The 57,671-nt window shown below is 71.9% G+C and carries 46 protein-coding genes and 1 rRNA gene (1 of these 47 running past the window's edge); 21 read left to right on the plus strand and 26 right to left on the minus strand.

Annotated features, from left to right (window positions below):
* A 16S ribosomal RNA gene (locus ABTY98_RS27060) occupies nt 1-92 on the minus strand; the annotation flags it as partial.
* A 571-nt stretch (nt 93-663) separates the two neighbouring features.
* Here ABTY98_RS27060 and ABTY98_RS27065 point away from each other — a divergent pair.
* Together ABTY98_RS27065 and ptsP are read left to right on the plus strand one after the other, a co-directional pair.
* Nucleotides 664-1,113 (plus strand): PTS sugar transporter subunit IIA, encoded by a 450-nt coding sequence (locus tag ABTY98_RS27065; RefSeq protein ID WP_352223596.1) that lies wholly within the window; start codon nt 664-666, stop codon nt 1,111-1,113.
* Between the two features lie 96 nt (nt 1,114-1,209).
* The gene (gene ptsP / locus ABTY98_RS27070) at nt 1,210-2,880 is read left to right on the plus strand and encodes a phosphoenolpyruvate--protein phosphotransferase (RefSeq protein WP_352223733.1); all 1,671 of its coding nucleotides are present in this window, start codon (nt 1,210-1,212) and stop codon (nt 2,878-2,880) included.
* 69 nt (nt 2,881-2,949) lie between these two features.
* On the opposite strand, the gene ABTY98_RS27075 is transcribed toward ptsP, so the two are convergent.
* Nucleotides 2,950-3,840 carry a DUF8829 domain-containing protein gene (locus ABTY98_RS27075; protein ID WP_352223597.1) on the minus strand — a complete coding sequence of 297 codons (891 nt, stop codon included), beginning with the start codon at nt 3,838-3,840 and terminating at the stop codon, nt 2,950-2,952.
* 455 nt (nt 3,841-4,295) lie between these two features.
* Nucleotides 4,296-6,263, minus strand: a complete 1,968-nt coding sequence (locus ABTY98_RS27080) for an acetoacetate--CoA ligase (protein WP_352223598.1) — start codon at nt 6,261-6,263, stop codon at nt 4,296-4,298.
* A gap of 212 nt (nt 6,264-6,475) precedes the next feature.
* Between ABTY98_RS27080 and ABTY98_RS27085 the strand changes: the two genes are divergently transcribed.
* Nucleotides 6,476-8,836, plus strand: coding sequence for a glycoside hydrolase family 31 protein (locus tag ABTY98_RS27085; protein ID WP_352223599.1), 2,361 nt, complete (start codon nt 6,476-6,478; stop codon nt 8,834-8,836).
* A gap of 10 nt (nt 8,837-8,846) precedes the next feature.
* Here ABTY98_RS27085 and ABTY98_RS27090 read toward each other — a convergent pair whose 3' ends face one another.
* Nucleotides 8,847-9,380 (minus strand): NUDIX domain-containing protein, encoded by a 534-nt coding sequence (locus ABTY98_RS27090; protein ID WP_352223600.1) that lies wholly within the window; start codon nt 9,378-9,380, stop codon nt 8,847-8,849.
* Nucleotides 9,381-9,565: 185 nt separating this feature from the next.
* Here ABTY98_RS27090 and ABTY98_RS27095 point away from each other — a divergent pair, with 185 nt between their 5' ends.
* From ABTY98_RS27095 to glpK, 5 genes are all read left to right on the plus strand, one after another.
* The gene (locus tag ABTY98_RS27095; RefSeq protein ID WP_352223601.1) at nt 9,566-10,012 is read left to right on the plus strand and encodes a Zn-ribbon domain-containing OB-fold protein; all 447 of its coding nucleotides are present in this window, start codon (nt 9,566-9,568) and stop codon (nt 10,010-10,012) included.
* Nucleotides 10,009-11,199: a lipid-transfer protein gene (locus ABTY98_RS27100; protein ID WP_352223734.1), complete on the plus strand. Its 1,191-nt coding sequence runs from the start codon at nt 10,009-10,011 to the stop codon at nt 11,197-11,199. Before ABTY98_RS27095 ends, ABTY98_RS27100 begins: the two co-directional genes overlap by 4 nt.
* Nucleotides 11,200-11,311: 112 nt before the next feature.
* Nucleotides 11,312-12,955 carry an EAL domain-containing protein gene (locus ABTY98_RS27105; RefSeq protein ID WP_352223602.1) on the plus strand — a complete coding sequence of 548 codons (1,644 nt, stop codon included), beginning with the start codon at nt 11,312-11,314 and terminating at the stop codon, nt 12,953-12,955.
* A gap of 307 nt (nt 12,956-13,262) precedes the next feature.
* Nucleotides 13,263-14,000, plus strand: a complete 738-nt coding sequence (locus ABTY98_RS27110) for an MIP/aquaporin family protein (protein ID WP_352223603.1) — start codon at nt 13,263-13,265, stop codon at nt 13,998-14,000.
* Nucleotides 14,001-14,053: 53 nt separating this feature from the next.
* Complete coding sequence (gene glpK / locus ABTY98_RS27115; protein ID WP_352223604.1) at nt 14,054-15,571, plus strand: glycerol kinase GlpK; 1,518 nt, start codon at nt 14,054-14,056, stop codon at nt 15,569-15,571.
* 62 nt (nt 15,572-15,633) lie between these two features.
* On the opposite strand, the gene ABTY98_RS27120 is transcribed toward glpK, so the two are convergent.
* From ABTY98_RS27120 to ABTY98_RS27140, 5 genes are read right to left on the minus strand one after another with little or no spacing between them, the layout of a single operon-like run.
* Entirely contained in the window at nt 15,634-16,239 is a 606-nt protein-coding gene (locus tag ABTY98_RS27120; protein WP_352223605.1) for a GTP-binding protein, read from the minus strand.
* Nucleotides 16,220-19,837, minus strand: a complete 3,618-nt coding sequence (locus tag ABTY98_RS27125) for a hydantoinase B/oxoprolinase family protein (RefSeq protein ID WP_352223606.1) — start codon at nt 19,835-19,837, stop codon at nt 16,220-16,222. The genes ABTY98_RS27120 and ABTY98_RS27125 overlap by 20 nt, the downstream gene beginning before the upstream one ends.
* Nucleotides 19,838-19,861: 24 nt before the next feature.
* A complete protein-coding gene (locus ABTY98_RS27130) occupies nt 19,862-20,257 on the minus strand; it encodes a DUF742 domain-containing protein (RefSeq protein ID WP_352223607.1) in 396 nt (131 codons plus the stop codon).
* 9 nt (nt 20,258-20,266) lie between these two features.
* The gene (locus ABTY98_RS27135) at nt 20,267-20,701 is read right to left on the minus strand and encodes a roadblock/LC7 domain-containing protein (protein WP_352223608.1); all 435 of its coding nucleotides are present in this window, start codon (nt 20,699-20,701) and stop codon (nt 20,267-20,269) included.
* Entirely contained in the window at nt 20,698-23,532 is a 2,835-nt protein-coding gene (locus tag ABTY98_RS27140) for a nitrate- and nitrite sensing domain-containing protein (protein WP_352223609.1), read from the minus strand. The genes ABTY98_RS27135 and ABTY98_RS27140 overlap by 4 nt, the downstream gene beginning before the upstream one ends.
* 435 nt (nt 23,533-23,967) lie before the next feature.
* On the opposite strand from ABTY98_RS27140, the gene ABTY98_RS27145 reads away from it, so the two are divergent.
* Entirely contained in the window at nt 23,968-24,474 is a 507-nt protein-coding gene (locus ABTY98_RS27145) for a hypothetical protein (RefSeq protein ID WP_352223610.1), read from the plus strand.
* 28 nt (nt 24,475-24,502) lie between these two features.
* Here ABTY98_RS27145 and ABTY98_RS27150 read toward each other — a convergent pair whose 3' ends face one another.
* The 4 genes from ABTY98_RS27150 to ABTY98_RS27165 form a co-directional block, all read right to left on the minus strand.
* Nucleotides 24,503-29,107 carry a hypothetical protein gene (locus tag ABTY98_RS27150; RefSeq protein WP_352223611.1) on the minus strand — a complete coding sequence of 1,535 codons (4,605 nt, stop codon included), beginning with the start codon at nt 29,105-29,107 and terminating at the stop codon, nt 24,503-24,505.
* A gap of 46 nt (nt 29,108-29,153) precedes the next feature.
* A complete protein-coding gene (locus ABTY98_RS27155) occupies nt 29,154-30,017 on the minus strand; it encodes a hypothetical protein (RefSeq protein ID WP_352223612.1) in 864 nt (287 codons plus the stop codon).
* A gap of 60 nt (nt 30,018-30,077) precedes the next feature.
* Nucleotides 30,078-31,604 carry a hypothetical protein gene (locus ABTY98_RS27160; protein WP_352223613.1) on the minus strand — a complete coding sequence of 509 codons (1,527 nt, stop codon included), beginning with the start codon at nt 31,602-31,604 and terminating at the stop codon, nt 30,078-30,080.
* Between the two features lie 93 nt (nt 31,605-31,697).
* A complete protein-coding gene (locus tag ABTY98_RS27165; protein WP_352223614.1) occupies nt 31,698-32,408 on the minus strand; it encodes a GntR family transcriptional regulator in 711 nt (236 codons plus the stop codon).
* A 151-nt stretch (nt 32,409-32,559) separates the two neighbouring features.
* Here ABTY98_RS27165 and ABTY98_RS27170 point away from each other — a divergent pair, with 151 nt between their 5' ends.
* The 5 genes from ABTY98_RS27170 to ABTY98_RS27190 all read left to right on the plus strand — a co-directional run bounded on the left by ABTY98_RS27170 (nt 32,560) and on the right by ABTY98_RS27190 (nt 37,036).
* On the plus strand, nt 32,560-33,879 hold the full coding sequence (locus ABTY98_RS27170) for an MFS transporter (protein WP_352223615.1): 1,320 nt from the start codon (nt 32,560-32,562) through the stop codon (nt 33,877-33,879).
* Nucleotides 33,876-34,697: a putative hydro-lyase gene (locus ABTY98_RS27175; protein WP_352223616.1), complete on the plus strand. Its 822-nt coding sequence runs from the start codon at nt 33,876-33,878 to the stop codon at nt 34,695-34,697. The genes ABTY98_RS27170 and ABTY98_RS27175 overlap by 4 nt, the downstream gene beginning before the upstream one ends.
* Before the next feature lie 19 nt (nt 34,698-34,716).
* Entirely contained in the window at nt 34,717-35,475 is a 759-nt protein-coding gene (locus tag ABTY98_RS27180; RefSeq protein ID WP_352223617.1) for a LamB/YcsF family protein, read from the plus strand.
* Nucleotides 35,476-35,543: 68 nt separating this feature from the next.
* Nucleotides 35,544-36,170: a 5-oxoprolinase subunit B family protein gene (locus ABTY98_RS27185; RefSeq protein ID WP_352223735.1), complete on the plus strand. Its 627-nt coding sequence runs from the start codon at nt 35,544-35,546 to the stop codon at nt 36,168-36,170.
* Nucleotides 36,167-37,036 (plus strand): 5-oxoprolinase subunit C family protein, encoded by an 870-nt coding sequence (locus tag ABTY98_RS27190; RefSeq protein WP_352223618.1) that lies wholly within the window; start codon nt 36,167-36,169, stop codon nt 37,034-37,036. The genes ABTY98_RS27185 and ABTY98_RS27190 overlap by 4 nt, the downstream gene beginning before the upstream one ends.
* 67 nt (nt 37,037-37,103) lie before the next feature.
* Here ABTY98_RS27190 and ABTY98_RS27195 read toward each other — a convergent pair whose 3' ends face one another.
* The 5 genes from ABTY98_RS27195 to ABTY98_RS27215 all read right to left on the minus strand — a co-directional run bounded on the left by ABTY98_RS27195 (nt 37,104) and on the right by ABTY98_RS27215 (nt 42,613).
* A complete protein-coding gene (locus ABTY98_RS27195; RefSeq protein WP_352223619.1) occupies nt 37,104-37,955 on the minus strand; it encodes an SGNH/GDSL hydrolase family protein in 852 nt (283 codons plus the stop codon).
* A complete protein-coding gene (locus ABTY98_RS27200) occupies nt 37,952-39,148 on the minus strand; it encodes a glycosyltransferase (RefSeq protein ID WP_352223620.1) in 1,197 nt (398 codons plus the stop codon). Before ABTY98_RS27200 ends, ABTY98_RS27195 begins: the two co-directional genes overlap by 4 nt.
* Nucleotides 39,145-40,275, minus strand: coding sequence for a glycosyltransferase family 4 protein (locus tag ABTY98_RS27205; RefSeq protein ID WP_352223622.1), 1,131 nt, complete (start codon nt 40,273-40,275; stop codon nt 39,145-39,147). The genes ABTY98_RS27200 and ABTY98_RS27205 overlap by 4 nt, the downstream gene beginning before the upstream one ends.
* A 225-nt stretch (nt 40,276-40,500) precedes the next feature.
* Nucleotides 40,501-41,919 carry a HEAT repeat domain-containing protein gene (locus tag ABTY98_RS27210; protein WP_352223623.1) on the minus strand — a complete coding sequence of 473 codons (1,419 nt, stop codon included), beginning with the start codon at nt 41,917-41,919 and terminating at the stop codon, nt 40,501-40,503.
* Between the two features lie 301 nt (nt 41,920-42,220).
* Complete coding sequence (locus tag ABTY98_RS27215) at nt 42,221-42,613, minus strand: ankyrin repeat domain-containing protein (RefSeq protein ID WP_352223624.1); 393 nt, start codon at nt 42,611-42,613, stop codon at nt 42,221-42,223.
* Between the two features lie 343 nt (nt 42,614-42,956).
* Here ABTY98_RS27215 and ABTY98_RS27220 point away from each other — a divergent pair, with 343 nt between their 5' ends.
* Nucleotides 42,957-43,151: a hypothetical protein gene (locus ABTY98_RS27220; protein WP_352223625.1), complete on the plus strand. Its 195-nt coding sequence runs from the start codon at nt 42,957-42,959 to the stop codon at nt 43,149-43,151.
* 37 nt (nt 43,152-43,188) lie between these two features.
* Nucleotides 43,189-44,745 (plus strand): ATP-binding cassette domain-containing protein, encoded by a 1,557-nt coding sequence (locus ABTY98_RS27225; RefSeq protein WP_352223626.1) that lies wholly within the window; start codon nt 43,189-43,191, stop codon nt 44,743-44,745.
* A 63-nt stretch (nt 44,746-44,808) separates the two neighbouring features.
* On the opposite strand, the gene ABTY98_RS27230 is transcribed toward ABTY98_RS27225, so the two are convergent.
* Entirely contained in the window at nt 44,809-46,308 is a 1,500-nt protein-coding gene (locus ABTY98_RS27230; protein WP_352223627.1) for an SCO1417 family PLP biosynthesis transcription factor, read from the minus strand.
* Between the two features lie 64 nt (nt 46,309-46,372).
* On the opposite strand from ABTY98_RS27230, the gene yczE reads away from it, so the two are divergent.
* The 4 genes from yczE to ABTY98_RS27250 all read left to right on the plus strand — a co-directional run bounded on the left by yczE (nt 46,373) and on the right by ABTY98_RS27250 (nt 49,864).
* Nucleotides 46,373-47,062, plus strand: coding sequence for a membrane protein YczE (yczE, locus tag ABTY98_RS27235; RefSeq protein ID WP_352223628.1), 690 nt, complete (start codon nt 46,373-46,375; stop codon nt 47,060-47,062).
* Entirely contained in the window at nt 47,059-47,826 is a 768-nt protein-coding gene (locus ABTY98_RS27240) for a glycerophosphodiester phosphodiesterase family protein (RefSeq protein WP_352223629.1), read from the plus strand. Before yczE ends, ABTY98_RS27240 begins: the two co-directional genes overlap by 4 nt.
* A gap of 48 nt (nt 47,827-47,874) precedes the next feature.
* Nucleotides 47,875-49,221 carry an MFS transporter gene (locus ABTY98_RS27245; RefSeq protein ID WP_352223630.1) on the plus strand — a complete coding sequence of 449 codons (1,347 nt, stop codon included), beginning with the start codon at nt 47,875-47,877 and terminating at the stop codon, nt 49,219-49,221.
* 268 nt (nt 49,222-49,489) lie between these two features.
* A complete protein-coding gene (locus ABTY98_RS27250; protein WP_010046329.1) occupies nt 49,490-49,864 on the plus strand; it encodes an RNA polymerase-binding protein RbpA in 375 nt (124 codons plus the stop codon).
* A gap of 114 nt (nt 49,865-49,978) precedes the next feature.
* Here the strand turns inward: ABTY98_RS27250 and fxsA are convergent, their stop codons facing one another.
* From fxsA to ABTY98_RS27270, 4 genes are all read right to left on the minus strand, one after another.
* On the minus strand, nt 49,979-50,542 hold the full coding sequence (gene fxsA / locus ABTY98_RS27255; protein WP_352223631.1) for an FxsA family membrane protein: 564 nt from the start codon (nt 50,540-50,542) through the stop codon (nt 49,979-49,981).
* 114 nt (nt 50,543-50,656) lie between these two features.
* Nucleotides 50,657-51,451 (minus strand): polyprenol monophosphomannose synthase, encoded by a 795-nt coding sequence (locus ABTY98_RS27260; protein WP_352223632.1) that lies wholly within the window; start codon nt 51,449-51,451, stop codon nt 50,657-50,659.
* 589 nt (nt 51,452-52,040) lie between these two features.
* A complete protein-coding gene (locus ABTY98_RS27265; RefSeq protein WP_352223633.1) occupies nt 52,041-53,648 on the minus strand; it encodes an amidohydrolase in 1,608 nt (535 codons plus the stop codon).
* A gap of 87 nt (nt 53,649-53,735) precedes the next feature.
* Nucleotides 53,736-54,176, minus strand: coding sequence for an Lrp/AsnC family transcriptional regulator (locus tag ABTY98_RS27270; protein WP_066997022.1), 441 nt, complete (start codon nt 54,174-54,176; stop codon nt 53,736-53,738).
* Between the two features lie 267 nt (nt 54,177-54,443).
* Between ABTY98_RS27270 and ABTY98_RS27275 the strand changes: the two genes are divergently transcribed.
* The gene (locus tag ABTY98_RS27275) at nt 54,444-54,902 is read left to right on the plus strand and encodes a hypothetical protein (protein WP_352223634.1); all 459 of its coding nucleotides are present in this window, start codon (nt 54,444-54,446) and stop codon (nt 54,900-54,902) included.
* A gap of 1 nt (nt 54,903) precedes the next feature.
* Here ABTY98_RS27275 and ABTY98_RS27280 read toward each other — a convergent pair whose 3' ends face one another.
* From ABTY98_RS27280 to ABTY98_RS27290, 3 genes are all read right to left on the minus strand, one after another.
* Nucleotides 54,904-56,007, minus strand: coding sequence for a phosphotransferase family protein (locus ABTY98_RS27280; protein WP_352223635.1), 1,104 nt, complete (start codon nt 56,005-56,007; stop codon nt 54,904-54,906).
* 14 nt (nt 56,008-56,021) lie between these two features.
* The gene (locus tag ABTY98_RS27285; protein ID WP_352223636.1) at nt 56,022-57,119 is read right to left on the minus strand and encodes an Rv3169 family protein; all 1,098 of its coding nucleotides are present in this window, start codon (nt 57,117-57,119) and stop codon (nt 56,022-56,024) included.
* 351 nt (nt 57,120-57,470) lie between these two features.
* A protein-coding gene (locus ABTY98_RS27290; protein WP_352223637.1) for an acyl-CoA dehydrogenase family protein crosses the window boundary here: on the minus strand, nt 57,471-57,671 show its end. Its footprint extends 972 nt past the window's final position; only the last 201 of its 1,173 coding nucleotides appear in the window; its start codon lies off the right edge, out of view; its stop codon occupies nt 57,471-57,473.

Below are 57,671 nucleotides of genomic sequence, written 5' to 3' on the forward strand. Positions count from 1 at the left end.
CTAATCCCCACCGAAGTGGTTCATCGTTCGACTTGCATGTGTTAAGCACGCCGCCAGCGTTCGTCCTGAGCCAGGATCAAACTCTCCGTGAATGTTTTCCCGACAGTGCTTATTTAAAAGCGCGGGACGAACACGCACGAGAGCGGAACCACCGGAGGAATAACCCAGTGGTTCACAGCGTCCTCGCTGTGTTTTTCTTCAAAGGAACCACGTCCCGATCATGATGACCGGAGACGGGGTATCAACATATCTGGCGTTGACTTTTGGCACGCTGTTGAGTTCTCAAGGAACGGTCGCTTCCTTTGTACTCACCCTCTCGGGCTTTCCTCCGGGCTTCCCTTCGGTGTTCCAAACTCTATCAGTGTTTTTCCGGCCCTCTGACCACCCTCCCGCAGACATGCGGAAGACGATCCCGAGTTAAGGATCTGACAAATTTGGGTGCTGCCGAGCAGGAGCGCTTTACCGCGCCGCCTGGTCTCAAGCAGGGGTACGACTGTACACGGAGCCTCGAAGGGCGCGCAAATCCATTAGGCTGGTGGTCTAGACCACTAGCTGGTAGCTTCCATGCGGAACCGCCACTTCATATGACATACGCTGCTGCTCAGCGCCGTCCGGAACAGGCAGTGACGGCCCGTAAGCAGCTCCATCTCCGGGAGGCTTCCCATGACCACCGTGACGTCCCCTCTGGCCGGACGTGCCATCGGACTGGCCGCCGTGCCGGATCCGGTCTTCTCCGGGGCCATGGTCGGCCCGGGCACAGCGATCGACCCCGCGCGTGAGCCTTCCGAGGTCGTGGCGCCCGTGGACGGCGTCATCGTCTCCCTGCACCCGCACGCGTTCGTCGTCGTCGACGAGAACGGCCACGGCGTGCTCACCCACCTCGGTATCGACACGGTGCAGCTCAACGGCCAGGGCTTCGAACTGCTCGTCAACAAGGGCGACACCGTGACCCGCGGCCAGGGCGTCATCCGCTGGAACCCGGCCGAGGTCGAGGCCGCAGGCAAGTCCCCGGTCTGCCCCGTCGTGGCCCTGGAGGCCACGGCCGACTCCCTTTCCGACGTCCGTGACGCCGGTGACGTGAAGGCCGGCGACAGCCTCTTCGTCTGGAACTGACGACCCCGCCGTCCTCTCCGTCGTATGACAGAGAGGACGGTGACCACGACAACCATCGCGGCGGCGGGACCCGCCGCACTATCGGAGACGGGTGAGATGGAGACAACGCTGCGAGGCGTCGGCGTGAGCCACGGGGTGGCGATCGGCGAGGTTCGGCACATGGGAACGGCGGTACTGGAGCCGCCTGCCAAGCAGATCCCGGCGGAAGAGGCGGAGCGGGAGCCGGGGCGTGCCCGGCAGGCCGTGGAGGCTGTGGCCGCCGACCTGATGGCGCGCGGCAACCTGGCGGGCGGTGAGGCCCAGGCGGTGCTTGAGGCGCAGGCCATGATGGCCCAGGACCCGGAGCTGATGGCCGACGTGGAGCGCCGGATCGCCGTCGGCAGCACCGCGGAGCGTGCCGTCTACGACGCGTTCGCCGCGTACCGCGAACTGCTGGCCGGAGCCGGCGAGTACCTGGCCGGCCGCGTGGCCGACCTGGACGACGTGCGGAATCGTATCGTCGCCAGGCTGCTGGGGGTTCCGATGCCGGGTGTCCCGGACAGCGACGAGCCGTATGTGCTGGTCGCGCGGGATCTGGCTCCGGCGGACACCGCGCTGCTCGACCCGACTCTGGTGCTCGGTTTCGTGACCGAGGAGGGCGGCCCGACGAGTCACAGCGCGATCCTGGCGCGGGCGCTCGGGGTGCCCGCCGTCGTGGCGCTGCCGGGCGCGGGTGAGCTCGTCGAGGGCACGATGATCGCCGTCGACGGCAGCACCGGCGACATCTTCGTGAACCCGAGTGCGGAGAAGAAGGCCGAGCTGGAGGCCGCGGCCGCCGAGCGCAAGGCCGCGCTGACCGCCTCGACCGGCCCGGGTGTCACCGCGGACGGGCACAAGGTGCCGCTGTTGGCCAACGTGGGCGGGCCCGCGGATGTGCCGGCCGCCGTTGAGGCCGGTGCGGAGGGTGTTGGTCTGTTCCGTACCGAGTTTCTGTTCCTGGACGACAGCAAGAACGCGCCGTCCGAGGAGAAGCAGGTCGAGGCCTATCGTCAGGTACTGGAGGCGTTCCCGGAGGGCCGGGTCGTCGTGCGGGTGCTGGACGCGGGTGCGGACAAGCCGCTGGACTTCCTGACCCCGGCGGATGAGCCCAACCCGGCGCTGGGCGTGCGCGGTCTGCGGACGCTCCTGGACCACCCCGAGGTGCTGCGCACGCAGCTGACCGCGCTGGCGACGGCGGCCGAGGGACTGCCCGTCTACCTCGAGGTCATGGCGCCCATGGTGGCGGACCGTACGGACGCCAAGGCGTTCGCGGACGCCTGCCGTGCGGCGGGGCTGCGGGCCAAGTTCGGCGCGATGGTGGAGATTCCGTCGGCCGCGCTGCGGGCGCGCTCGATCCTCCAGGAGGTCGAGTTCCTGTCGCTGGGCACGAACGACCTGGCGCAGTACACGTTCGCCGCTGACCGTCAGGTCGGTGCGGTGTCCCGGCTGCAGGACCCGTGGCAGCCCGCGCTGCTCGACCTGGTCGCGCTGTCCGCGGAGGCGGCGAAGGCCGAGGGCAAGAGCTGTGGTGTCTGCGGCGAGGCCGCGTCCGATCCGCTGCTGGCGTGTGTGCTGACGGGTCTGGGTGTCACCTCCCTCTCCATGGGTGCGGCGTCGATCCCCTATGTCCGGTCGACGCTGGCCAAGTACACGCTGGCCCAGTGCGAACGGGCCGCTTCCGCGGCACGTGCCGCCGACAGCGCGGACGAGGCCCGCGCGGCGGCTCAGGCGGTGCTGTCCGGCGAGTAGCCGGGCGAGGCCGTGAGCGGCTGTCCTTCTGGGGCGCTCCACCTGCGGGTGGGGCGCCCCAGGTGCGTTTCAGTGGTGGTGGCCCGGCGTCTCCTGGTCGCCCAGGTCGGGCGGGGCGCAGTAGTCGACGTCGGATTCCGGGGAGATGAGGTCGCCGGACTCGACGTCGGTGCAGTAGGCGTCGAAGACCTCGGCCGCTGTGAGGGGGGCGAGGCTGTCGCCGCGCAGTCGCCAGCCGTAGATGCGGTCGGGGGTGCCGGGGGCACTGGTGCGCATGACGAGTCCGCCGGGGCTGCGGGTGGCGAGGCCGAGGGCCAGGACGCTGGTGAATTCGAGGACTTCGGCTTCGTCCAGGCGGGTGGTGCCCTCGCTGTCCTGGTCGGCGTGGAGGACGGTGATGAGGGTTTCGGGTGGTCCGGAGACGCTGCATACGAGGTGCCGGTCGCCTGGTGGGGCGGTGTCGAGGATGCGGGTGAGGAGGCGGGATGCGCGGGTGAAGGCGGCACGCCCGATGTCCTCGCCGCAGGTGTGGCAGGGGCCGAGGCGGGCCAGGAGGGTGCTGGCGTACTCCCAGGTGGCCTGACGTACCGCTTCGTCGACCAGGTCGGGGACGAGGTCGGTGAGAGGTCGGCCGTCGTAGGGGATGGTGGCGCCGATGGCCGCGAGTTCGGCGGTGAAGCGGGTGCGGCTGGCGGGGCTGTCCGGGTCGAGTCCGGTGTCCGTGCAGAACTCGGTGTACTCCTCGGGGTCGAAGAGGGCGAGTGTGGTGTGGGTGCCTTCTGCGGCGCGGGTCCTCAGGAGGGCTTCGATCTGCCGCAGGTAGGTCGGGTGGTCCTCGAAGGTGAAGGTGCGGTAGCGCCGCATGGCGCGGAAGTCGTGTTCGTCCGTCAGCAGGCCGATGGTGCCGGCGATTTCGCGGCGCAGGACGCGTCGCATGGTCCGGTGGTCGGTGTGCGCCATGTTTCCCCCTGTGAGTACTCGATCAATGCTCACTCACCGTAACCGGTGCGACTGACAGTGGGGGTTGCGGAAGCCGGTCACGGACCAGGCGGTGCTGAATTCCGCAGGTCAGGGCGGTGATGGCGCCGAACGCGGTCCGGCCGAGCGGGCCCGGTGGTGATGGCGGCGGTGACGGCGAGTGGCCCGATGCCGCCCTCGGCGGACTGGGCGCGTCCGTGGACTCCGAGGTAGGTGCCCAGGGCGGTGTCCGGAGCCAGGGCGACGGAGACTTCCCAAGAGATGGTGGCGTTGAGTGCATGGGGTGCGCGGGATGAATCTGTGGGTGCCCGTCCGGGACGAGTCGGCTGTGGACCTGGGTGGATCTCGACCGCTGGGCTGAAGCCGGCCGAAGCGGGGCTGGCCTCGGACTTCGCCGCCGTGCTGGGCGAGTCCGAGGCCACCTGTGGGTGGGAGGGTCAGGCGCGCTTGCGGGCCAGGTCCTCGTAGAAGCTCAGCAGGTCGAGGTTGTCGATGGAGCCGGGGTTGACGGCCTTCTCCAGGGGCGCGCCCTGGAGGAGGCGCTTGACGGGAACCTCGATGCGCTTGCCGGTGAGGGTGTGCGGGACGCCGGGGACCTCGATGATCTCGTCGGGGACATGGCGCGGCGAGAGCTGTTCGCGGATGGCCTGCTTGACCCGGTTCAGCAGGGTCTCGTCGAGGACGGCGCCCGGGGCCAGGTGGACGAACAGGGGCATCCAGTAGCCGCCGTCGGGCTGTTCGATGCCGATGACCAGGGATTCCCTGATCTCGGGGAGGCGCTCGACGACCTCGTAGATGTCGGCCGAGCCCATCCGTACGCCCTGGCGGTTGAGCGTGGAGTCGGAGCGGCCGTGGATGATCACCGAGCCGCGGGAGGTGAGGGTGATCCAGTCGCCGTGCCGCCAGACGCCGGGGTACATGTCGAAGTAGCTGTCGTGGTAGCGGCTGCCGTCGGGGTCGTTCCAGAAGCGGATCGGCATCGAGGGCATGGGGTTGGCGACGACCAGTTCACCGACCTCGTCGACGACGGGGTCGCCGTTCGGGTCCCAGGCCTGGAGATCGGTCCCGAGGCCGGGTGCCTGCAGTTCGCCGGTGTAGACCGGCAGGGTGGGTACGGCGCCCGCGAAGCAGGAGCACACGTCGGTGCCGCCGCTGACAGAGGCGATCCAGAGGTCGTCGCGGACCTCGTCGTGCAGCCAGCGGAAGCCGTCGGGGGGCAGCGGCGAGCCGGTGGTGGCCACGCACTGCACGCGGGAGAGGTCGTAGTCGCTGGAGGGATGCACACCCGCCTTGCGGCAGGCCATCACATAGGCGGCGGAGGTGCCGTAGAGGGTGGCCCCGGTGCGCTCGGCGACGCGCCACTGGGCGCCGGTGTCGGGGTAGCCGGGGCTGCCGTCGTACAGAACGATCGTGGTGCCCGTCAGGAGGCCGGAGACGAGGAAGTTCCACATCATCCAGCCGGTCGAGGTGTACCAGAAGAAACGGTCCTCGGGGCCCAGGTCGCAGTGCAGGCCGAGCTGTTTGAGGTGTTCGACCAGGATACCGCCCTGGGACTGGACGATGGCCTTGGGCAGGCCCGTGGTGCCGGAGGAGTACAGCACCCACAGGGGATGGTCGAAGGGGACCTGTTCGAATTCGGGCTCGGTGTCGGCGGAGGTCAGCGCCGACCACTCCAGGGCGCCTTCGGGGGCCGGGGTGCCGAGCAGCGGGATGTGGACGACGGCGCGCAGGGTGGGCAGTTCGCGGCGGAGTTCGGCGACGATCTCGCGGCGGTCGTGTTCCTTGCCGCCGTAGCGGTAGCCGTCGACGGTGAACAGGACGACGGGTTCGACCTGCTGGAAGCGGTCCAGGACGCTGCGGGCGCCGAAGTCGGGGGCGCAGGAGGTCCACACAGCGCCCACGGCGGCGGTGGAAAGGAGGGCGACCACGGCCTGCGGGATGTTCGGGAGATAGCCGCTGACGCGGTCGCCGGGGCGGACCCCGAGGGCGCGGAGTTCGGCGGCCAGGGAGCCCACCTGGCGGCGCAGCTCGGCCCAGGTGACCGGGAGGGGTTCGTGGGTCTCGTCGACGTACAGGAGTGCGGGTTCGTCCGCGCGGCCGGTGGCGGCGCGCAGGGCGTGCTCGGCGTAGTTCAGCCTCGCCCCGGGGAACCATTCGGCGCCTGGCATCGCGCGGTCGCCGAGCACGCGCGCGTAGGGCGTCGTGAACCGGACGTCGAACCACTCCGTGACGGCTTTCCAGAAGGTGTCCAGCTGGTCGACGGACCAGCGGTGCAGTGCCGGGTATCCGCCCTCGGCGGGGGCTCCGTGGTGTTCCGCTGCCCAGGACTGGAACCTGGTGATGCGTGCCTGGGCGATCCGTCGCGGATCGGGTTGCCAGAGCGGCTGGGGGTTCGCGGTCGACATGGGGCGGCTCCCGGGCTTCTGCGCTGGTGTGCGTCGGACGCGCACGGGCTGGGGTGTGCGCGTACGCGGCTGACAGGGACGATGCCATGTGATCGACTTCTGCACCAGGGTGCGCTCCACATAGTCCCTGTCGTGAAGATGTGGTCCCGGCACGGGTGAACGGCAGTTGAACGGCCCGCGCGTGTGGAGCGCTGAGTGGCAGGGTGAGCAGCATGGACGGTCGTGACCTGGTGCGTTCGGTGAGAGTGGTCGGTTCGATGAAGGCGGCTCAGGGGTTGCGTACCGTACGGGCGGCGTGGCGCAGGAGGCGGATCGACGCCGCCGGGCTGCCCGCGCGGGGGGCCGAGCGCGCCCGGGTGCCGGGTCCGGTTCGGGAGGCGGAGCCGGGGCCGGGAGGCGGTGTGATCCGCTTCAGCCGGTCGGAGCTGCGCATCATGGTCGCCGTGAACGGGGCGGTCTTCTGGGGCTGGGACGGGGCCGGTCCCGAGCCGTCGTACGCGCTCGCGGGGCGCTGTCCCGAACCTGATCCGCGGGCGGTCCTCGAACCGGACACGGACGGCGGCTGGCGGGTTGTGGCGGAGCGGGTGACGGTGAGTGTCTCGCGGCACGGCGCGGTGGAGGTGTGCACGCCCGGAGGCGTGATGCTGCGGCGGGATCTGCCGCCCCGCTGGTGGGAGCCGGTGGACGGGGGTCCGGCTCGCTGGGTGCAGCGGTCGGAGGTCGCCGCGGACGCGCGGTTCTTCGGTCTCGGCGGGCGTGCCTCGGGGCCGCGGCTGCGCGACGGCACGTACCGGCTGTGGAACACCGACCCCGGCCGTGCCTTCGGGCCCGGTGACGATCCGCTGTACGTCACCATGCCGGTGCAGCTGGTGGTGGCGGACGCGGCCGCGCATCTGGTGTTCCACGACACCTCGTGGGACGGCACGGTGACCCTCCGGGAGGGCGAGGAGGGTGCGGGTTCCGGCCATGACCGGACCGGGCGGTGCGAGCTACGGATGGACGGCGGGCCGCTGCGCTGCTGGGTGATGGTGGGCACGCCCGCGCGCGTACTGCACACATGGGCCTCGCTCACGGGCGCGCCCGCGCTGCCGCCGGCGTGGGCGCTGGGTCATCACCACGCGCGCTGGGGGCTCGGCAGCGAGCAGGAGGTTCGGCGGATCGTCGCCGGTTACCAGGAGCGCGGTCTGCCGCTGGACGCCGTCCATCTGGACATCGACCACTACGACGCGCATCAGGTGTTCACCGTCGACCACGAGCACTTCCCGAAGCTGCCGACGCTGGCCGAGGAGCTGCGGCGGGACGGGGTCCGGCTGGTGTCGATCGTGGACCCGGCGGTGAAGGCGGCGCCGGGCAACGCGGTCTACGACAGCGGGACGGAGGTGGACGCCTTTGTGCGGGATCCGTCGGGGCGGTTGGTGGAGGGCGTGGTGTGGCCCGGCGAGGCGGTCTATCCCGACTTCACGCACGCGCGCGTGCGCAAGTGGTGGGGCGAGCTGTACGAGGAGCGGCTCGCGCTGGGCTTCGCCGGGTTCTGGCACGACATGAACGAGCCGACGTCCTTCAACGCCTTCGGCGAGTCCACGCTGCCTCGCGCGTCGCGGCACGCCCTTGAGGGGCGCGGCGGCGACCACCGGGAGGCGCACAACGTCTACGCGCTCTGTATGGCGCGGGCTGCCTACGAGGGGCTGCGCGAACTGGCGCCCAAGGAGCGGCCGTTCCTGTTCTCCCGCTCCGGCTGGGCCGGTATGCAGCGTTACGGGGGCGCGTGGTCCGGTGACGTCGCGACCGGCTGGCCGGGGCTGCGCGCGTCCCTGTCGCTGGTACTGGGGCTCGGGTTGTGCGGGGTGCCGTACTCCGGGCCGGATGTGGGCGGTTTCGACGGGAGCCCGTCACCGGAGCTGTTTCTGCGCTGGTTCCAGCTGGGCGCCTATCTGCCGTTGTTCCGTACGCACGCGAGCATGCGGGCGGGGCGCAGGGAGCCGTGGGAGTTCGGGGCCGAGGTACTGGAGCACGCGCGCGTGGCGCTCCTCGAACGGCGACGCCTGCTGCCGTACTTCACGACGCTGGCGCACCTGGCCCGGCGGACCGGCGCGCCCTATGTGCGGCCCCTGTGGTGGAGTGCGCCGGAGGACCGTGCCCTGCGCGACTGCGAGGACGCGTTCCTCCTGGGCGACGGTCTGCTGGTGGCTCCGGTGCTGGATCCGGGCGCCGACCGGCGTGCGGTGCAGCTGCCCCGGGGGCGCTGGTACGACACGGTGACGGAGCGGGCTTACGAGGGGCCTGGGCAGGTGCTCATCGACGCCCCGCTGTCACGGATCCCGGTGCTCGCGCGCGCGGGTGCCGTCCTCCCCGTGCGGGACGAGGACGGCGGTGTGCGGCTGGAGGTGTGGGCGCCCGCCCGGGGACGGACCGGGGGCGGGCTGGTGGTGCCGGACGCGGGCGACGGCTGGGACGAGCCGGAGATCGAGCGTTACGTCGCCCGCTGGGAGGGCCGCCGGGTCGTGGTCGGACGGGAGGGGGAGAAAAGCACGAGCGAGCCGTCCCGCCCCGTGCGCGTCAGGGGGCTGGGGTGAGCCGGGGGGCTCAGTAGCGGCCCTCGAACCACGCGCGTACGGCCACGCTGTGCAGTGGGAAGGCGAGCTCCTCGGGCCTGCGCAGCAGATGCCAGCCCTCCGTCTCGTCCGTCCCACGGGACGGCGGGAGTCCTTCGACCGGGCGTTCCGGGAGGAGTCCGAACAGCAGCAGGTGCCCGTCGGGTGCGCTCATGGCGTCGACGAGCCGTACGTCCCGCGCGGCCGCGTCGATGCCGGTTTCCTCCTTGAGTTCACGCACGACGGCGTGCCGCCAGTCCTCGCGGTCGTCGACGTAGCCGCCGGGCAGCGCCGTTCCTCCGCGCGCGGGGGCGACGGTCCGGGTGACGACGACCAGGGCGGTGCCCTTCGTGTCGTACACGGGCTGGAGGGCGATCGCCACCGGCAGCGGGTTGCGGTAGGCGGTGTGGGCGCAGGCCGGGCAGGTGCGCGGCCAGCCGGAGACTCCTGCTCCGTAGGGCGCTCCGCAGCTCGAACAGTGCGAGTCCGGAGCGGAGTTGGCAATGGGGTGCTGATTTTCGGACACGCGCGGACTTTATCCGATCACGAGAGTGACGTCTTACGGTCAAGGGAACGCCTCGTTCCGCAAGTGAACAGACGCCCGCGGCCAGGAATCGGACAGCGGGATGCGGCCCGGGCTCAGCCTGCCCAATTGCGGCGACCCGTGGCACACTTCTGACGTGCCGTCAGATACCTTGCCCTGGAGGAGTTATGTCGCGTACACGCACGCCGGCGGTCGAGGGCTGGTTCACCGGCGAGGGGGACGCGTTCCGGCTCCTGGGCACCCGTTGTGCGGCCTGCGCCTCGGTCTTCTTCCCGCGCGAGGACATCCACTGCCGCAATCCCGGGTGCGCGGGCGGCGATCTGGAAGAGATTCCGCTCTCTCGGCGCGGGCGGATCTGGTCGTACACCGACAGCGGATACCGGCCGCCGTCACCCTATGTGAGCGATCCGGAACTTCTCTGGGAACCGTACGCGTTGATCGCTGTGGAGCTGGAGTCCGAGCGGATGGTGGTGCTGGGACAGGCGGTTCCCGGGATCACCGTCGCCGATCTGGCGGTGGGCATGGAGGTCGAGGTCGTCCCCGGTGTGCTGAGCGAGGACGCGGAGACGGCATGGACGACCTGGCACTGGAGGCCGACGGGGGTGACGGCGTGACGGCGGACGTGGCGGTGCTCGGCGTGGGCATGCACCCCTGGGGCAAGTGGGGGCGCAGCTTCGTCGAGTACGGGACGGTGGCAGCCCGCGCGGCCCTTGAGGACGCGGGGCTCCAATGGCGGGACATCGGCTCGGTCGTGGGCGCGGACACGGTGCGTGGCGGGTATCCCGGCTATGTCGCGGGCGCGACCTTCGCCAGGGCGCTGGGCTGGCAGGGGGCGTGCGTGGCAAGCGTGTACGCGGCGTGCGCGTCCGGGGCGCAGGCGGTCGCCGCGGCGCGGGCGCAGATCCTGGCGGGGCTCGCGGACGTGGTGCTCGTGGTGGGCGCGGACGCGGCCCCCAAGGGCTTCTTCCGGCCCGCCGGAGGAGACCGCCCCGACGATCCCGACTGGCTGCGCTTCCGGCTGCTGGGCGCGACGAATCCCACGTACTTCGGGCTGTACGCGCGCCGGCGGATGGCGGTGTTCGGGGACACCCCGGAGGACTTCGCGCTGGTCAAGGTGAAGAACGCGGCCCTGGGCGCGCTCAATCCGTACGCCCGCTACCGCACGCGGGTCACCGCCGAGCAGGTCGCCGCCTCCCAGACGGTCGCCGATCCGCTGCGGCTGCTGGACATCTGCGCGACCTCCGACGGCGGGGCCGCTCTGGTGCTGTCCAGCCTTCAGTTCGCGCGCCGGCACGGGGTGGCCCGGCCGGTGCGGATCCGCGCGGTGTCCACGGTCACACCGCGCTATCCGAGCACGGTGCTGGACCTGCCGGACATCGCCACGGACTCCGCGGCGGCGGTCGAGCCCCCGGCGGAGCCCTTCCGGGCGTCGATCGCGCGGGCCGCCTACGAGGAGGCGGGCGTCGGCCCCGAGGAGCTCTCCCTCGCGGAGGTGTACGACCTTTCCACCGCGCTGGAGTTGCAGTGGTACGAGGATCTGGGGCTGTGTGCCGAGGGCGAGGCGGCGAAGCTGCTGCGCGAGGGAGCGACGGCTCCGGGCGGCCGGATACCCGTCAACACCAGCGGTGGGCTCGCCTCCTTCGGGGAGGCGGTACCGGCCCAGGCGATCGCCCAGGTCTGCGAGCTGACCTGGCAGTTGAGAGAGGCTGCGGGCGACCGGCAGGTGGCACACGCGCGCGTGGGGATCACGGCCAACCAGGGGCTTTTCGGGCACGGCTCGTCCGTGATAGCGGTGCGCTGACGGGACGAGTGTGACAGCAGGGGCCGCACACCGTGCGTGACCACCCCGGAATGATGCGTGAACGTCTTATGAACTGCCCCTGGGCGTCCGCCGATGACGTCATCATGCTCCCGTGCGCTCCTGGACGGATGCTCTCCGTTTCGCCTTCCAGCCGGTGGTCAATCTGACGACCGGTGGGATCGCCGCACTGGAGATCCTGGCCCGCCCCGAGTCCGGTGACATCCTCGCCGAAGCCCGCCGAAACGCCGAACTCGACGGCAGACTGGCCGTGTTGGCTCTCCGTGCGGCGGCCCGCCATGAGGCGCTGCTACCGCTGCACATCAACGTGTTCGCGGCCACGCTCGCCGACCTGGGCGGCATCGGCCCGCTGCCCGGGGCCATCCGCGAAGCCGGGCGGATGCCCTGGGAGGTGACCCTGGACATCGTCCCGCCGTACACGCACGTACCGCACCGGGCCCTGCTGGAGGCCGTGGCGACGCTACGCGACCAGGGCTTCCGGATCAGCGCCGACGGCATCGGCGACGGGGACGTGCCGCTGCGGCTGCTCACCGACCTGTCCCCCGACCTGATCAAGCTGGACGCCTCGCTGCTCGGCCGGCCGGCCGCGGTGCGGGCGATGCGGACCCTGTGCGAGGAACTGGGCGCCCTGCTGGCCGTCGAGGGCGTGGAGACCGAGCTCCAGCACGCGGCCGCACTGTCGGCCGGGGCCCAGCTGGGCCAGGGCGAGCTGTTCGCGCCCCCGGCCCGGATCCCGGTGGCGGAGGTGTACGTTCCGCCGCGCTCGGCCGCCGCCGCGCCCCCGCCGCGCTCCGGGCCGTCCGTGCGGGAGTACATCCGGCCCGCCGCGCTGCTGCCGGTCACCGCGTCCGCGTTGCAGGTACGGGCCCTGCTGACCGGCTCCCCGGACGTCTCCGGCGTCCTCCTGGTGGACCACACAGGCGCCCCGGTCCGCTCGGTGCACCGCTCCCGCTTCCTGCTGTCGATGTCCGGCCGCTACGGACACTCCCTGTACGCCGACCGCCCGGCCTTCAAGCTCGGCGACGCACCCCGCACGGTCGGCGTCGACGCGACCGCCTGGGAGGTGCTGGACGTGGTGGCCGTCGGCGGCCGGGACCGCACCTCGGACGATGTGGCGGTCGTCGACCGGCTCGGGCGCTGCGTGGGCGTCGTTCGCCTCGCCGACCTCGTACGCGCCCTTGCCGAGACACGCGTCGAGGAGGCTGCCGGGCTCAATCCGCTGACCCGGCTGCCCGGTTCGGACGCGATCACGGGCGAGGCGGACCGGTGGATCGCGGAAGGCCGCGTCTTCGCCCTCAGCTGGCTGGACATCGACCACTTCAAGCAGGTGAACGACGGCGCCGGGTTCGCCGCCGGCGACGAGTTGATCCGTGCGGTGGGACAGGCACTGCAGCAGGCCGTGGCCGGCCAGGCGCGTGTGGGGCACATCGGCGGGGACGACTTCCTCGTGCTCGCCGACGAGGAGGGGCTGGACCGGCTGGTGACCGACGTGCTCGACGCGCCCTGGTCCGCGGGCGGCCGTCCCGTCACGCTGTCCCTGGCCACCGTCGTGTGCGTCCCCGGCAGCGTCGCCGACCACCGGGAGGCGGCCGCGTGTCTCGCGCCGCTGAAGAAGACGGCCAAGGCGCTGCCCGGGGCGAGTTGGGTGCTGGGTCGGGCGGGACTGCCCGGGCACGAGATCCGGCGCGGCTCGGGCGCGTGTCCGGCCCAGGCGGGCTACGCGACGGTGGAGCCGTGAAAGCTGTTTCCCGGCGAGTTGCCTGTCATCGTTGCCGTCGGCGACCTTGACGCTCCCTGAGTGCCGGTGAAAACTTCCGGTGTCGGTCGACATCGCCGTACATTCTCGGCGTAATCAGGCACTGCGCCATGGGCCACTCCTGTCCTGAGGCCTGTTCCCCCAGGGGCGATTCGGCTGCTACGGCACGCTCGTCACGGACGCCGGGCGGGGCGCGGGACCTTCCCTGCCTTCGGCTGACGTCGCCAAGGGAACCGTTCCTGCTCACAGCGCCGGGGTCGATCCTCCGGCCAGCGCCCTAGGAGCCGCCATGAGCAACGGAGACATATTCGTCGGCGAAGTCATCGGCACGGCCATCCTGATCCTGTTCGGCGCGGGCGTCTGTGCCGCGGTCACTCTCAGACACTCCAAGGCGAGAGCGGCGGGGTGGGTGGTGATCGCGTTCGGCTGGGGATTCGGCGTCCTCGCCGGCGCCTACACCGCCGCTCCCCTCTCCGGCGGCCAGCTCAATCCAGCCGTCACCATCGGCATCGCCATCGAGACCGGCGAGTGGGGCAAGGTCTGGGTCTATCTGCTCGGCCAGTTCGTCGGCGCGATCCTCGGCGCCGTTCTGACGTATCTGGTCTATCTCGCGCAGTTCCAGGCCAATGCGCCCGACGAGGACACGGCGGAGGAACCGACGCCGACCCTCGGCATCTTCTCCACCATCCCGGAGATCCGGAACCCGGTCGCGAACCTGATCACCGAGATCATCGCGACGATCGCGCTGGTCCTGCCCATCCTCGCGTTCGGACTGACCAAGGGCCTCGGCGAGTCCGGCACCACCGTGCTGATCGTCTCGCTGCTCGTCGTCGGTATCGGACTGTCCCTGGGCGGCCCTACGGGCTATGCCATCAACCCGGCGCGCGACCTCGGCCCCCGGATCGTGCACACCTTCCTGCCGATCCCCAACAAGGGCACCTCCGACTGGGGCTACGCCTGGATCCCGGTCGTCGGCCCCCTGGTCGGAGGAGCGCTCGCGGGCCTCATCTACAACGTGGCCTTCTGAACGCGGCCTTCCGATCCCACGCAGCCTTCCGACCCAGCGACCAAGGGGCAGCCATGCCGGACACCGCCGAGAAGTACGTCGCCGCAATCGACCAGGGCACCACATCGAGCCGCTGCATCATCTTCGACCACGGCGGCGCCGTCGTCGCCGTCGACCAGCGCGAGCACCGCCAGATCTTCCCCAAGCCGGGCTGGGTGGAGCACGACGCCACCGAGATCTGGTCCAAGGTGCAGGCCGTGGTCGCCGGGGCGCTCGCCAACGCGGGGCTGCGCGCCGACCAGTTGAGCGCGCTCGGCATCACCAACCAGCGTGAGACGACGGTCCTGTGGGACCGCGCCACCGGCAAGCCCGTACACAACGCGATCGTCTGGCAGGACACCCGTACCGCGGCCCTGTGCAACGAACTCGGCGGCAGCGACGGCCAGGACCGGTTCCGCGAACAGACCGGACTGCCTCTGGCCAGCTACTTTTCCGGGCCCAAGGCGGCCTGGCTGCTGGACAACGTGCCCGGGCTCCGGGACCGGGCCGAACGCGGTGAGATCGCCTTCGGGACCATCGACTCCTGGCTGATCTGGAACCTCACCGGCGGTACGGACGGCGGCCGGCACGTCACCGACGTCACCAACGCCGGGCGCACCATGCTGATGAACCTGGAGAGCCTCCAGTGGGACACCTCCATCCTGTCCGCGATGAACGTCCCCGTGGCGATCCTGCCCGAGATCCGGTCCTCCGCCGAGGTGTACGGCACCGCCGTCGGCCAGCTCGCCGGTGTGCCGGTGGCCTCCGCGCTGGGCGACCAGCAGGCGGCGGTCTTCGGGCAGGCCTGCTACGACGTCGGGACGGCGAAGAACACCTACGGGACGGGCAGTTTCCTGCTGCTCAACACCGGCGACCGGCCGGTGCCGTCCAAGAGCGGGCTGTTGACGACGATGGGCTACAAGATCGGCGGTGAGGCGCCGGTGTACTGCCTGGAGGGGTCGATCGCCATAACGGGCGCGCTGGTCCAGTGGTTCCGGGACCAGCTCGGCATCATCCGCACCGCCGACGAGATCGAGACGCTCGCCGCGAGCGTCGACGACAACGGCGGCGCCTACATCGTGCCCGCCTTCTCCGGCCTGTTCGCGCCCTATTGGCGCTCGGACGCGCGCGGGGTCGTCACCGGGCTCACCCGCTACGTCACGAAGGCACATCTCGCCCGCGCGGTCCTCGAGGCGACCAGCTGGCAGACGCGGGAGGTCGTGGACGCCATGTACCAGGACTCCGGGGTGCAGATCACGACCCTGAAGGTGGACGGCGGCATGACCAAGAACAACCTCCTGATGCAACACCAGGCCGACGTCCTCGGGGTTCCGGTGATCCGGCCCCGGGTCTCCGAGACGACCTGCCTGGGCGCCGCCTACGCGGCCGGCCTCGCGACCGGCGTGTGGAACGACCTCGACGAACTCAAGTCGCACTGGCAGAAGGACGTGGAGTGGACGCCCGCCATGGAGGCGTCGGTGCGCGACAGGGAGTACGCGAACTGGCGCAAGGCGGTGGAGAAGAGCTTCGGCTGGCTGGAGGACGGCGAGTAGCCGTCCGCCCCGGGACCACGGCCCGTACCCCGGTCGGCGGGGGTACGGGCCGTGCCGGCGCGTCAGGTGGTGACGGTCTGGCGGTGGCCCGCCGCGTATGCCATCGCGTGCTGGACGACGCCGATGAGCACCTCCTTGACCGACTCGCGGTCCCGGGCGTCGCACAGCAGGACCGGTATGTCCGGGTCGAGGTCGAGGGCCTTGCGGATGTCTTCGGCCGGGTAACGGTCCGCGCCCTCGAAGCAGTTGACGCCGACGAGGAACGGTATGGAGCGCCGCTCGAAGTAGTCGACGGCGGCGAAGCAGTCCTCCAGCCGGCGCGTGTCGGCGAGCACGACAGCGCCCAGTGCGCCCTCGGACAGCTCGTCCCACATGAACCAGAACCGCTCCTGCCCCGGTGTGCCGAACAGGTACAGCACCAGGTCCTCGCGCAGGGTGATGCGGCCGAAGTCCATGGCGACGGTGGTGGTGTGTTTGCCCTCGACGCCGCTGGTGTCGTCGACCGGTCGCCCGGCCTCGGTGAGCACCTCCTCGGTGCGCAGCGGCCTGATCTCGCTCACCGCGCCGACCAGGGTCGTCTTGCCCACGCCGAAGCCGCCGGCCACGAGGATCTTGAGCGTGACGGGCTCGACCGGGGGCTTGCCACGCTCAGATCGCCCGAAGATCATCGATCTCTTCTCCTGCTTGATGGGGGTCGGGTGACGGCCGTCCGTATCCGCCGCCGCCTGGGGTCTCGATGACTAGTACGTCGTCGGCGCCGACGTCCGCGCTGTCGCTGCCGCCGAGTTCGGTGACCGTGCCGTCGGCCCGCTCCACCCGGTTGACGCCGAGCGCGCCGGGCGCGCCGCCCGCCATGCCGTACGGCGGGACGCGGCGGTGCTGGGACAGGGTGGAGACGGTCATGGGTTCGAGGAAGCGGATGCGGCGCACCGCGCCGTCCCCGCCGTGCCAGCGGCCCGTGCCGCCACTGCCCCGCCGTACGCCGAACTCGTCGAGGCGGACGGGCAGTCGCCACTCCAGGACTTCCGGATCGGTGAGCCGGGAGTTGGTCATATGGGTCTGTACGACGCTCGCGCCGGGGAAGCCGTCGCCGGCTCCGGATCCGGAGGCGACGGTCTCGTAGTACTGGTGGCGCTCGTTGCCGAAGGTGACGTTGTTCATGGTGCCTGAGCCCTCGGCCTGCACGCCGAGCGCCGCGTAGAGGGCGCCGGTGATGGCCTGGGAGGTCTCGACGTTGCCCGCGACGACGGCGGCCGGCGGCTCGGGGGCGAGCATCGAACCGGGCGGTACGACGATGTCCAGGGGGCGCAGGCAGCCGTCGTTGAGCGGGATGTCGTCGGCGACCAGGGTACGGAAGACGTACAGCACAGCGGCGTTGACCACGGAGAACGGTGCGTTGAAGTTGGTGTCCAGCTGCGCCGAGGTGCCCGCGAAGTCGATGGTCGCGCGCCGGTTGTCGCGGTCCACGCGCACGCGTACGCGGATGACTGCGCCGGAGTCGGTCTCGTAGGCGTACTCGCCGTCGTCCAGCGCGTCGATGACGCGGCGGACCGCTTCCTCCGCGTTGTCCTGGACGTGGCGCATATAGGCCTGGACGACGTCGAGGCCGAACTCCTCGATCATGCGGCCGACTTCGTCGACGCCCTTGCGGTTGGCGGCGATCTGGGCACGCAGGTCGGCGAGGTTGGTGCGGATGTTGCGGGAGGGGTAGCGGGCCTCGGCGAGCAGCCGGCGGGTCTCGGCCTCGCGGAACCGGCCGTTCTCGGCGAGGAGCCAGTTGTCGAAGAGGACGCCCTCCTCGTCGATGGTGCGGCTGTCGGCGGGCATCGAGCCGGGGGCGATGCCACCGATCTCGGCGTGGTGGCCGCGGGAGGCGACGTAGAAGAGGATCCGGTCACCCTGCGTGCCGAAGACCGGGGTGATCACGGTGACGTCGGGCAGATGCGTGCCGCCGTGGTACGGGTCGTTGACGGCGTAGGTGTCGCCGGGGCGCATCGAGGTGCCGCGGCGGCGGATGACCTCTTTGACGCTGGTGCCCATGGAGCCGAGGTGGACGGGGATGTGCGGGGCGTTGGCCACCAGGTTCCCGTCCGGGTCGAACAGGGCGCAGGAGAAGTCCAGGCGTTCCTTGATGTTGACGGACTGTGCCGTCGACTCCAGCCGGGCGCCCATCTGTTCGGCGATCGACACGAAGAGGTTGTTGAAGACCTCAAGCAGAACCGGATCTGTCTTTGTGTCGAGATCGGAACTCTGCGTAACCGTCGCGCGTTCCATGACCAGATGCCCGTGGTCGGTCGCCGCGGCCCGCCAGCCGTCGTCGACGACGGTCGTGGCGCTGGCCTCGGTGATGATCGCCGGGCCGGTGACCGATTCGCCGGGAGGCAGGTCCTCACGGCGGTGGAGGGGTACGTCGCGCCAGGCGCCGCCGGTGTGGAGCCGGACGGTTTCCGGGGCGGCGGGACGGCCTTCGTACGGGGCGAGGGCGGAGAGATCAGGGGGTGGGGTGATGCCGGTGGCTTCCACGGAGAGGGCTTCGACGACGACCGGGCGGTCGAGTGTGAAGGAGTACGTGGCGCGATGACGTTCTTCGAAGGCGTGTTTCATCGCGTCGGGCTCGGTGAGTTCGACGGTGAGGGTGGTGTCGGTGCCGTCGTAGCGGAGCTGGGCGCGGCGGGTGACTTCGATGCGGTCCTCGGGGACGTCCTCGGCGAGGAGTTCGGCGCGGGCCGCGGCCTCCAGGTCGTCGGCGGTCTTGCGGACGCCGGGCATGGCGGCGGGCTCCAGGGGAGCCTCGACGGACTGTTCGCGCATGGCGGTGGTGTCGGCGAGGCCGATGCCGAGCGCGGACAGGACACCCGCCATGGGCGGAACCAGGACGGTCCGGATGCCGAGCGAGTCGGCGACCATGCACGCGTGCTGTCCGCCGGCCCCGCCGAAGGTGGTGAGGGCGTAGCGGGTGACGTCGTGGCCCTTCTGGACGGAGATCCGCTTCACGGCGTTGGCGATGTTGGCCACGGCGATGTTCAGGTAGCCCTCGGCGACCTGTTCCGGGGTGCGGTCGTCGCCGGTCTGTTCGCGGATCTCCCGCGCGAGGCCGGTGAAGCGGTCGCGGACGAGGTCGGCGTCGAGGGGCTGGTCGCCGCCGGGTCCGAACACAGGGGGGAAGTGGGCGGCCTGGATCCGGCCGAGCATGATGTTGGCGTCGGTCACCGCGAGCGGGCCGCCGCCCCGGTAGCAGGCCGGGCCGGGGTCGGCGCCTGCCGAGTCGGGCCCGACCCGGTAGCGGGAGCCGTCGAAATGCAGCACCGAGCCGCCGCCCGCTGCGACGGTGTGGATGTCCAGCATGGGGGCGCGCAGTCTGACGCCCGCGATCTGGGTGGTGAAGACCCGTTCGTACTCGCCCGCGAAGTGGGAGACGTCGGTGGAGGTACCGCCCATGTCGAAGCCGATGACCCGGTCGAAGCCGGCGAGCTGCGACATCCGGGCCATGCCGACGATCCCTCCGGCCGGTCCGGAGAGGACGGCGTCCTTGCCGCGGAACTGCCCGGCCTCGGCGAGCCCACCGTTGGACTGCATGAACATCAGCCGTACGCCTTCGAGTTCGTCGGCGACATGGCGGACGTAGCGGCTCAGTACGGGCGACAGGTAGGCGTCGACGACGGCGGTGTCACCGCGCGGGACGAGCTTCATCAGCGGGCTGACCTCGCTGGACAGCGAGATCTGCGAGAAGCCGGTGCAGGCGGCCAGCTCGCCGATCGCCTGCTCGTGGGCGGGGTGGAGATGGCTGTGCATACAGACGACGGCGACGGCCCGGATCCCGTCGTCGTACGCCTCCTGGAGCGGGCCGGCCAAGGCGTCCAGGTCGGGGGCGCGCAGGACGGTGCCGTCGGCGGCGATGCGCTCGTCGGCCTCGACGACCCGTTCGTACAGCAGCTCGGGCAGCTCGATGCGGCGGGCGAAGATGCGGGGGCGGTTCTGGTAGGCGATGCGCAGGGCGTCGCCGAAGCCGCGCGTGATGACGAGAAGGGTGCGCTCGCCCTTGCGTTCCAGCAGCGCGTTGGTGGCGACCGTGGTGCCCATGCGGACGGCGTCGACCTGGTCGCCGGAGCCGTCGAGCAGCTCGCGCACGCCTGCCACCGCGGCGTCGGCGTATCGCGCGGGGTTGTCGGAGAGCAGTTTGTGGGTGAGCAGCCGGCCGTCCGGGCGCCGAGCGACGACGTCGGTGAACGTTCCGCCGCGGTCGACCCAGAACTGCCAGCCTGTCACGTCACTACTCCGCTTCCGCGCCGGTCACAGCGCCCGGAGGCCGTTGATCACGTCGCGCAGAATACTCTCGTCGACCAGCTCGGCCGGGGGGACCGGCCGGTTGACATGGACGAGTTCCCCGTCGACGAGGTCGCCGATGAGGACCCGGACCACTCCGACGGGCAGATCGAGTCCGGAAGCCAGCTCGGCGACCGACTGCGGGGTGTCACGGCAGAGCTCGACGATGTCCACGTGCTCCGGGGACAGCGTCCCGTCGTCCTCCGGGTCGTCCGCGTCGGGCTCCGTGACGACCACCGCGATCAGATCGAGGCGGTGCTGGGCCGCACTGGTGGTGCGGCCCCGCGTCATGGCGTACGGACGGACGACCGGTCCGGCCTCGTCGTCGAACCAGTGGCTTCTTCCCTGACCGTCTCCGCTCATGTCATCCCACTACCCGCCCGAGGGCAGATCGGTGCGTGGTGCGGCGGCCAGATGTGCGCCGACCCGCTTGACCAGGAGTGTCATCTCGTAAGCGACCTGGCCGACGTCGGAGTCGGCGTCGGAGAGAACGGCGAGGCAGCTGCCGTCGCCGGCGGCGGTGACGAACAGGAAGGCGTCGTCGAGCTCGACGACGGTCTGCCGGACGCTGCCCGCCTCGAAGTGACGGCCGACGCCCTTGGCGAGGCTGTGGAAGCCGGAGGCCACGGCGGCCAGGTGCTCGCCGTCCTCTCTGGTGAGGTCCTTGGAGACACCGGTGGCCAGGCCGTCGCCGGAGAGCACGACGGCCTTGCGGATGCTGGCGACCCGGTCCACCAGGTCGTCCAGGAGCCAGTTGAGCTCGCCCTTGTTCGTCGCCGTGCGGCCGGTCGCCTTCGGATCGGTCATCGACCGTCCCCCTTAGTCGTTCCTTGTGCTGTGCCGTTTCGGGACCCGTCGCCCGCGGTGTTCTCCGCCCGGCCGCGCTGCCAGCCGCGCTGGAGCGAGGCCATACGGCTGCGGACCTCGTCGGCGTCGCGCTCGACGGGTTCTGTCTCGTGCCCGGCGGGTGGGGCGGGGTCCTGTCGCAGCTGTGGGGCCAGGTTGGCCTGCCGTACCCGCCTGGGCAGCGGCCGGGCGCCGGATGCGGCCTCCGGGGGTGTGCTGCCGAGGGGCGGGACGGAGTCGTCGGTGCCGCTGCCGGAAGTGATCGCGGAGCGGCGGGTGCGCCGGGGCAGGCCGGGGGGCTCGGAGGGGTCGTCCGGGCCGCCGACCGGGGGTGCCGGGCGTTCCTCGCCGCGGTCGGCCGGGCCGACGGCGCGCTGCGGGGACGGCTCGGTGCGGCGGCGGGAGGGCAGGGGGGCGAGTCCACCCGGTTCGGGCCGGCCCGTGCCCGCAGGGTCCCGGTCGTCCGGCTCGGCGCGGCGGGAGCGTTGTTCGGTGACGGGCCTGCCGTGGGAGCTGACCAGCTTGGGCGTACGTCGTCCGGGCAGCGGCAGGGGGCCGCTGGGACGCTCGTCGCGGAAGCCGTCCGTGGTCTCGGGGGCCGGCTGATGCAGCTCGCTCACGACGGGCGCGGTGTCGTCGTCGGGGTGGGCGAGGGAGCGGCGGGGTCGGAACAGACCGCCGCGCTCGCTGTCCTCTTCGGCGAGGGCGCCCGGGAAGTCGTCCAGCGCGTCCAGGTCGACGGGTGCCTCCAGCTCGACCGGTCCGCCCAGGAGCGCGGCCGACAGCCCGGGTCGCTGCGCCGGCACCTGGGTCAGGGAGGTGGCGCGGCGCTCCTCGGGTTCGGCCTTCGTGGCGGGCCGGTCGCGGTCGAGGCGGAAACCGATGCCGTTGGTGTCGGGGACGTCGTCGGTCAGCAGTACGTCGGGGATGAAGACGACGGCGGTGGTGCCTCCGTAGGGGGAGGGCTGGAGCGAGACGCGGACGTTCTGGCGCTGGGCGAGGCGGCTGACCACGAACAGGCCCAGCCTGTCGGTGTCGGAGAGCTCGAACTCCGGGGTCTCGGCGAGCCGCAGGTTGGCGTCGAGGAGTGCCTCGGCCGCCATGCCGAGGCCCCGGTCGTGGATCTCCAGGGTGAAGCCGTTGGCGACGCGTTCGCCGAGGACCTGGACGGCGGTGTGCGGCGGCGAGAACACCGTCGAGTTCTCGAGGAGTTCGGCCACGAGGTGGGTGAGGTCGGCGACGGCGGGGCCGGTGACGGCGACGCGGGGCAGCCGGCGAACCTCGATGCGCTCGTAGTCCTCGACCTCGGCCACGGCGGCACGCACCACGTCCATCAGCTGGACGGGGCGGCGCCACTGCCGCGAGGGGGCGGCACCGGAGAGGATCACCAGGCCCTCGGCGTGCCGGCGCATCCGGGTGGTGAGGTGGTCGAGGCGGAAGAGGTCGGCGAGTTCGTCGGTGTCCTCGGTCCTGCGCTCCATGGTGTCGAGCAGGGTGAGCTGCTTGTGCAGCAGTACCTGGCTGCGGCGGGCGAGGTTGACGAAGACCTCGGAGACACCGGAGCGCAGTTCGGCCTGCTTGACGGCGGCCTCGACGGCGGCGCGCTGCAGGGTGTTGAGGGCCTGGCCGACCTCGCCGATCTCGTTCTTGTCGTACTCCAGGCGCGGTACCTCGGTCTCCACGTCGACCTGTTCGCCCGCGGACAGCCGGCGCATCACGCTCGGCAGCCGGACCCCGGAGGCCTCGTGCGCCTCCTGGCGCAGCAGCCGCAGATCGCGGATGAGGCCTCGGCCGACCCGGACCGACACGACCAGCGAGAAGAGCACGGCGACGAGGCCGAGGACACCGACGACGGCCGCCTGGACGATCACGGTGACGGCGGCGGGCCGGACGCGGTCCTGGTAGCGGTCGCCGACCTGGTCGTCGAGGGTGCGCAGTTCGTCGAGCACAGTGCCGGCGGCGGTGTCCCAGCTCTTGGCGCTGACGTCGTTCGGCACACCGGATCCGGCGTCGATCACGGACTGCTCCGCGGTCCGCAGCGGGGCGGTCGTGGCGTTCTTCCAGAAGCGGTCGAAGCGGTCGCGTTCCGACGACGGCAGCAGCGGCAGGCTGACGTCGTACAGGAGGGTGCGCTGGGCGACGAGGCCGGAGATCTCGCGGGTCTCGTCGCGGGAGATCTTCCCGACCACGAGGGCGGAGCCCAGCAGGGCGTCCTCGCGGGAGAGGAGTTCGCGGGCGCGGGCGATGTTGACGAGGGCCTGGGCCTGCTGGTCCAACTCGACGTCGTCGATCCCGTGGAGAGAGGCGAGCAGCGTGTAGCAGGGTTCGACGACGCGGTTGTAGAGGTCGAGGGCCTGGGTGCGGCTGACGGTGCCCTGCTCGACGCTGCGGCGCAGGGCGTCGATGCCCTCGAACGCGTCGAGCACGGCGGTGAGGCGCTCGCCGTCGTCGGTGTCCAAGCCGTCGCGGACGCTCTGCCTCCCGGCGTTCTTCCGGAGATCGGCGACGGCGCTGTCGGTGGCGGCGCGTGTGCGGTGCAGGGCGGCGAGCGCGTCCGCGGCGCGCGGGTCGGCGAGATAGACGAGGGTCTGCCGGCGTTCCTGCTGGAGGACCCGGGCGGTGTCCTCGGTGGGGTAGCCGATGTCCTCGACGGTGTTCGACACCTGGAACAGCTGGTTGACCTCGCGCCCCGTGAGCACGGCCGCGAAACCCCAGACGGCCGTCAGGGACACCAGCGGCACGAGAAGCAGCGCCACGATCTTCCGGCGGATCGACTTCCCGCGAAAGCGCATGGCCTCCCCCAGCTCGACCCCCGCCGGGCGGGGGCACACATGTACGTCAACAAACGGCGCGAGCCTACTACCGCCACATGGATAACTCGAAGACGTGTCCGGACGATGAACTTCCGCCTGAGTGCCGAGACATGGGAACGGACGGGGAGAGATGTCCGGCCATTGCGGGAGATTGCCGCCGCGATCACGCCGACTTCGCACCCGTGAGGGCGGGAACGACACGAAGGATCAGTTGGCTGGAATTTTTCACTGGTTGGGAATCATCGGGCGAGTTCGTTCGTCCTTGTTGATGGGCGATGGGTGCGAAACCGGCCACAGGAGCTGCGTCTCGCATCCGGGCGGCGTAAAACAGCGCAAGCCGGGCAGCCACTGGGGAGCCGGGGTCGTCGGACACCGGTGGGAGGGGGTCTGTCGGCGGTGGGGAGTGACACCTTGATGGGGACGGCTCAGCGGCGCTTGGCGCCCGAGGACGGCACAGCGGCACGCTCGACGGTGCGTCCGGGGCCCGAGGCGCCGGACGGCGGGCTTTCGCCACGCGGCGGCGAAGGAGAGCTCTCCGGTGCGCGGGCGCGCGCGCAACAGCAGGCACAGTACCGGCCGTTGTGGGTCGAGGAGCCCGCAAAGCGGTACCGGATGCCGGATCCGGTGCGTACGTCGGCGGTGCGGGCACTGATCATCGTCTCGGTCACGCTGATCCAGGCCATGGTGGCCTTCTTCTGCACGATGGCGGAGTCCTGGCTGGCGTTCCCGATGGTGATCAGCAGCGTGGCGAGCACGGTGGTGGCCACCTGGAGCGCGGTCGACGTCCTGGTGACCCGCCAGGTGTGGAATCAGCGCAACGGTGTGGTCTCGGAGCCGAGCAGCACGGCACGCTCACTTCGCCGTGAGCGGCGCGCGGCCCGGCGGCGAGGGGGCAGCGCCGGTCAGCTGTCCCACTCCTGAGGCCGCCACGGCCGGTGGAGGACGTGCTTCAGGCTGACGGCCTCTTGAACATGCGGGTCGCCGTGATCTCGCTGTGCCCGGCCTCCTCCGCCTGTGGCTGCTGCGGCAGCCCGGGCCGGAGGTGCTCCTCCACCCTGATGTACTTCAGCCCGGCCCTGAGGTCTGCGTCGTTCCGCAATCGGATGACCAGTGGAAACTCGGCCAGCGCGGTGGTGTCGAACAGTCCGGTCGTGTAGAGCAGTTGCACGCCCAACGCGTCCGACACGGCCCGCTGAAGTTCCAGCAGATAGGTCGCGTTGGCGCGTCCGATGGGGTTGTCGAGGAACAGCGTCCCCGCGTGCCGGTGCTTGTCGCGTCCACGGTCGTTGGACCTGAGCGCGGCCATGGTGCAGTACAGGGCGATGGCCGCCGTGAGCAGCTGCCCACCGGAGAACACATCCCCCATCTGCCCCACGGGCACCCGCTCGGCGCGCAGCACCGCGTCGGGCTTGAGGATCTCGACGGCAACCCCCTTCGGCTGCAGGGCCGCCCCCACTCCCCTCAGCAGCAGAGACATTCCGTCCCGCCGTAGGTCGGAGTTCTTCTTCACAGCGGCCCGGGTCGCCTCGTCGACGACCTCGCCCAGCCGCTCGGTGAGCGTGGCCTGGTCGGGCTCCTCGAAGCGGATGCGGAGGAACTCCTGCCCGGACCACTCGCCGAGCCCCTCGGGCAGCCGGGACAGCCGCTGGGCGGACCGCAGGGTCGCGAGGGCCGACTCCACGAGCCCGCGCAGCCGGTCCACGATCGAATCGCGGTTGCGCTCCAGCTGGGCCAACTCGTCGGTCAGTACCCGTAGTCGGGGTGCGAAGGCGTCCGCCCACTTCTGGGCGTGCTCGGGCAGCGCGGAGGCGGGCAGTTCACGGATCTGCTGCCGTGCGGGCGTACGCACCGCTTCGTATCGGGTGGAGTTGGCATGCCGTACGAGCACATCGCTCGCCTCGCGTACGGCGGACTCGGCGGCGGAGAGATCGCCGGCGCAGCCGCGCAGCGACCGGCGGGCCTCGGCGGCGGACTGCCGGGCCTCCTCCAGGTTGCCTGGGTAGGGCTCGGGCTCTTCCTGCTCCTCCTCGGCGGAGTGTTCGCGCAGCAGGTCGCGGAGCATTGCGGCGATCTCGTCGAAGCCGCCGGCCGCGTCCTCGGCCGCGCGGTGGGCGTCGAGCAGTTCGGTGTGCGCCTCGCGCGCCTGGGTCAAGGCCTCCGTGCGGGAGGCGAGTTCGGCCGTCACCGTACGTAGCAGGGCCTGCGCGTGGTCGGCGTCGCGCGGCTGGAGCTCCTCGGGCAGCTCGGTATGCGCCTCGCCGTCCTCGGGGGCATGCCGTTCGGCCTCGCCGCGCAGCCGTCCGAGTTGCTCGCTCGCGGTGGACATCCGGGTCTCCAGGAGCTGCACCAGCTCCTCCGCGCGGGCGGCGGCGGCCTGCCGGGAGGGCCCGTCGGATCCGTCGGGCGACTGCAGGAGCTGCTCCGCGCGGGTGCGGACCTTGTTGGTCAGCCGCTCAAGGTCCGCGAGCGCGGCGCTCTCGTCGCTCTCCGAACGGGCCTGTTCGGCGCGGAGGTCGGCGCCGACGCCGACCTTCTCGTACAGCTGTGAGGCGGCGCGGTAGGCCTCGCGCAGGGCGGGCAGCGAGGACTTGGGGGCGTCCTCGTCGGCTTCCGGTACGTCGTCGGGGGCGCCGGCGATCTCGGCGCGTTCGGCGCGCAGCGCGCGGGCGGTGCGGCGGGCGTCGTCTGCGGCGCGCTGGGCGGCGCGCCGATCCTCGTCGGCGGCACGGGCGCGCTCCAGACAGGTCTGGGCGCGGGCCTCCGACTCGGTGGCCTCGTCGGCGAGTTCGCGCAGCTTGACCTGCCAGCCGGCCCGCTCGCGCAACCGGAACGCGAGTCCGGCGAGGGCGTCGGCGGCTCGCCGGGCCCTCTGTGCCGCCTCCTGCCGTTCGTCGCGCACCTGTGCGGTCTCGGCGGCGGCCTCCTCGGTCTCGGCCCGCAGGATCCGCGCCTCGGCCAGTTCGGCCTCGGACTCCTCGGCGAACGCACGTGCCTCCCGTGCGGCCTGCGCCAGCTCCACGAGCCGCCCGGCCGGACAGGTGGTGCGCCAGGAGGCGAGCCGCGCGGCCAGCTCGCGGTCCTTGCCGAGCCGGGCGGCGAGGGTGCGGATCTCCTCGTCCCGCTCGGTGGTCCGGGCGCGCAGCGCCTGCCGTTCCTCGTCGGCGGCGTGCTCGTCGTGCATGGCCGGGTTCGGCGGTACGAGGAACACGTCGCCCGGGGTGGCGTCGGCACCGGGGGTCGGCGCCAGCAGGGCGGCTGCCGTGCCGACGGCCACGGCGGAGCGCGGCAGCAGGGCGGCCTCGCCGAGCGTCTCGCGGGCGCGGGCGTGGGTGTCCGGGTCGGTGATGATCACGCCGTCGACGAGTTCGGGGCGGGCGGCGAGCACGCGCGCGTGGTCCGTCGGGTCGACGGCCTGGGCGAGGTAGCGCCAGCCGGGCAGCGCCGGAATGCCGTGCTCGCCGAGGTACTCGACGGTGGCGAGCACATCGGGTCCGGGCGGCAGCAGCCCGCCGTCGCCCAGGGCGCCGAGGATCCGGGAGTCGTCGGCGGCCGCGGTGCGCAACTCGAACAGATGCCGTTCGGCGGAACCGACGGCGTCGTCGAGGAGCTCGCGCAACTCGTCGGCGAACCGGTCGAGTTCCCCGGCGCTGAAGGCCTCCTCAGCCTCCCCGGCGCTCTCGCCCCGAGGCCGGGGAATGGCCGTACGCGAACCGGTGAGGCCCAGCAGTTCGGTGAGCCGCTCCTCCGCCGCCAGAGCCTCTGCCAGGCGTTTCTCGGCGTCGTAGGTCCGCTCGGCGGCCGTCGCCGCGTCTGCCGCGCGGGCGGCCGTGAGCTCGGCGCGGGCCTCGGCGGAGGCCGCCTCGCGCGCGTGCTCGGCCGCCTTGCGGGAGGCCTCGCGGGCGGTGTCCCAGGCGGCAACGGCCGTCTTCTCGGCGTCGCTGGCCGCGAGGGCGGCGCGGGCCGGGTCGGCGTCCGGGGCACTGTCGTCGAGCCAGCCCGCGCGGACGGCCTCGGCGGTCTCCTGCTCGACCTCGCTGAGGCGCTGGCGCAGATGGCCGACCTCGCTGCGGGCGCGCTGTGCCTCGGTGGCGGCGGAGGTCGAGTCCCGGTAGGCGGAGTCGCTGACCTCCTGGAGGGCGGCGGACCGCTCCTCCTCCTCGTTGGCGAGGTGCTCCGCGCTCTGCGCGGCCGCGTGCAGGGCCCGTACGAGATCGACGGCGGCCTTGGCGCGGGCGGCGAGCGCGGGGGCCGCGTCCCGTTCTGCCTCCTGGATGGCGGCGGCCACGCGCGCGACGCGGTCGGCGGCGGCGCGGTGGCGCAGCACGGCTTCGGCGGCCTGCCAGGCGGAGTGCAGGGTGCGTGCGTCGGCCAGCTCGCGCTTCTGCGCGGCGGCGGACTTCTCACCGGCGGCCAGTGCCAGCGAGGCGTGCCGGTAGGCGAGTTCGGCGGCGATCAGCGCGCTGCGCTCGCGGGCGCCCTCGGACTGCGTGACGGCGTGGGCGGCGGCCGTGACGCGCTGGGCGAGGTCGGCTGCGCGCACCCGCTCCTGCGCGCCCCGTGCGGACAACCTGCGCGCGAGCGTGCGGGTACGGCGCTCGGCGCCCGCGTGGATGTCACGCGCGCGTGCCCGTGCCTCGGCCGCCTCGACGATCCGCCCCAGCAGATCCACCGACCCGGCGGTGAAGTCGCGTTCGGCGATCAGCTCGGCGCGTCGCCCCAGCTTGTGGCCGAAGCCGCCGACCAGGTCGGCGAGCCCGTCCGTGTCCCGGGTGTCGGTGACGGCCCGCAGCAGCAGGTCGGTGAAGTCGGAGTCCTTCTTGACCGCGAACAGACCGGCGGCCTCACCCTCGTCGGCGTTCATCTCCCGCTGGTAGCGGAAGAGTTCCGGGTCCAGGCCGAGGTCGCCGAGGTGCTCGATCCAGCGGTCGTGGATCTCCTCCCAGTGCACCTCCAGATGCGGATACGCCTTGCCCGCCTCCGTGATGGCGTCCCGGAAGCCCTTCATGGTGCGGCGCCGCCCCTGCGCCCCTGAGGCGCCCTCCACGGGCGGTCGTACGGCGGTGGACTCGGCGACCGGCAGATTGTCCAGGGCGAGCCCGGGCCCGGGCCGGAACGAGTACCAGGCCTCGGCGAACTTCCGCGGGTCGTTGGAGACCTGCCGTCCCCGCCACTCGCTCACCTTGCCCACGACCACGCACTCGCCGGTGAGGGTGTGCTGCCACTCCAGGGCGACATGCCCGCAGTCGTCGGCGAGCAGGAACTTGCGCAGCACGCCCGAGCTGGCGCCGCCGAGGGTGTTGCGGTGGCCCGGCAGCATCACCGAGAAGATCAGCTTGAGCAGTACCGACTTGCCGCCGCCGTTCTCCAGGAAGAGCACACCGGCGGGCGCGGGCCGGCGCGGCGGGCCGACGGGCTCCTCCTCGAAGAACTCCGCCTGGGTGGGGGCCGGGTCGGGCACGGGCTCACCGACGCCCCGCAGGTCCAGCACGGTGTCGGCGTAGCGCGCACCGGCGGGCCCGATGGAGTAGAGGCGGACCCGGGACAGCTCGTACATGGCGGACTCTCGTAAGTCTGGGGAAAAGTGCGGTGGTTCTGGACGGTCAGGAGTGGAACGGCAGTCCGGCGTCGGCGGCCAGGTCGTCGCTGTCGTCGGCGGGCAGCAGGCTGGCCGTGCCGTCGGTGACCGGGACGACGCCGAGTTCCAGCAGCTCGGCCATGGCTGCGCTGCCGGCCATGTCCCGCACCTGGAGCTGGTAGCGGGCCGTCGTGCGGTAGGTGCCGCCCTGGTCGTCGCCGGTGCGCTGGAGGAACCCCGAGTCGGTGAGGAAGACGACCGCCTTGCCGATGATGCCGGTGGTGGAACCGGCCAGCCGTCGGGCGTCCTTGGTGGCGCCGGTCGCGCTGCGTCTGGCCCAGATCCGCCAGGCGGCCTCCAGGCCGGGCGTGTCGGTGGCCGGGTCGGTGTTCTCCCCCAGCGCCTCGGCCCGCTCCTCCAGGCGGCGGCAGGCCTGCCGGACGAAGGCGTCGACGCCGTTGACCGTGATCCGCCCGATGTAGCCGTCGTCGGCCAGGTCCTCGGGACGCGGGAACGCCAGCGCGGCGACGGCGAGATGGGCGAGCCCGTGCAGGAACCGGTCGCTGCCGTCCGCGGACGTACGACGCGCGTAGTCGCCCATGCGAACGGCGAACACCGAGTCCTCGGCGGCGGTCACGGCCATCCCCGCGCGGGCCGACACCTCCAGCACCACCAGGCCGAGCCCGGCGGCCACGGCATCCGCGAGGCGCGCGAACGCCGGGTCCTCCCGGTAGCGCCGCAGCAGCTCGGTGTACTCCTGATCACGTGCGGGCTGCAGCTTGGGCTGCAGCCCGAACGCGACGAGCCGGGCCGCGTCGGCGGCGTCGGCGGGCGTGACGGCAGCGTTGGCCTGCGCGGCAGACGCGTCAGCCTCAACGTACTCGTTCACGGGGACAACTCCTTGATCTTGAAAAAAGGGGGGAGGGACACCCCTCAGGGGCGCACAACGTCACGCCGCCTCCGTCCGGTCCGCCGCCATCCCCACCGCGTCCAACAAGGCAGTCCCCACGATCAGATCCGCCCCGCCGAACTCGGGATCGTCGAGCTCGGTCCCGTCATCCACGGCGAACAACAGCTTCTCCTCACCCTGTCGATACGCCGTACCGACCGCCGGACTGGCCGCGTGCACAGCCAACAGAGCAACCAGATAAGGCAGCTCGGCATCCCGCTTGCGCGCCTCCGCCAACAACCCGGACAACCTGCGCGGCGCGTCCGCCGGAAGGTCCAGCAGCGCCATCGCCGCGGCCAGCTGCTCCTCGCTGAACCGGCTGTCGTCCGGTGTCGCGATGAGGTCCGGCTCGGGCATCTCGGCACCCAGATGCTCCCGTTCCACCGGCGGCGTCAGCAGTATGTCGACGAGGTCGCCCACCCGCACCGACACCGGCGTCCGCAGCCCGGTCCCGTGTGCGAAGAACGCCCCCGTGACCCGGCTCGCCTGCTCCAGCGGCAACGGCAGCAGTGGCGCGAGGAGGTGCCCGTACAGGTCTGTCCCCGACGTCGTCATGGGCGTCGCGAACGCCTGCCGGTCCTGCTCCGCGCGGAACAGCGGCCCGGCCTCCAGCAGGCGCGACTGCAATTGCGTGTGGCGTCGGATGCAGTCCTTGACGATGTCGACGAGTTCGGCGGCGCGCCGCTTGTTCTCCGGGTCCTCGGTCTCGTCGCGGGCCTTGCGGATGTTGGTGAGGATCGCGTTCTCGTGCCGGTAGCGGTCGGCGACGTGGTCCAGAGCCTCGGCGATCAGGTCGGGGACAGCGTTGAGCCAGTCCACCGCGCGGACGTTGCGCCGGGTGGCGTCCAGGGCGCGGCGCAGGGTCTCCGAGTACTGCACGGTCCGGTAGCGGGCCTGCTCGGCGGCGAGCTGGGCGTCGGCGAGGCGGCCGCGGTTGACCAGCACCTCCAGCTTGACCTCGGCGGCGATCTGGGCGCTGGTGACGTCCGTGTCTAGGGCGCCGACCAGGACGTTGACCGCCTCGTCGGTCGTCCGGAGGTACACCGTGCCGCCGGGGCCCGGCACCTCCTCGATCAGCTTGAAGTCGTAGTCCCGGCGGACATACGACCCGTCGGGCGCGAAGGTGCCGTACACCGCGCGGAAGCCGCGGTCGACGCTGCCGACGTTGATCAGGTTCTCCAGGACCCAGCGGGCCACGCGCTCGTGCTCGGCGACCGGACGCCGCGGGGTCTGCGCGGAGATGCGCGGGATCAGCCGGGCGACGATCTGCTCGTGGTCGGCGCCGGTGTCGAAGTCCATGTTCAGTGTGACCAGGTCGATGGCGGCGAGGGCCACCTCGGCCATGCCGTACACCGAGTACTCGCCCGCGAGGTTCGCCTTGCGCATGTCCAGGTCGTGCAGCGGTGCGGTGCAGGCGAGCGCGCGCAGGCGCCGCGCCAGCCCCTCGTCGGCGGCCGGGCCCGGCGCGGGGCGCGGCCCCGCGCTGAGCTGGGGCGGAACGCTGTCCGTCGTCGCAGGCGAAGTCACGGTGCACAGACTAGGTCCTAGGTCTGACATCGACCCAAACGCTCCGTCCGGGGAGCCGGGGGCACCGCGGGCCGTCCACGGGCTGGGTGCGGGCTACGGGGGGCTACAGGGGCCCTCGTCGCCGACCCTGCGCCGGTAGACCTCCACCACTCGTTCCAGTGAGTCCGTGAGGTACGTCTCCAGCAGTCGCTCCGCGCCGCGACTGTCGCCCCGCTCCAGCGCCTGGAGAAGCTCCCGGTTCCGGGACAGGTACGGCTCGTGCAGGGCGTGGGGGTCGTCGACCACGTGGAACGCGAGGCGGAGTTCGGCGAAGACGCTGCGCATCAGTTCGTCGGTGCGTTCGCTGCCGGCCAGGGAGACCAGTTCCCGGTGGAAGTGGATATTGGCCGTACCCACTGCTTTCCAGTCATCTCCGGCCGCCGCCCGCTGCCCTTCCGTGACCGCCGCCGACAGTCCGTCCAGGGCGTAGGGCGGATCACCGAGGCCGCGTACGACGGCGCACTCGACCAGGGACCGGGTGCGGTAGATGTCCTCGACGTCCTCGACGGTCAGGACCCTGACGAAGACGCCCCGGTTGAGTTCGTGGACCAGCAGGCGTTCGTGGGTGAGCAGCCGGAACGCCTCGCGGAGGGTGTTGCGGGAGACGCCGAGCGCACCGCCGATGCCGTCTTCCGACAGGCGGGTGCCTGGCGGGAAGTACCCGTCCGCGATACGGCTCCTGAGGATGTCGGAGACCCGTTCGGCGGTGCTGGTGCGCCCGAGGAGGGCACGGTCGTCGGCCAGTCCCGTCAGCTGCTCTGCCATGCCCGGAATTCAACCGCAGACACAGCAACGAAACAACGTGGGTATTGAAGGATCGTTGAACGATCCCCTACGGTGCTCAGCACGCTCACCTTGGCACGGCACCGCACGGCTCAGTCCCCGCACCCTTCGTCCCCTCTTCTGCGAGGTGCCCATGAGCACGACTCCTCCACCGCAGGCCCTGACCTCCGACGCGAACCCGGGCAGGGACGAACGCACCGCCGAGGACGGCGCGTTCGGCTGGCTGCGCGCCCTCGGTCCGCGCGGCCGGCACGCGTTCGCCGGTGCGTTCGGCGGATACGCCCTGGATTCGTACGACTACTTCACCCTGCCGCTGAGCATGGTCGCGCTCGCGGCGTACTTCGGCCTGGACAGCGGCCAGACCGGCCTGTTCACCACCGTCACCCTGGTGGTCTCCGCGGTCGGCGGCGCCGCGGCGGGAGTCTTCGCGGACCGGGTCGGCCGGGTCCGCGCCCTGATGATCACGGTCGTCACCTACGCCGTCTTCACGGTGGCCTGCGGCTTCGCACCCGACTACGAGACGCTGCTGGTGTTCCGAGCCCTCCAGGGCCTGGGCTTCGGCGGCGAGTGGGCGGTCGGCGCGATCCTGGTCGCCGAGTACGCGAGCGCCCGGCACCGCGGCCGCACGCTCGGCGCGATCCAGAGCGCCTGGGCCGCCGGCTGGGCACTCGCGGTGATCGTCTACACGCTGGTCTTCTCGTTCGTCGGCGACGACCTGGCCTGGCGGGTCATGTTCTGGACCGGTGCCCTGCCCGCACTGCTCGTGGTGTGGCTGCGCCGCCGGGTGCACGACGCCCCACAGGCGGTCGCGGTACGTGAACAGAGCCCACGACGCGGCTCGTTCGTCGCGATCTTCCGTCCGGGCACGGCCGAGGCGCCGGGTCTGCTGCGCACCACGGTCTTCGCGGGCCTGCTGTCCACGGGTGTCCAGGGCGGCTACTACACGCTGGCGACCTGGATCCCGACGTATCTGAAGTCCGAGCGCGGTCTGTCGGTCGTCGGCACCGGTGGCTATCTGACCTTCCTGATCTCGGGGGCCTTCCTCGGCTATCTGACCGGCGGCTACCTCACCGACCGGCTGGGCCGTCGCCGCAACATCTGGCTGTTCGCGCTCCTGTCGGCGGTCTGTGTGCTGGCGTACGCGAACATCCCGGACGGCGCCAACACCACGCTCCTGGTGCTCGGTTTCCCGCTCGGCTTCTGTATGTCGGCGATCTTCAGCGGATTCGGTTCGTATCTGAGCGAGCTGTACCCGACGGCGGTGCGCGGCACCGGGCAGGGTTTCACGTACAACGCGGGCCGGGCGGTGGGCGCGGTCTTCCCGACCCTGGTGGGCCTCCTGGCCGACAGCTGGGGCGTGGGCGGCGCGCTGGTCTTCGGCGCGGCCGGGTACGGGCTCGCCGCCCTGGCCCTGTTCGGACTGCCGGAGACGCGCGGGAAGGAACTGGCGTGAACCGTACGGAAGACCGTCCTGTCACCCTCGTCGACGAGCACGCGCACGCATGGAGCCCGACAACCGCCCGGACCCGCTTCCGGGAGGGCCTCACGGGCGCCACGGCCGGGGTCGCGGCCGGTCACACCCAGGCCAACCTGATCTCGGTGCCCGCCGACTGGGCCTACGACACGCTGCTGTTCTGCCAGCGCAATCCCAAACCCTGCCCGGTGCTCGACGTCACCGACGCCGGCGCCACGGCCACCGTGCTGGCGGACGGCGCGGACCTGCGCACCGATCTGCCGCGCTACCGGGTCTGGCGGGACGGGGAGTTGACGGACGAGCCGACGGACGTGACAGCGTACTGGCGGGACGATCTGGTGTCGTTCCTGCTCGGGTGCAGCTTCACGTTCGAGTGGGCGCTGGCCGAGGCGGGTGTGCCGATCCGGCATGTCGAGCAGGGCCGGAACGTGCCGATGTACGTGACCGGCCGCCCGTGCCGACCGGCGGGGCGGCTGAGCGGGCCGATGGTGGTGTCGATGCGCCCGGTCCCGCCGCAGCATCTGTCGGCCGCGATCCGGGAGACCAGTCGGCTCCCGGCGGTGCACGGCGGCCCCGTGCACTGCGGCGATCCCTCGGCGCTCGGCATCGCCGATCTCGGCCGGCCCGACTTCGGCGACCCGGTGGACGCCGGTCCCGACGACATCCCGGTGTTCTGGGCGTGCGGGGTGACCCCGCAGGCGGTGGTGATGGCCTCCCGGCCGCCGTTCGCCATCACGCACGCGCCGGGCCAGATGTTCATCAGCGACGCCCGCGACGAGCAGTACCGCGTCGCCTGACACGAGAGACAGCGGATCCATGACCTCGATCGACCTGAACGCCGACCTCGGCGAGGGCTTCGGCCGCTGGCGGCTGACCGACGACGAGCAGTTGCTGTCCGTCGTCACCAGCGCCAACGTGGCCTGCGGTTTCCACGCGGGGGACGCGGCCACCATGCGGCGGGTGTGCGAGCTGGCGGCCGACCGCGGGGTGACGATCGGCGCCCAGGTGTCCTACCGGGACCTGGCGGGGTTCGGGCGGCGCGCGATGGACGTGCCGCCCGCCGAGCTGGCGGCCGAGGTGGCCTACCAGATCGGTGCCCTTGAGGTCTTCGCCCGCGCGGCCGGCTCGCGCGTGGCGTACGTGAAGCCGCACGGCGCGCTCTACAACCGGGTCGTGCACGACGAGGTGCAGGCCGCCGCGGTGGTCGCCGGCGTGCTCCTCGCGGGCGCCTCACTGCCCGTCCTCGGGCTGCCCGGTTCACGGCTGCTGGAGCTGGCCGGGCAGGCGGGACTGCCCACCGTCACCGAGGCGTTCGCGGACCGCGCGTACACCGACGAAGGGACGCTGGTCCCGCGCGGGCGCGAGGGTGCGGTGGTGAGCGACCCGGAGGCAGTCGTGGAGCGTTCGGTGGAGCTGGCGCGCTCCGGCACGGTCACCGCGCACTCCGGCGCGCGCATCGACGTGCGCGCCCGCTCACTTTGCCTGCACGGCGACACCCCGGGCGCCGTGGAGCTGGCGCGCAGGGTGCGCACGCGGCTCGCGGAGTCGGGCGTGACCGTAGCGGCCTTCGCATGAGCACGACCACGAGCATGGACACAAGCCCCAGCCCGAACACGGACCCGAAGACCGAGACAGCCGCGCCCGTGACAACGCACCTCGTCGGTGACGACGCCGTCCTGGTCGAGGTCGGCTCCGGCGCGGAAGCCCAGGCCCTGCACGCCGAGTTGGTGCGCCGCCGCATGGAGGGCTCGCTGAGGGTCCGCGAGATCGTGCCGGCCGCCCGCACGGTCCTGCTCGACGGCCTCGACGACCCAGCCCGCTGGGCCGGCGAAGTGGCCGCCGCCGAGATCCCGCCCGCTCCCCCACGCGCGCGTGCCGCGATCGAGCTGCAGGTGCGCTACGACGGCCCGGACCTGGCCGAGGTCGCCGCCCACTGGCGGGTTCCCGAGGGGGAGGTGGCCCGCATCCACGCGGGAACCGAGTTCACGGTCGCCTTCTGCGGTTTCGCGCCCGGCTTCGGCTACCTCACCGGGCTCCCCGCCCGCTATGACGTGCCGCGCCGTGCCACCCCGCGCACGGCGGTGCCCGCGGGCGCGGTGGCGCTGGCCGGGCCGTACACGGGCGTGTATCCGCGCTCATCGCCGGGCGGCTGGCAGCTGATCGGGACGACGGAGGCGGTGCTGTGGGACCACGCGCGCGTGCCCGCCGCACTGCTGACGCCGGGTACGCGTGTGCGGTTCGTGCCGGCGGGGCCGGTGAGGGGCGTATGACCGACCGGGCGCTCGTCGTCGTACGGGCCGGGGCGCTGACCACCGTGCAGGACCGCGGACGCCCCGGGTACGCGCATCTCGGGGTGCCCCGCTCGGGGGCGCTGGACACGCCCGCCGCTGCGCTCGTCAACCGGCTGGTCGGCAACTCCCCCGATGCGGCCGTCCTGGAGACGACCCTCGATGGATGCGCCGTCCGGCCGCGGTCGACGGTGGTTGTCGCGGTCGGGGGTGCGCCGGGCCCGGTCGCGGTGGGCGGGCGCCCGGCGGCATGGGGCGCGCCCGTGGTGGTTCCGGCCGGGGAAGTACTGGAAGTGGGAGCCGCTCTCTCCGGCGTACGGAGTTATCTGGCCGTCTCCGGTGGGATCGCCGTCGAGCCGGTGCTGGGCAGCCGGGCCACGGATCTGCTCTCCGGGCTCGGGCCGCCCCCGCTGGCGGACGGCACGGTGCTGCCGCTGGGCGCTCCGGCGGGCCCGCACGGGCGCGTGGACGTCGTACCGCAGCCGTCCCCGCCCACGGAGCTCGTGCTGCGGGTGACACTGGGCCCGCGCGCCGGCTGGTTCACGCCCGCGGCCGTCCGGGCGTTCACCTCGCGCGCGTACCGCGTGTCGTCGGCGAGCAACCGCATCGGGCTGCGCACGGAAGGGCCCGCCCTGGAGCGGGCCCATCCCGGTGAACTCCCCAGCGAGGGCATGACCCTCGGCGCCGTCCAGGTGCCGCCGGACGGGTGCCCGGTGGTGTTCCTGGCCGACCATCCGACCACCGGCGGCTATCCGGTGATCGCGGTGGTCCGCGCCACCGACCTCCCGGCGGCGGCCCAGGCCGTCCCGGGCATCCCGATCCGCTTCGTGGCCGTACGCCGTCGCTGAGCCGCCGTCGCTGAGCCGCCGTGGCGGTGTCATCCGGCGCCGTCGTCCGCGCGTGCCGTCATCGTCCTCATGCGGCGTCGGCGGGCCGCTCCGGCGGCTGGAGGGCGGCCAGCGCGGCGGAGACCGCGGCGGACGCGCTCAGGTCCAGGCGGGCGCTGGTGCCCTTCCTGCGGTGCCGCATCTCGTCGAGGGCCAGCCGCAGCAGCTGGGGCAGCAGGTCGCTGCACCGCCTGATCACCCAGGCCGTGCCGGCCGTGGCCAGCCAGAACAGACTCGCCTTCTTGGTCGGCGGCGGGAACTCGGGCTCGGGGGACGGCGCCGTCCCCGTCGCCTTGCCCATCGGTGCGAGCAGGGCGTGGAAGCGGACGGCGAGCTGCCGGTGCCCGCGCTCGCACGGGTGCAGCCGGTCCGCGCTCCACATCGCCCGGTCGGTGAGCCAGGCACCCTCCGCGGCGTGCAGATGGACGGCCCCGTACCGCTCGGACAGCGCGTGCACCACCATGTTGACCGCACGCTGCCGGCGGGCCAGCGGGCGGGCCAGGGCGCCCGGGAGTCCGAGCATCGAGCCGGGGTCGGGCAGACACGCGGTGAGCAGGGTCGCGCCCGATGCGGTGAAGGCCGCGTAGACCTTGTCGAGCCGTTCGGCCACCGCGTGGATGTCGAAGGTGCAGCGCAGGGTGTCGTTGACGCCGATGACGACGGCGACGATGTCGGGGCGCAGATCCAGTGCGGCCGGGGTCTGACGTTCCAGTACGTCCCGGGTCTGCGCCCCGCTGACCGCGAGGTTGGTGAAGTTCACGTCCTTCGCGGCGAGTCCGCCGGCCAGCAGCGCGGCCCAGCCGCGCCACCCTTCGCCGGCGGGGTCGCCCACGCCCTCGGTCAGGGAGTCTCCCAGCGCCACGAACCGAACCGCTCTCATGCCACGCCCTCCGGCACGACACGACGGATCTGTTCCGTCGTTCCGTTCTCGTCACGACGGCACAGCACCGGCGCGTCGTGCGCGGCGAGGAAGGCCTCCACGGCCGTTCCCCAGCCGAAGCACTCCGCACGCGCGCGTGCCGCTTCCCGGCGCTCGGGACCGGGCCGCTCCAGGAGCATCTCCACGGCGTCGGCGAAAGCGTCGCCGCGGTCGGCCGCGGTGGCCCCCGCGGAGCCGATCACCTCGGGCAGCGCGGAGGAGGCGCTGGCGACCACGGGCGTGCCGCAGGCCATGGCCTCCAAGGCGGCGAGCCCGAAGGTCTCGGCGGGCCCGGGCGCCAAGGCCACGTCGGCGGACGCCTGCAGCGCGCCCAGGGTGTCCCGGTCGGAGACGTGCCCCAGGAAGGTCACCGGCAGCCTGCGCTCGCGGGCGCGCTGTTCCAGACGCTCGCGCAGCGGCCCGTCGCCGGCGACGACCAGGATCACCCGGCGGCCGCGCCGGACCAGCGCCTCCACGGCGTCGAGGGCGGTGCCGGGCCGCTTCTCCACGGACAGCCGCGAGCACATGACGAGCAGTGCCTCGTCCTCGCTCGCATACCGCGCCCGCAGGTCGAGGTCGCGCATCGAGGGGTGGCGGCCCATCAGGTCGACACCCAGCGGGGCGCGTACGACGTTGCGCGCGCCGATGCGGACGAACTCGCGCTCGGCGAACTCGGTGGTGCACACCACCCGCGCGTACGTGTGCGCCGTCCGGATGTTGAGGGCGTCTGCGGTGCGCCGGGACATGTTCTCGGACATGCCCCAGGTGCGCAGGACGCCGTCGGCGGTCTCGTGGGAGACCATCACGGCGGGGACCCGGGCGCGCCGGGCCCAGCGGCCGGTCCAGCGCAGGGTGGTGCGGTCGGACACCTCCAGGCGGTCCGGGGCGAGGTGCTCCAGGAGGGTCTGCACGCGTGTCTTGTCGACGAGGACGCGGTAGCCGCCGGTGCCGGGCAGCACCGGGCCGGGCAGGGTGATCACCCGGCCCTGCTCCTCGACCCGGTCCGAGAAGCGCTCGCCGGGCACGATCAGGACCGATTCGTGACCGGCGGCCACGAAGCCCTTGCCGAGTTCGCGCAGGGCGGTGCGCAGGCCGCCGGAGGAGGGTGCGACGAAGTTGGCGAGCCGGACGATGCGCAGGGATTCACCGCTCATGCCGCCACCACCGGCCGGCGTGCCGCGAGGACGTCCTCGTAGTGCTGGATCAGCTGGTCGCCGACCGCGGCCCAGGTGCGGCCCTCGACGGTCTCGCGGGCGGCGGCGCCGAAGCCGGCCCGCATCGCGGGGTCGGCCACCAGGGAGGCGACGGCCTCGCGGACGGCGCCCGCGTCGCGCGGCGGGACCAGGAACCCGGTGCGGCCGTGGTCGACCAGGTCGATCGGGCCGCCGGCAGCGGGCGCGACGACCGGGACGCCGCTGGCCATGGCCTCCTGGACGGTCTGGCAGAACGTCTCGAAGGGGCCGGTGTGCGCGAAGACGTCGAACGAGGCGAAGATCCGGGCGAGGTCGTGGCCGGTGCGGCGGCCGAGGAAGACCGCGCCGGGCAGCGCCTCGCTGAGGTGGGCCTGGCTGGGCCCGTCGCCCACGATCACGACCTTGACGCCTTCCAGGCCGCAGACACCGGCGAGGAGTTCGATCTGCTTCTCGGGGGCCAGGCGGCCGACGTAGCCGACGATGACCTCGCCGTTCGGGGCGATTTCGCGGCGCAGCGCCTCGTCGCGGAACTCGGGGCGGAAGCGGACGGTGTCCACGCCCCGCTGCCACAGCTGGATCCGGGGAACCCCGTGCGACTCCAGGTCGCTGATCGAGGCGGTGGAAGGGGCGAGGGTGCGGTCGGCGGCGCCATGGACGGACCGTATCCGCCGCCAGGCGGCCGCCTCGCCGGCGCCCACGTAGGTCCGGGCATATCCGGCCAGGTCTGTCTGGTAGACGGCGACGGCCGGGATGCCGAGCCGGGCGGCGGCGGCCATGCCGCGGACGCCGAGGATGAAGGGGCTGGCCAGGTGCACCACGTCGGGGCGGTGCTCGATCAGCGCGGCGGCGAGCTTGCGGCTGGGGAGAGCCACGCGGACCTGGGGATAGCCCGGGAGCGGAAGGGAGGGGACGTGGACGACAGGGCACGGCGCGGCGGCCGCGGCGAGCCTGTTTCCGGGAGCGGGAGCCGGAGCGACGACAAGGGGAGCGTGACCGCGATCGACGAGGTGTCGGGCGGTCTGGAGCGCGCAGTGGGCCACGCCGTTCACATCGGGGGGAAAGGATTCGGTCACGATGACGACACGCATACCCGTGTTGTCGCCGCGCTGGACGTGGCCGCGTCAAAGTGGATCTTTCCGATTGTTAAACGTCCCATGAGCGTTGGCCTGCACACCCGATTGGTCCAGCCGTTGTCCACACCCGGCTGTCCTGCCGGTCACCGGTTGTTCACTCAGCGGGCAGTCTTCCGCGAAGGGAACGTGTGCGGGATCCCCCGTGGTTCCCGAGAAGCCGTGGTCCCCCGTGGCGATGTCTCACACGGCGGGTGTGTCCGGTCCGATACGGCTGCGGACGGCCGTCTGGACCTCGGCCTCCTCGGCGGGGTCGGCGGCGAGCCGGCGGAGTTGTTCGACGACCCGGGCGTCACCGGTCTCGGCGTGCCGGGCGGCGATCTCGCGGGTGGTTTCCTCGCAGTCCCACAGGCATTCGACGGCGAAGCCGGTGGCGAAGGAGGGATCGGTGGCGGCCAGGGCGCGGGCGGCGCGGCCGCGGAGGTGGGACGAGGCGGTCTCGCGGTAGACGTGGCGCAGAACGGGCGCGGCGCAGGCGATGCCGAGGCGTCCGGTGCCGTCCACGAGGGTCCACAGCGTCGGCGCGTCCGGGCCTTCGCCGCGTACGGCCTCCCGCAGTGCGGCGAGGACCAGTTCGCTGTCCTGGGCGCCGCCCCGGCAGGCGAGCATCCGTCCGGCGGCGGCGCCGAGGGCGTCGGGCCGGTGGGCCCAGCCGCGGGCGCGGTCGACGGCGGCGATACTGCGCATGCGTTCGAAGGCGTCGACGGCGGCCTCCACGACGGCGGTGGTGCCGTCGATCACCGCGGCCTCGATCAGGTTGAGCGCGTCGGGGTCGTTGCTGTCGGCGAGGTAGCGCAACGCGGTGCAGCGGGCTCCGTCGGTGCCGTCCTTGGCCGCCTGGAGGATCTCCGGCCGGTCCTCGGGGCCGGCCACGGCGACGAGACAGCGGGCGGCCGGCACATGGAGGGCCGCGCCCCGCTCGACGCCCTGCTGGGCCCACTCGAAGACGGCACGCACGCTCCACCCCGGACGGGGCCCGGTAGGTCGCATCTGGCGCTGCCAGCGGTCGAAACAGCCGGTTTCCTGCGCGGCACGCACGCGCGTGGCGATCGATTCGCGGGGATCGTCGGCCCACAGCCGCCACGGCCGTGGCTCGAAGGCGTCCCGTACGGCGGCGGCCAGCTCGGCCTCGCCCTCGGCGTCCGTGGTGAAGCGCGCGAGCACCGGGGCGGCGAGGGCACACAGGCCCGCGTCGTCGTCGCGCAACGCCAGTTCGTCCAGGGCCCAGGCCCAGTTGGTGCCGGTGGCGGCGTACCTGCGCAGCAGTGCGAGCGCGTCCCGCCTGCCGTAGGAGGCGAGGTGCCCGAGCACGGCCAGCGCGAGGCCGGTGCGGGACTCCTCGGTGTCGAGGACGTCGTCGGGGTCGAAGAGATGCGCCTCGATGGCGTCCAGCTCGCCGTTCAGATCGAGATAGAGGCGGGCGTAGTAGAGGGAGCGGTTCTCCACCTGCCAGTCGTGGCGGGGGTCGCGGAGCACGCAGTGGTTCAGTGCCGCGAGCGCTTCGGCGCGCGGGGCGGTGAGCGCGTGCAGCGTGCCGTCGCCACGGCCCCGCTGGAGCAGGCCGAGCAGCGTACCGCTGGGCGCTATGACCGGATCGAACATGGGAAACAGCCTCACATCAAGCGTCGACGCAACCGGAGAACACGCACTACCTGGCCGCGTGACACAACGTCGGAGCGCCCGCCGTCTCTTGCTTGCTGTAGACCATTTCTCTCTGCCTCTCGTCAGTGGCCCATGCGGACCGCGTCACGGTCCGCGCGGTGCGGCAACCCCTGCCCAGCCATCGCGTCCGTGAATCACGACGTCATGATGACTCGGCACTTCGACCTGCCGCGACCGAAATTTCGGCGGCCCTGTACCGCCTCCCCCGTTTTGTGTGTTTTGGCTGATCAGAACGGATGGCTCAGTGAGCGCCGAACAGTTCGAGAAGTTCCGCCTTGCCGAACATCCGCGCGGTGTCGGCGGCCGAAGGAGTGCCCGCCGCCGGGTCCGCGCCGGCCTCCATGAGCACCTTGATGACTTCCGTCTCGCCCTTGAAGACCGCTCCGGCGAGCGGGGTCTGACCTCTGTCGTTGACCCGGTCCGCCTCGCCACCCCGGGCGAGCAGTTCACGCACCGCCTCGGCGTGCCCGTGGTAGGCGGCGAGCATCACGAGGGAGTCACCTCGGTCGTTGGTGAGGTTGGCCGGAACGCCCGCGTCGAGATACGCCACGAGCGCCTCGGTCCGCCCCTGCCGGGCCAGATCGAAGATCTTGGTCGCCAGCTCCACGACCTCGGGGTCGGGGGCTTCGCTCATCGAACGGACCGCCTCTCCTGTGTGCTGCGGGACTTCCCTGGACGGTGGGAGCGTACGGCAACGGACGGGCCGTGCGGCCGTACGAGTGAATCGCCAGCGTACTGGCTTCAGGGTGCACATGACCGGATCTGCCCGAGGTAAAGATCACCGCGGGTCCGCCGACCGATCAGCGAGGCCGCACCGGGACACGGTCCGGCCCGGTCGGCGTGAGTCAACGGACGATCCGCCAATCGGGTGAAATCTACCGCAATTCACCCATTTGCACCTTTTATCGTATGGATACATGCGGTGATGCTGGAAGAACTCATGGTGACTGTCCCCCTTCGACACCAGGAGATCTCAAATGATCCTCTCCATGTCAGGCGTCGTCCTGCTCGGCATCATCGTCTTCCTCTTCTTCCGGAAGGACGGCCTCAAGGCATCGCACGCCTGTATCTCATCGCTGTTCGGCTTCTATCTCTCCAGCACGGCCATCGCACCGAGCATCAAGGCCGGCGGCGAGAGCCTGGCGAGCCTCCTCGGCGGCATCAAGTTCTGACGCCTCTCCCGTCCCTACGCACCGTCAGGAGACAGCAGTGGCCCGGCGCCCTCTCCCCCGCATTCTGAGCAACGGCACCGCGCAGCTCGCCCGGAGCCGGGAGCTGGCCCGGACGGCTGCCGACAACGCCACCGACGTCCTCCATCCGCTCATCACCGTCACCCGCGGACTGCGCCGGCTGGCCTCGGCCGGGGGGCGCAGATGGGCGGAGACGCCCAAGGACAAGCGTGGGCCACTGCTGTTCCTGGTGGCCTCGGTCGTCCTGGTCGTGGCCCTGGTGCCGTACGGACCGCTGCTCGCCGTCATCACCCTGATGGCGGCGAGCGCCTGGTACGGCCGCGACCGCACCCCGCCCCCGTCGGAGGGCCCCGACGAGTCGCAGGCCCAGCGGCTCCAGTCCCTGTACGAGGCCCTGGTGCCGTACTTCTCGGCGCCCGAGGACCCGGCGCCGCTGTACGCGCACGGCGGGGAGTGGGAGAAAGCCTTCCTCGCCCACGAGTTCGACGACGCCGGCCGCGTCAGCCAGCTCATGATCCGCTACCCCGCGTACTTCCCGGACGGGGAGCCCGAGGCGCGGGCCCGGATCGAGTACCTGCTCACCGCGAAGTCCGGGCGCGGCCGCGAGTACCACTTCGCGTGGGACGAGGAGGGCAACCGGCTGGTGGTGACCGTCCTCGCCCCGCTGCCCACCGACATCGCCGCCCAGCGTTTCGTCACCGCGCCGGGCGAGACGGTCCTGGGCTTCACCGACCCCACCGAGGTCCAGCGCACGCTCCCGCTGGCGTACGGCGAGGAGCAGCGGGACGTCCCGCCGGTGGTCTGGCGCACCGGCGCCCGCTCCACCGAGCCCCATCTGCTGGTCCTGGGCCGCCCCGGCAGCGGCACCTCGACCCTGCTGCGCTCCGTCGCCCTGCAGGCCCTCCAGTACGGCGACGTGCTCATCGTCGAGGGCGGCGGCACCGGAGAGTACGCGTGCCTCTCCGGCCGGGACGGGGTCCTCGCCGTGGAGTGCGGTCTCGCCGGGGCGCTGGCCAGCCTCGAATGGGCCGCCCACGAGACGGAACGGCGGCTCGTCGCCCTCAACCGCGCACGGCAGGCCGGCCAGCCGCCGCCGGACGACTGCCGGCGCCCCCTGTGGATCCTGCTGGACCGCCCCAGCTCCTTCGTCCACCTGGCCTCGGCGAACGGCCACCAGGACCCGCGGAACCTCCTCCAGACCCCCCTCCGGCACGGCCGCGCGGCGAACGTCACCGTGGTGGTCGCCGAACACCTCGACAGCACGGATGCGCTGAGCGAGGCGGTACGACAGCACACGCGCGCGCGTGTCGTGCTCGGGCCCGCGTTGCCGGACGAGCTGGAGGCGGCGCTGGGGGCACCGCCGCACACGACGCCGCTGGCCCAGATGCCGCCGGGTCGGGGCTATGCCCGGCTGGGCCACGGCCCGGTATTGCGACTCCAGGTGCCGGCCACGCCCGATCCGTACGACGACGCGACGAGCGACGCGGACCGGCAGGCCGTACTGGACCTGCTGCCGCCGCGGAACGAGCCCGCGGAGCAGCCGGTGCCCATGGAAGCGGCGGTCGCCGAGGGCTGAGGCGGGGTGGGCATCGCCCGCCCGCGCTTGCGGGCGCCCCTTCAGGGGCGCCGCGGTCTGCACCTACGCCACAAACGTCCTCGGCGCCTCGCCCCCGCCGGACGCTCCCGCCTCCACCAACCGCGCCGCCGCGGCCAGTCGAGCCGCCGCCTCATCCGCCACCGCTCCCCCCACGGTGAACGGAAGCCGCACATAGCCCTCGAACGCGCCGTCCACCCCGAACCGCGGCCCGGAAGGGACCCGCACCCCCACCCGCTCCCCCGCCTCCGCCAGCCGTGAGCCGGACAGACCTCCCGCCCGGACCCACAGCGTGAGCCCGCCCCGCGGAACCTCGAACTCCCAGCCCGGCAGCTCGCGCCGTACCGCGGTCAGCAGGTCGTCCCGGTTCTGGCGGGCCTGCGCGCGGCGCAGCTCGACCGCCTGCTCCCAGCCCCCGGTGCCGAACAGCCAGTTCACCGCCAGCTGCTCCACCACCGGCGTCCCCAGGTCGGCGTAGGCCCGCGCGGCGACGAGGCTGCGGATGACGTCGGGAGCCGCTCGCACCCACCCGATGCGCATGCCCGCCCAGAACGCCTTGCTGGCGGAGCCGACGGTGACGACGGTCGAGCCCGCCGGGTCGAAGCCGCAGACCGGGCGGGGCATCTCCACCCCCTCGTCCAGCCACAGCTCGCTCATCGTCTCGTCGGCGACCAGCACCGTGCCCGCCGAGCGGGCCGCGTCGACCAGCCGGCGGCGCTGGTCCTCGTCGGCGAGCGCCCCGGTGGGGTTGTGGAAGTCGGCGACGACATAGGCGATTCTGGGCGCCGCCTCCCGCAGCACCTGCCGCCAGCGGTCCATGTCCCAGCCCTTGAGTCCCTCCGCCATCGCCACGGGGACGAGCCGGGCGCCCGCCTCCCGCATGAGCTGGAGGATGTTGGCGTACGAGGGTGACTCGACGGCGATGCGTTCGCCGCGCCCGCCGAAGAGATGGCAGATCGCGTCGATCGCGCCCATGGCACCGGTGGTGACCATGATCTGCTCGGGCATCGTGGGGATCCCGCGAGCGGTGTAGCGCTCCGCGATCATCGCGCGGAGGACCGGGAGCCCGGCCGGGTAGTCGCCGTGGGTGTGGGCGTACGGCGGGAGTTCCTCCAGGGCGCCCTGGACCGCGCGGGTCAGCCACGGTTCGGGCGCGGGCAGGGCGGCGCAGCCCAGGTCGATCAGCGAGCCGAGGGCCTCGGGCGGCAGGGGTTCGAGGCCGCGGGCGGGCAGCGGGTTGCCCGCCGGAACGGCGGTCCAGCTGCCGGCGCCGCGCCGGGACTCCAGGAATCCCTCCGCGCGCAGCGCCTCGTACGCGGCCGCCACGGTCGTACGGCTGACGGACAGGGCGAGGGCCAGTTCGCGTTCGGCAGGCAGCCGGGCGGCGACCGGGACACGCCCTTCGAGGACCAGCAGCCGGATCCCGTCGGCGAGCGCACGGTAGGCGGGCGGTCGCCGGGTGCCGGGGCCGGCCGGGCGGTCCTGCTGCGAGTTGAGCAGCCGGGCGAGCTGTGCGGCACCCACCGCCGAGGTCCACTGCGCCATGAGAATCAGTCCACCTTCTCCGAATTGGCCATGGATGGCTTTTGCTCCCAAGCCACAGAGTGACATGAACCAGTCCACCATCACCACCAGGGGGTACCTCTTGTCCACGCGAGGCCGGCTCGGGCGACGGCTGATCCAGCTCTACGCGGGGCTCACGTTGTACGGCGTGAGTTCCGCGCTTCTCGTCGAGGCGGGCCTCGGCCTGGAGCCCTGGGGCGTCCTCCACCAGGGTCTCGGCAAGCACACCGGACTGAGCATCGGCACGGTGTCGATCATCGTGGGCGCGGCCGTGCTCCTCCTGTGGATCCCGCTGCGCCAGCGCCCGGGCCTCGGCACGGTCTCCAATGTGTTCGTCATAGGCCTGGCCATGAACGCCACGCTCACCGTCGTCCCCGGCGCACACGCGTTCGCCCTGCGGATTCCGCTGATGGCGGCGGGGATCGTACTCAACGGAGTGGCGACCGGGCTGTACATCGCGGCGAGCTTCGGGCCGGGTCCCCGGGACGGTCTGATGACGGGGCTGCACCGGCGTACCGGGCGTTCGATCCGGCTGCTCAGGACGGCGATCGAGGTCGCGGTGGTCGTCACGGGATTCGCGCTCGGCGGGACCGTCGGCGTCGGGACCCTGCTCTACGCCTTGTCCATCGGGCCCCTCGCGCAGCTGTTCCTGAAGGTGTTCGCCGTTCCGGTGGCATCCCAAGGCAGCACGGTCGTTGCCAAGGGGTCATCGGAACAGGCCATACTTCGCCCGTGAGCACGCTGATACGCCACCCGTACCTGGACCACCCCGGCCCCATCGCCTTCGCCCACCGCGGCGGGGCCGCGGACGGCCTGGAGAACACCGTGGCGCAGTTCCGGCGCGCGGTCGAGCTCGGCTACCGGTACATCGAGACCGATGTGCACGCCACGGCGGACGGCAGGCTCGTCGCCTTCCACGACGACACCCTGGACCGGGTCACCGACGGGGCGGGCCGGATCGGCGACCTGCCGTGGGAGGACGTACGGCAGGCGCGCGTGGCGGGCCGCGAGCCGCTCCCCCTCTTCGAGGACCTCCTCGAGGAATTCCCGGACGTCCGCTGGAACGTGGACGCCAAGGCGGAGCCGGCACTGCGGCCCCTGCTTGAGCTGATCGACCGGACGGACTCCTACGACCGGGTGTGCGTCGGGTCGTTCTCGGAGGCTCGGGTGCTGCGGGCGCAGCGCATCGCCGGGCCGCGGCTGGCCACCTCGTTCGGCACCCGCGGGGTGGTCGGACTTCGGCTGCGCTCCTGGGGGCTGCCGGCGTCGGTGCGCCGGTCGGCGGTCGCCGCACAGGTGCCCGAGTCGCAGTCGGGCGTCCCGGTCGTCGACCCCCGCTTCGTCCGTGCCGCCCACGCGCTCGGGCTGCACGTCCACGTGTGGACCATCAACGAACCCGAGCGGATGCACCGGCTCCTGGACCTGGGAGTCGATGGCATCATGACCGATCACATCGACACGTTGCGTGAGGTCATGCAGGACCGCGGCGTCTGGGTCTGAGGCGCGCGACAGCACCGCCTCGGGAAAGCGGGAAGGGCAAGGGCACGGGTGGGCACCGAAACCGTGCGGACGGGGGCCTCGGACGAGGTCACCGAGCTGCGCCGCGAACAGCGCGGCTGGTACTTCTACGACTGGGCGTGCTCGGTCTACTCGACGAGTGTCCTCACCGTGTTCCTCGGCCCTTACCTCAGCTCGGTGACCGACCACGCGGCCGACGCCGACGGCTATGTGCATCCGCTCGGCATCCCGGTCCGGGCGGGCTCCTTCTTCGCCTACTCGGTCTGCCTGTCGGTGATCCTGGCGGTCGTGCTGATGCCCCTGGTGGGCAGCTTGGCCGACCGCACCGGCCGCAAGAAGCAGCTGCTCGGCGCGGCCGCGTACACCGGGGCCGTGGCGACCACGGGCATGTTCTTCCTCGACGGCGACCGCTATCTGCTCGGCGGGGTGCTGCTGATCGTGGCGAACGCCGCCCAGTCCGTCGCCCTGATGCTGTACAACTCCTACCTCCCGCAGATCGCCCCGCCCGAGGAACGCGACACGATCTCCTCCCGGGGCTGGGCCTTCGGCTACGCGGCCGGTTCCCTGGTGCTGATAGCCGACCTGGTCCTGTACTCCGCGCACGACTCCTTCGGCCTGTCCGAGACGGAGGCGGTCCGCATCTGCCTGGCCGCGGCGGGTCTGTGGTGGGGCGCCTTCACCCTCGTACCGCTACGACGGCTGCGCGACCGGGCCGGCAGGGCGGCCGAGGCGACGGCGCCCGGGCTGCGTCAACTCACGGCGACCGTCCGGGACATGCGCCGTCATCCGTTGACGCTGTCCTTCCTGCTGGCGTACCTCGTCTACAACGACGGCATCCAGACCGTGATCTCCCAAGCGTCCGTCTACGGCTCCCAGGAGCTCGGGCTCGGTCAGTCGACGCTCATCGGGGCCGTCCTGCTGGTGCAGGTGCTGGCGGTGGCCGGCGCGCTGACGATGGGGCGGCTGGCGAGGACGTACGGGGCGAAGCGCACGATCCTCGGGTCGCTGGTGGCGTGGACGGTGACCCTGGCGGCCGGGTACTTCCTGCCGGCGAAGGCACCGGTGTGGTTCTTCGTCCTCGCGGCGGGTATCGGTCTCGTCCTGGGCGGCAGCCAGGCGCTGTCCCGCTCCCTGTTCTCGCATCTCGTACCGCCCGGGAAAGAAGCCGAGTACTTCGCGGCGTACGAGATGAGCGATCGGGGGATGAGCTGGCTGGGACCTCTGTTGTTCGGGATCACCTTCCAGCTGTCCGGAAGCTACCGCTCGGCGATCATCTCGCTGGTGGCCTTCTTCGTCATCGGGTTCGCGCTGCTCGCGCGGGTTCCGGTGCGGCGGGCGATCGGCGAGGCCGGCAACCCGGTCCCACAGAGGATCTAGCGGGAAGATTTAGCGTTCAACGCCAAAGGGCGGTAGTGTACGCGTTTGGCCTGCCAGGCGTACCGTTACTGCGCGTCAAAGATGCAGAAACGCTGGGTGACATCTGCTAGCAGATGTGACAAACCGGGCGCCGGTGGGTACAACAAGGGGCGGCTACGACGGCGACGCATGACCCTGAACGGGAATCTTTACCGCCGACCGGACGTTGACCGGATGACGACGACAGCGACACCTGTCCTGTGGGCGACAAGCCCGGGAGGCACGATTCATGAGTGAGCGAGCTCTTCGCGGTACGCGCCTCGTAGTGACCAGCTACGAGACGGACCGCGGTATCGACCTGGCCCCGCGCCAGGCCGTGGAGTACGCATGCGAGAAGGGGCATCGCTTCGAGATGCCCTTCTCGGTCGAGGCGGAGATCCCGCCGGAGTGGGAGTGCAAGGTCTGCGGGGCCCAGGCACTCCTCGTGGACGGCGACGGCCCTGAAGAGAAGAAGGCCAAGCCCGCGCGTACCCACTGGGACATGCTGATGGAGCGACGCACCCGTGAGGAACTCGAAGAGGTCCTCGAGGAGCGTCTGGCGGTTCTGCGCTCCGGCGCGATGAACATCGCGATTCATCCCCGGGACAGCCGTAAGTCCGCATAGTTCCGTGTAACGGGAAGCCGACACAACCAATCGAGGGCGCCGTACGTTCCGTGAACGTACGGCGCCCTCGTTCTGTCTGCGGGCGTCCCGGGTCGACCGGCTCCGGGGCTGCCGTCAGCGGGTCAGCGGCGGCCGCTCCCCCGTCGGCTCGTCGCCCGGCCGGGGGCCGTCGTCGCGGATCACCTCGCCCTGGACCACCTTGCCGTCCGGGCGGTGGATGCGGGCACGCTGGAAGGCGTCGCCCAGGGTGCCGGGGGCGGACGCGCGGAGTTTGCGGTCGAGGGTGCGTTCCGTGAGGCGGGAGACCGCCTTCTGGACCGGGGGCAGCAGGAGCAGCAGGCCGAGGGCGTCGGAGACCAGGCCGGGGATCATGAGGAGCAGGCCGCCCAGCATCATCAGGCCGTTGCCACCGCCGCGCTCCGGGGAGCCGCCGCGCTGGATGGCCTCGTTGAGGCTCTGGAAGGCACGACGGCCGGCCCGCTTGATCACCACGGCCCCTGCGACGAAGCCCGCCACCAGCAGCAGGAACACGGTCATTCCGCCCGCCGCGCCCGCGACCACCGTCAGCAGCCAGATCTCCAGCACCAGCCATGCGGCCACGCCCAGCGGCAGATATCTGCCGAGCCGAGAACGGCGGGGCCGGGTGGTGTGCGGAGGGTTCTGCGCGCCAGTCGTCATGCTCCCAGTGTGCCTGGGCCCGGCTCAGCGCGGGATAAGGGGATGATCAACCGGAACTGTGAGGTTTCCGGGCCCCCGCTGTGACGGCTGTACTCGCCAGGACGCGGGCGCCCGCTAGGACGGCTTGCCCTTGCCGGTCATCTTGCCCAGCCGGTCGGTGACGCCCCACGAGGTGACCCGCCACAGCGCCTCGACAAGGATGTCGCGGCTCATCTTGGAGTCGCCGAACTCCCGCTCGACGAAGGTGATGGGCACCTCGACGACATGGAAGCCGGCCTTGACGGCGCGGCGGGCCAGGTCGACCTGGAAGCAGTAGCCCTGCGAGGCGACCTCGTCGAGGCCCAGGCCCTCCAGGGTCTCGCGGCGGAAGGCGCGGTAGCCGCCGGTGATGTCGCGGATGGGGAGGTCGAGGGCGACGCGGGAGTAGAGGCTGCCGCCGCGGGAGATGAACTCGCGGGACTTGGGCCAGTTCACCACCCGGCCGCCGGGCACCCAGCGGGAGCCGAGCACCAGGTCGGCGCCCTTCAGCGCGGTGAGCAGGCGGGGCAGCTCCTCCGGCTGGTGGGAGCCGTCGGCGTCCATCTCGACGAGCACGCCGTAGCCGTTGTCCATGCCCCACCGGAAGCCCGCTAGGTAGGCGGCGCCCAGGCCCTCCTTGCCCTTGCGGTGCAGCACCTGGACGTGGTCGTCCTCGGCGGCCAGTTCGTCGGCGAGCTTGCCCGTGCCGTCGGGGCTGTTGTCGTCCGCCACCAGAACGTGGGCCTCGGGGACGGCCTGGCGCACCCGGCCGACGATGGACTTGATGTTCTCCGCCTCGTTGTACGTGGGGATGATCACCAAGGCCGTGCCGAGCGGGCCGAACCGCCTCTCCTGGGCCTGTGCCGCGAGGGTCCCGTCGCCGTCGTTCACTGCTGCCCCTTCATGTCGTACGCAGGGGACCACCATAGTGGCCACGGCCTGCACTGACGTGACAGCGCGTTCGTATGGTGGTGTCGATTCCGCAAGAACGGGGTAAGGATGCCCGTTTCGGGTGACGGTCATCCGCGATTTCGGCATGTCGTTCGACTACGGATGGGGGCCCGGCGCCCTTCGGGCCGACCTCGGACCCGCTGGCTGCGGGTCGACCGAAAGGCCGTTGTCTACTGAGCGCCCGGGCCCCACCCGGGTCACACCTCCCGACCGGCCGGAACGTTCCCTCGTCGGCGCGGGCGCTGAGCCTGGCTCCCAGTGACGGTGCCCCGGTGCGGGGCGCCGTCCCTGACCCAGCGGCGCTGCGACGAGTGCGCGAACTGCTCCCCGGTCGGGCGTCCGGTGGTGGACTCGGCCGAACCTACCGGCCCGCTGCCGCTGGCTGTCAACAGCCGTTTGACCTGCATAAACGGCATCAAACCCCTGGTCAGCGCGGAGGATGCGCAGGTCGCGCGACGGGGCCGCGGCCGTCGATCACGGCCGCGCCACCCCGGGAGATCACTCGCCCGGCCGTACGAATGCGGCCTGGTCACTCGCCCGGTCGTACGAACACGGTCCGGCCGCCCACCACGGTGCGCAGACAGACCGGCAGCTCGCGGCCCGGGGTCAGATCGGGCAGGCCGGGGGTGCCGGAGCGCGGGTCGGTGGACCAGCGGGCGACCCGGTCGTCCGGCGCCTGCACCACCAGTTCCTCGATGCGCCAGACCGCGTAGTCGGCGGGCGCGCCCGGCACCAGGACGCCCGCGTCGTCCCGGCCGACCGCCCGCCAGCCGCCCCGCGTGTGCGCGGTGAACGCGGCGCGTACGGAGACCCGGTGCTCGGGCGTGTGATGGAAGGCCGCGGCGCGGACGGTCCCCCAGGGGTCGAGCGGGGTGACCGGGCTGTCGGAGCCGAAGGCGAGCGGCACCCCGGCCTTGAGGAGGGCCGCGTAGGGGTTGAGGGTGCGGGCCCGCTCGGCGCCGAGCCGCTGGGCGTACATGCCGTCCTCGCCGCCCCACAGCGCGTCGAAGGCGGGCTGCACGGAAGCGATCAGACCGAACTCGGCGAAGGCGGCGATGTGCTCGGGCGTGAGCATCTCGGCGTGCTCGACGCGGTGCCGGGCGGCGCGGACACGGGCAGGGCCGACCTTCTCGGCGGCGGCGCGTACGCCCTCCACGACGGCGCTCACGGCGGCGTCACCGATGGCGTGGAAGCCCGCCTGGAGGCCGGCCTCGGTGCAGGCGATGACGTGGGCGGCGACGGCGGCCGCGTCCAGATAGGCGGAACCCGTGGTGTGGCCCGCGTCGGCGTAGGGCTCGTGCAGACAGGCGGTGTGCGAGCCGAGGGCTCCGTCGACGAAGAGGTCACCGGCGGCGCCGAGCGCGCCCAGTTCCCGCGCCTTGTCGGCGTCCGCCTCCGCCCAGTAGCCGACGACCCGGGGGCCGGGTACCTCCGCGGCGAGCCGCAGCAGGCCGGTGAAGTCGTCCTCGGAGGAGATCTTCGGGCCGCCGCACTCATGGACGGTGCCGATACCGAGGGAGGCCGCGTGTGCGAGGGCGGTGCGCTGGGCCTCGGCGCGCTGCGCGGGCGTCACGGCCGCGAACGCGGCGGCGCGTACGGCGTGGTGGGCGTCGCCGGTGAGCGGGGCGTCCTCCCGGGGCACCGCGCCGGCGGCCAGGTCCAGCAGGGCCGTACTGACGACCGCCGAGTGCACGTCGATCCGGGAGAGATAGAGCGGGCGTCCCCCGGTGGCCGCGTCCAGCTCGGCGCGGGCCGGGGGGCGGCCGTCGGACCAGCGGGAGGCGTCCCAGCCGTGTCCGAGCAGCACCCGGTCGTCCGGGCGGCGGGCGGCGAAGTCACGTACCAGCGCGAGGGCCGCGTCCCGGGAGCCGGCCCCGGACAGGTCGAGGCCGGTCAGGGCGAGACCCGTCGAGGTGGTGTGGACGTGGGCGTCGGTGAAGGCGGGGGTGACCAGGGCACCGTCCAGGTCGAGGACCTCGTCGACCCCGTCCGTGAAGGCGTCGGCAGCACCCTCGGAGCCGACCCATGCGACCTGCCCCCGCTCCACGACCATCGCAGTCGCGAACGGATCGGCGGGACTGTGCACCTCACCGCGGCGCAGGAGGACGGTCTTCGGCTGGTCGGTGCGATCACTCATAGCCGACAGTTTGTCGTGCCGCGACGCCGGAGCCGCACCTGGGGCGTCTTTGCGCGGCCCCCGGCGTGGTCGGCACAGCAGTGGCAGTCAGATCTTCGGCGGCCGTGCCTCGTACGGTGTCGAGAGCACCACCGTCGTCCGCGTCGACACACCCGCCAGGCTGCGCAGCCTGGCCAGCAGCTCCTCCAGTTCGTGCGGGGTCGCCACTCGCACCTTGAGGATGTAGTTCTCGTCGCCGGCCACGCTGTGGCACGCCTCGATCTCGGGGACGCCGGCCAGGCGGTCCGCGATGTCGTCGGGTGCGCTGGGGTCGAACGGTTTCACCGAGATGAACGCCGTCATGGGCAGCCCGACGGCCTCCGGGTCGACGACCGCGGCATAGCCGCGGATGACGCCGCGCTGTTCCAGCCGGCGCACCCGCTGGTGCACGGCCGACGTGGAAAGGCCCGTGGCCTTGCCCAGGTCGGTGTAGCTCATCCGCCCGTCCTTGACGAGCAGCTGCACGATTTGACGGTCCAGCTCCTCCATGGCGCAAAAACTACAGTGCGCCTGATCTCCTGGGATACCTCAGCGACGCAGGTCATGGCCGGTTCGTGATGTCACCGAGGGCTGGTGGTGAGCCGGCGGAGGGACAAAAACACCGCACCGGGCACCTGCGGGCGGCATGTGACGAACGCCACAGCCCCCGAACGGGCTCCGTGACGGTCTCGTGATTACCGCCGAGACCGGACGGGAAGTGCTTGCTGTGGTCGAGGCCGCAGTGCCTTCACGGCCCAGCCCGAGGGGGAGTTACCCATGCAGAGTCTTAAGCGCCCTGGTCGTTCCACGTCCGAGCGCCCTCAGTTGGTTGTCGAGCCCGAGCCGGAGGGCGTCGAACCCGACCTCTACGAGGCCGAGGAACCGGACGCGTACGACACCTTCGAGATGTACCGGGTGGTGTGCCCGGACTGCGCGCAGCCCATCGCCCTGCTGGCGGACGAGGAGTTCCTCCCGGAGCACGCGCTGTGCGCCTCGCCGTGGAACCCGTTCGGCCTGACGGTCTGTGCCGGTACGGGCCGCGCGGCGGCCGAGGCCCCGTCCGCGGACGAGTCGGTCGAGCCGCAGGAGCAGGACACCGCCCTCCTGCTCACCCTCCCGCAGGGTCTGAACTGGCGGACGCAGCCCTTCTCGCACGTCGGCGGCCCGGCCTCGCGCCCGATGCGCGTACCGGCGATGCGCATCGGCGGGAGCACCGCCGGCCGTCAGGCTGCCTGAGTCACCGCACCGCATCCCAGTAGCTGCCATGCACCATGGCGCGCAGACTGCCGTGGTGCAGGATCAGCGTGTCCGGATCCGGCGGGACGGCGACCTCACCGAAGTACACCTGCCTATAGGCGATGCGCAGCATGACGATCGCGTGCCGCAGGGCGGCGTACAGGGTGTGGAAGTCCATGTCCCGCGGGGTGTGCCCGGTCAGCCGTGCGTAGCGGGCCTCGACGCGGTCGCGGCGCAGGAACCCGGGCAGTCCCGGCTGTCCGGAGGCGGCCGTGAGGTCCTGGAAGAAGCGGTGCAGATAGACGGTCCAGCCGAGGTCCACCTCGCGCGGCGCCGGTGCCGCCATCTCCCAGTCGAGGACGGCTACGGGGTCGAAGCCGTCGTAGACGACGTTCCCTATGCGTGCGTCGCCCCAGTTGAGGACCGGTGGGCCGGGCTCGCTGGGCCACAGCTCCGCAAGCCGGTCGAACGCGGCCTCGATCAGGGGTGAGCGGGCGAGTCCGTCCACCACCCAGTCGTAGTAGGTGCGTTGGGAGTCGACATGCCGGCGCAGGGCGTCGCCCTCGCCGGGCAGGGCGAGGAACTGCGTCTCCGCGATCGGGACTTGGTCGTGCAGCCGGGCCAACAGGGCGACGGAGGCCGCTTCGAGCCGCTCGCGTTCGGTATCGCTCGCCGAGTGCAGCCAGTTCCCCTCGTACGTATAGGGCATGACGTCGGGTGGGACGCGTCCGTCGACCCGTTCCATGACGAAGAAGGGCGCGCCGAGCGGTCCGGGGTCCTCCTCCAGCCAGAGGACGCGGGGCACCGGCACATCCGTGTGTTCGGCGACCAGCCGCATGGTGCGGTACTGGCGGGTGAGATCGTACGACGGGAAGACCGTGTACGCCGACGGGTCCGCGGCCAGTCTCAACGCGCAGTCCCGCAGCGGAGGGTGGGGGTGCTCGATCTCGAACAGCAGGGTCTCGCTGGACATGCCGTTGGAGGCGGGGACCGTGACGCCGACGGCCTTGGCGCCGGGGAGCCGGGCGTCCAGCCAGGCGGTCAGCCGGCGGGTGAGGTCCTCTGGGTCGCGCGTCGTGGTGCGCGGGCGCGGTGTCGTCGTCATCCCGGCCTCCTCCTTCAGGGCGCCACCGAGTCGAAGCCGGTGAAGCCGCTCGGATCGTGTCTGCCGAACGAGCCGTGCTCGAAGATGCCGTGACCGACCCGGCCGTCCAGGCGGAAGCGGGCGGAGTGGTCGGTGACGCCGTAGGCCGCGCGGGGGTGCGGCGCGGTCATGTCGTAGGTACGGCGGTCCACCCAGGCGTGGCCCTGCCAGGTGCCGTGCTGCCAGTCGTCCGCCGGTGGGTAGCCGGCACCGATCGCGAGCGGCGACGAGGCGAGGATCTCCACCTCGAGCTCCTGGGGCTTGCGCGGGTCCCCGAGGTGGACGACGGCACGCTCGGGGTGGCGGGAGCCGGAGCGGTAGGTGATCTCGGGCTGCGGCCAGCCGAGTTGGCGGTCGCGTCGGCCGGGGCGGACCAGGGTGGCGTCGTTGAGGGTGCGGTAGCCGTCGGCGTCCTCCTGGGTGATGACCATGAGGAAGCGGTCCTCGAAGCGGACCGGGCACCAGACCCAGTGGAAGCCCTCGGTCGGGTTCTCCTGGGCGAGCCGACCGCCCTCCTCCCCCGGTATCGGGCGCACGCCCCAGCTGCGGTCGCGGGTGCCGGTCCAGCCGGCGGGGTCGAGGCGGAACTCCTCGCCGCCGGCCCGGATCACCCCGGACACTCCCCCGGCCTGCACGAACCTGCGGCCCTCCAACGTCAGCCGGTCGCCCCGGCGTTGCAGGTGGTGCGGCTCCCACAGAGCCGGGAAGTCGGCGGTCCAGGTGAGGTCGTACGAAAACGAGTCCTCACAGGTCAGGCGGAAGCGCCGGAGGGGCTCCTCGACCTCGATGCGCAGCGGGCCGACCGCCGGCCGCATCCGGTCGTCACCGAGGGCGTCCGAGGCGCGTACCGCGTGCAGGGTGTCCCCGGTGCGCAGGGTGGCGTAGGCGTCGATCACCCCGAGGTTCGGGTAGACGCCGAGGCCGAGGATGAGCAGGGCGCGGCCGCTGTGGTCGAAGACGTGGAAGATGCAGCGGTCGTAGGCGTTCCGGTCCCCGGTGGCGACATGCTTCATGGACAGCGGCACCTGGTGCACGGGGTACTCGTCGAGCGGTACGGGACGGTCGTCGGCCATGTCGGGCCTCCCCGGAGGCTGGAGACGGTCCGGCTGACGGTACGTCAGAAAACGGGGACAAGCCAGATGCGGAACGGGACGCCCACGAACTCACGCACGATTCGGGGGATCGGTGACCAGGGCGGCCGCCCCCGCGTTGGCCAGGCATGACGACCACCTACTCCGTGCTCGGCCGTCAGCGCCGGATCTTTGTGCCCCCGCCCGCGGAATCGGTTCCGCCTCCCGTGCCGCAGGATCCGCCCATCTACCGCGACCTCCTGCGGATCTGGGCCGACCGGGGCCGCACCCTGCCGGGCCGCCATGACCCGGAGTGGGTCAGGCTGGCGGCTCCGACGGTCACACGCGGGCAGTTCAGCGACTTTCCGGCCCCGCCACATGACGGGCGATGACCATCCGCTGGATCTGGTTGGTGCCCTCGACGATCTGCAGGACCTTGGCCTCGCGCATATAGCGCTCGACCGGGAAGTCGGCGGTGTAGCCGTAGCCGCCGAGTATCTGGACGGCGTCGGTGGTCACCTTCATCGCGGTGTCGGTGCAGTGCAGCTTGGCCAT

Origin of the sequence: Streptomyces sp. NPDC096040 (assembly GCF_040303265.1) — a bacterium.
Classification (GTDB): Bacteria; Actinomycetota; Actinomycetes; order Streptomycetales; family Streptomycetaceae; genus Streptomyces.

Bases quoted from the DNA above. Each gene is read 5' to 3' on its own strand.
- ABTY98_RS27065 (WP_352223596.1), top strand. From the start codon at position 664: ATGACCACCGTGACGTCCCCTCTGGCCGGACGTGCCATCGGACTGGCC.
- ptsP (WP_352223733.1), top strand. From the start codon at position 1,210: ATGGAGACAACGCTGCGAGGCGTCGGCGTGAGCCACGGGGTGGCGATC.
- ABTY98_RS27075 (WP_352223597.1), bottom strand. From the start codon at position 3,840: ATGGCGCACACCGACCACCGGACCATGCGACGCGTCCTGCGCCGCGAA.
- ABTY98_RS27080 (WP_352223598.1), bottom strand. From the start codon at position 6,263: ATGTCGACCGCGAACCCCCAGCCGCTCTGGCAACCCGATCCGCGACGG.
- ABTY98_RS27085 (WP_352223599.1), top strand. From the start codon at position 6,476: ATGGACGGTCGTGACCTGGTGCGTTCGGTGAGAGTGGTCGGTTCGATG.
- ABTY98_RS27095 (WP_352223601.1), top strand. From the start codon at position 9,566: ATGTCGCGTACACGCACGCCGGCGGTCGAGGGCTGGTTCACCGGCGAG.
- ABTY98_RS27110 (WP_352223603.1), top strand. From the start codon at position 13,263: ATGAGCAACGGAGACATATTCGTCGGCGAAGTCATCGGCACGGCCATC.
- glpK (WP_352223604.1), top strand. From the start codon at position 14,054: ATGCCGGACACCGCCGAGAAGTACGTCGCCGCAATCGACCAGGGCACC.
- ABTY98_RS27120 (WP_352223605.1), bottom strand. From the start codon at position 16,239: ATGATCTTCGGGCGATCTGAGCGTGGCAAGCCCCCGGTCGAGCCCGTC.
- ABTY98_RS27130 (WP_352223607.1), bottom strand. From the start codon at position 20,257: ATGAGCGGAGACGGTCAGGGAAGAAGCCACTGGTTCGACGACGAGGCC.
- ABTY98_RS27135 (WP_352223608.1), bottom strand. From the start codon at position 20,701: ATGACCGATCCGAAGGCGACCGGCCGCACGGCGACGAACAAGGGCGAG.
- ABTY98_RS27140 (WP_352223609.1), bottom strand. From the start codon at position 23,532: ATGCGCTTTCGCGGGAAGTCGATCCGCCGGAAGATCGTGGCGCTGCTT.
- ABTY98_RS27145 (WP_352223610.1), top strand. From the start codon at position 23,968: ATGGGGACGGCTCAGCGGCGCTTGGCGCCCGAGGACGGCACAGCGGCA.
- ABTY98_RS27150 (WP_352223611.1), bottom strand. From the start codon at position 29,107: ATGTACGAGCTGTCCCGGGTCCGCCTCTACTCCATCGGGCCCGCCGGT.
- ABTY98_RS27165 (WP_352223614.1), bottom strand. From the start codon at position 32,408: ATGGCAGAGCAGCTGACGGGACTGGCCGACGACCGTGCCCTCCTCGGG.
- ABTY98_RS27170 (WP_352223615.1), top strand. From the start codon at position 32,560: ATGAGCACGACTCCTCCACCGCAGGCCCTGACCTCCGACGCGAACCCG.
- ABTY98_RS27180 (WP_352223617.1), top strand. From the start codon at position 34,717: ATGACCTCGATCGACCTGAACGCCGACCTCGGCGAGGGCTTCGGCCGC.
- ABTY98_RS27190 (WP_352223618.1), top strand. From the start codon at position 36,167: ATGACCGACCGGGCGCTCGTCGTCGTACGGGCCGGGGCGCTGACCACC.
- ABTY98_RS27195 (WP_352223619.1), bottom strand. From the start codon at position 37,955: ATGAGAGCGGTTCGGTTCGTGGCGCTGGGAGACTCCCTGACCGAGGGC.
- ABTY98_RS27200 (WP_352223620.1), bottom strand. From the start codon at position 39,148: ATGAGCGGTGAATCCCTGCGCATCGTCCGGCTCGCCAACTTCGTCGCA.
- ABTY98_RS27205 (WP_352223622.1), bottom strand. From the start codon at position 40,275: ATGCGTGTCGTCATCGTGACCGAATCCTTTCCCCCCGATGTGAACGGC.
- ABTY98_RS27210 (WP_352223623.1), bottom strand. From the start codon at position 41,919: ATGTTCGATCCGGTCATAGCGCCCAGCGGTACGCTGCTCGGCCTGCTC.
- ABTY98_RS27215 (WP_352223624.1), bottom strand. From the start codon at position 42,613: ATGAGCGAAGCCCCCGACCCCGAGGTCGTGGAGCTGGCGACCAAGATC.
- ABTY98_RS27220 (WP_352223625.1), top strand. From the start codon at position 42,957: ATGATCCTCTCCATGTCAGGCGTCGTCCTGCTCGGCATCATCGTCTTC.
- ABTY98_RS27230 (WP_352223627.1), bottom strand. From the start codon at position 46,308: ATGGCGCAGTGGACCTCGGCGGTGGGTGCCGCACAGCTCGCCCGGCTG.
- yczE (WP_352223628.1), top strand. From the start codon at position 46,373: ATGAACCAGTCCACCATCACCACCAGGGGGTACCTCTTGTCCACGCGA.
- ABTY98_RS27250 (WP_010046329.1), top strand. From the start codon at position 49,490: ATGAGTGAGCGAGCTCTTCGCGGTACGCGCCTCGTAGTGACCAGCTAC.
- fxsA (WP_352223631.1), bottom strand. From the start codon at position 50,542: ATGACGACTGGCGCGCAGAACCCTCCGCACACCACCCGGCCCCGCCGT.
- ABTY98_RS27265 (WP_352223633.1), bottom strand. From the start codon at position 53,648: ATGAGTGATCGCACCGACCAGCCGAAGACCGTCCTCCTGCGCCGCGGT.
- ABTY98_RS27270 (WP_066997022.1), bottom strand. From the start codon at position 54,176: ATGGAGGAGCTGGACCGTCAAATCGTGCAGCTGCTCGTCAAGGACGGG.
- ABTY98_RS27275 (WP_352223634.1), top strand. From the start codon at position 54,444: ATGCAGAGTCTTAAGCGCCCTGGTCGTTCCACGTCCGAGCGCCCTCAG.
- ABTY98_RS27280 (WP_352223635.1), bottom strand. From the start codon at position 56,007: ATGACGACGACACCGCGCCCGCGCACCACGACGCGCGACCCAGAGGAC.
- ABTY98_RS27285 (WP_352223636.1), bottom strand. From the start codon at position 57,119: ATGGCCGACGACCGTCCCGTACCGCTCGACGAGTACCCCGTGCACCAG.